The 57671-nt window shown below is 59.0% G+C and carries 51 protein-coding genes and 2 riboswitches (2 of these 53 only partly in view); of the genes, 20 read left to right on the top strand and 31 right to left on the bottom strand.

Annotated elements, in window-relative coordinates; all coding sequences use genetic code 11:
- From J8G15_RS01100 to J8G15_RS01090, 3 genes are all read right to left on the bottom strand, one after another.
- On the bottom strand, window positions 1–893 hold the 5' portion of the coding sequence (locus J8G15_RS01100; protein WP_210545392.1) for a TIGR03862 family flavoprotein. Its footprint begins 430 nt before the window's first position; the window shows 893 of its 1323 coding nt (coding positions 1–893); its start codon is at window positions 891–893; the stop codon falls past the left edge of the window.
- Window positions 894–955: 62 nt separating this feature from the next.
- Window positions 956–4255: an exodeoxyribonuclease V subunit beta gene (locus J8G15_RS01095; protein ID WP_210545390.1), complete on the bottom strand. Its 3300-nt coding sequence runs from the start codon at window positions 4253–4255 to the stop codon at window positions 956–958.
- A 52-nt stretch (window positions 4256–4307) separates the two neighbouring features.
- Window positions 4308–6824, bottom strand: a complete 2517-nt coding sequence (locus J8G15_RS01090; RefSeq protein ID WP_210545388.1) for a PD-(D/E)XK nuclease family protein — start codon at window positions 6822–6824, stop codon at window positions 4308–4310.
- An 84-nt stretch (window positions 6825–6908) separates the two neighbouring features.
- On the opposite strand from J8G15_RS01090, the gene trxA reads away from it, so the two are divergent.
- The 4 genes from trxA (at window position 6909) to J8G15_RS01070 (ending at window position 10968) form a co-directional block, all read left to right on the top strand.
- A complete protein-coding gene (trxA, locus tag J8G15_RS01085) occupies window positions 6909–7241 on the top strand; it encodes a thioredoxin TrxA (protein ID WP_210545386.1) in 333 nt (110 codons plus the stop codon).
- Window positions 7242–7435: 194 nt separating this feature from the next.
- On the top strand, window positions 7436–8698 hold the full coding sequence (gene rho, locus J8G15_RS01080) for a transcription termination factor Rho (RefSeq protein ID WP_210545384.1): 1263 nt from the start codon (window positions 7436–7438) through the stop codon (window positions 8696–8698).
- A gap of 156 nt (window positions 8699–8854) precedes the next feature.
- On the top strand, window positions 8855–9127 hold the full coding sequence (locus J8G15_RS01075) for a type B 50S ribosomal protein L31 (RefSeq protein ID WP_210545382.1): 273 nt from the start codon (window positions 8855–8857) through the stop codon (window positions 9125–9127).
- A 125-nt stretch (window positions 9128–9252) separates the two neighbouring features.
- A complete protein-coding gene (locus J8G15_RS01070; RefSeq protein ID WP_210545380.1) occupies window positions 9253–10968 on the top strand; it encodes a hypothetical protein in 1716 nt (571 codons plus the stop codon).
- Window positions 10969–10971: 3 nt separating this feature from the next.
- On the opposite strand, the gene phoR is transcribed toward J8G15_RS01070, so the two are convergent.
- The 7 genes from phoR to pstS form a co-directional block, all read right to left on the bottom strand.
- The gene (phoR, locus tag J8G15_RS01065) at window positions 10972–12309 is read right to left on the bottom strand and encodes a phosphate regulon sensor histidine kinase PhoR (RefSeq protein ID WP_210545379.1); all 1338 of its coding nucleotides are present in this window, start codon (window positions 12307–12309) and stop codon (window positions 10972–10974) included.
- Window positions 12310–12354: 45 nt separating this feature from the next.
- The gene (gene phoB, locus J8G15_RS01060; protein WP_210545377.1) at window positions 12355–13077 is read right to left on the bottom strand and encodes a phosphate regulon transcriptional regulator PhoB; all 723 of its coding nucleotides are present in this window, start codon (window positions 13075–13077) and stop codon (window positions 12355–12357) included.
- Window positions 13074–13775 (bottom strand): phosphate signaling complex protein PhoU, encoded by a 702-nt coding sequence (phoU, locus tag J8G15_RS01055; protein ID WP_210545375.1) that lies wholly within the window; start codon window positions 13773–13775, stop codon window positions 13074–13076. The genes phoB and phoU overlap by 4 nt, the downstream gene beginning before the upstream one ends.
- Window positions 13776–13784: 9 nt before the next feature.
- On the bottom strand, window positions 13785–14570 hold the full coding sequence (pstB, locus tag J8G15_RS01050; RefSeq protein ID WP_210545373.1) for a phosphate ABC transporter ATP-binding protein PstB: 786 nt from the start codon (window positions 14568–14570) through the stop codon (window positions 13785–13787).
- 34 nt (window positions 14571–14604) lie between these two features.
- Window positions 14605–15489, bottom strand: coding sequence for a phosphate ABC transporter permease PstA (gene pstA, locus J8G15_RS01045; RefSeq protein ID WP_210545372.1), 885 nt, complete (start codon window positions 15487–15489; stop codon window positions 14605–14607).
- Window positions 15486–16451, bottom strand: coding sequence for a phosphate ABC transporter permease subunit PstC (gene pstC, locus J8G15_RS01040; RefSeq protein WP_370627467.1), 966 nt, complete (start codon window positions 16449–16451; stop codon window positions 15486–15488). The genes pstA and pstC overlap by 4 nt, the downstream gene beginning before the upstream one ends.
- Window positions 16452–16549: 98 nt before the next feature.
- Entirely contained in the window at window positions 16550–17575 is a 1026-nt protein-coding gene (pstS, locus tag J8G15_RS01035; RefSeq protein WP_370627532.1) for a phosphate ABC transporter substrate-binding protein PstS, read from the bottom strand.
- 228 nt (window positions 17576–17803) lie between these two features.
- Between pstS and ppk2 the strand changes: the two genes are divergently transcribed.
- The 4 genes from ppk2 to ppx all read left to right on the top strand — a co-directional run bounded on the left by ppk2 (window position 17804) and on the right by ppx (window position 22899).
- Window positions 17804–18706 (top strand): polyphosphate kinase 2, encoded by a 903-nt coding sequence (gene ppk2 / locus J8G15_RS01030; RefSeq protein WP_240538524.1) that lies wholly within the window; start codon window positions 17804–17806, stop codon window positions 18704–18706.
- Window positions 18666–19895 (top strand): IS256 family transposase, encoded by a 1230-nt coding sequence (locus J8G15_RS01025; protein ID WP_210544748.1) that lies wholly within the window; start codon window positions 18666–18668, stop codon window positions 19893–19895. Before ppk2 ends, J8G15_RS01025 begins: the two co-directional genes overlap by 41 nt.
- A 276-nt stretch (window positions 19896–20171) precedes the next feature.
- Entirely contained in the window at window positions 20172–21317 is a 1146-nt protein-coding gene (locus tag J8G15_RS01020) for an ABC transporter substrate-binding protein (protein ID WP_210545367.1), read from the top strand.
- A gap of 73 nt (window positions 21318–21390) precedes the next feature.
- A complete protein-coding gene (gene ppx / locus J8G15_RS01015) occupies window positions 21391–22899 on the top strand; it encodes an exopolyphosphatase (protein WP_210545365.1) in 1509 nt (502 codons plus the stop codon).
- Window positions 22900–23037: 138 nt separating this feature from the next.
- Here the strand turns inward: ppx and J8G15_RS21800 are convergent, their stop codons facing one another.
- The 4 genes from J8G15_RS21800 to J8G15_RS01000 form a co-directional block, all read right to left on the bottom strand.
- Window positions 23038–24330 (bottom strand): phosphodiesterase, encoded by a 1293-nt coding sequence (locus tag J8G15_RS21800; protein WP_255555737.1) that lies wholly within the window; start codon window positions 24328–24330, stop codon window positions 23038–23040.
- Window positions 24327–24677, bottom strand: a complete 351-nt coding sequence (locus J8G15_RS21795; RefSeq protein ID WP_255555736.1) for an EAL domain-containing protein — start codon at window positions 24675–24677, stop codon at window positions 24327–24329. The genes J8G15_RS21800 and J8G15_RS21795 overlap by 4 nt, the downstream gene beginning before the upstream one ends.
- Before the next feature lie 339 nt (window positions 24678–25016).
- Window positions 25017–25655, bottom strand: a complete 639-nt coding sequence (locus J8G15_RS01005) for a 3-oxoacid CoA-transferase subunit B (RefSeq protein ID WP_210545363.1) — start codon at window positions 25653–25655, stop codon at window positions 25017–25019.
- A 2-nt stretch (window positions 25656–25657) separates the two neighbouring features.
- Window positions 25658–26365: a CoA transferase subunit A gene (locus tag J8G15_RS01000; protein ID WP_210545361.1), complete on the bottom strand. Its 708-nt coding sequence runs from the start codon at window positions 26363–26365 to the stop codon at window positions 25658–25660.
- Window positions 26366–26493: 128 nt separating this feature from the next.
- On the opposite strand from J8G15_RS01000, the gene J8G15_RS00995 reads away from it, so the two are divergent.
- Window positions 26494–27036, top strand: coding sequence for a PAS and helix-turn-helix domain-containing protein (locus J8G15_RS00995; protein WP_210545360.1), 543 nt, complete (start codon window positions 26494–26496; stop codon window positions 27034–27036).
- Window positions 27037–27110: 74 nt separating this feature from the next.
- Here the strand turns inward: J8G15_RS00995 and J8G15_RS00990 are convergent, their stop codons facing one another.
- Window positions 27111–27425 carry a BON domain-containing protein gene (locus J8G15_RS00990; RefSeq protein ID WP_210545358.1) on the bottom strand — a complete coding sequence of 105 codons (315 nt, stop codon included), beginning with the start codon at window positions 27423–27425 and terminating at the stop codon, window positions 27111–27113.
- Between the two features lie 301 nt (window positions 27426–27726).
- Here J8G15_RS00990 and J8G15_RS00985 point away from each other — a divergent pair, with 301 nt between their 5' ends.
- On the top strand, window positions 27727–28605 hold the full coding sequence (locus J8G15_RS00985) for a DUF3014 domain-containing protein (RefSeq protein ID WP_210545356.1): 879 nt from the start codon (window positions 27727–27729) through the stop codon (window positions 28603–28605).
- A gap of 8 nt (window positions 28606–28613) precedes the next feature.
- Here the strand turns inward: J8G15_RS00985 and J8G15_RS00980 are convergent, their stop codons facing one another.
- The gene (locus tag J8G15_RS00980) at window positions 28614–28991 is read right to left on the bottom strand and encodes a carboxymuconolactone decarboxylase family protein (protein ID WP_210545355.1); all 378 of its coding nucleotides are present in this window, start codon (window positions 28989–28991) and stop codon (window positions 28614–28616) included.
- A gap of 81 nt (window positions 28992–29072) precedes the next feature.
- Between J8G15_RS00980 and J8G15_RS00975 the strand changes: the two genes are divergently transcribed.
- Window positions 29073–29645, top strand: coding sequence for a peroxidase-related enzyme (locus tag J8G15_RS00975; protein WP_210545353.1), 573 nt, complete (start codon window positions 29073–29075; stop codon window positions 29643–29645).
- Between the two features lie 65 nt (window positions 29646–29710).
- On the opposite strand, the gene J8G15_RS00970 is transcribed toward J8G15_RS00975, so the two are convergent.
- Genes J8G15_RS00970 through J8G15_RS00955 form a run of 4 tightly spaced genes read right to left on the bottom strand, consistent with a single transcriptional unit; the run spans window position 29711 to window position 32383 of the window.
- The gene (locus tag J8G15_RS00970) at window positions 29711–30130 is read right to left on the bottom strand and encodes a thioesterase family protein (protein ID WP_210545351.1); all 420 of its coding nucleotides are present in this window, start codon (window positions 30128–30130) and stop codon (window positions 29711–29713) included.
- A complete protein-coding gene (locus tag J8G15_RS00965) occupies window positions 30127–30720 on the bottom strand; it encodes a chorismate lyase (RefSeq protein ID WP_210545349.1) in 594 nt (197 codons plus the stop codon). The genes J8G15_RS00970 and J8G15_RS00965 overlap by 4 nt, the downstream gene beginning before the upstream one ends.
- Window positions 30717–31589 carry a DMT family transporter gene (locus J8G15_RS00960; RefSeq protein WP_210545347.1) on the bottom strand — a complete coding sequence of 291 codons (873 nt, stop codon included), beginning with the start codon at window positions 31587–31589 and terminating at the stop codon, window positions 30717–30719. The genes J8G15_RS00965 and J8G15_RS00960 overlap by 4 nt, the downstream gene beginning before the upstream one ends.
- Window positions 31590–31600: 11 nt before the next feature.
- Complete coding sequence (locus J8G15_RS00955) at window positions 31601–32383, bottom strand: SDR family oxidoreductase (RefSeq protein WP_210545345.1); 783 nt, start codon at window positions 32381–32383, stop codon at window positions 31601–31603.
- A gap of 134 nt (window positions 32384–32517) precedes the next feature.
- Here J8G15_RS00955 and J8G15_RS00950 point away from each other — a divergent pair, with 134 nt between their 5' ends.
- Complete coding sequence (locus tag J8G15_RS00950) at window positions 32518–34209, top strand: electron transfer flavoprotein-ubiquinone oxidoreductase (RefSeq protein WP_210545344.1); 1692 nt, start codon at window positions 32518–32520, stop codon at window positions 34207–34209.
- 151 nt (window positions 34210–34360) lie between these two features.
- Here J8G15_RS00950 and J8G15_RS00945 read toward each other — a convergent pair whose 3' ends face one another.
- Window positions 34361–35929, bottom strand: a complete 1569-nt coding sequence (locus J8G15_RS00945; protein ID WP_210545342.1) for an aminotransferase class V-fold PLP-dependent enzyme — start codon at window positions 35927–35929, stop codon at window positions 34361–34363.
- Window positions 35930–36049: 120 nt separating this feature from the next.
- Between J8G15_RS00945 and J8G15_RS00940 the strand changes: the two genes are divergently transcribed.
- From J8G15_RS00940 to gcvP, 5 genes are all read left to right on the top strand, one after another.
- The gene (locus J8G15_RS00940; protein WP_210545341.1) at window positions 36050–36529 is read left to right on the top strand and encodes an Lrp/AsnC family transcriptional regulator; all 480 of its coding nucleotides are present in this window, start codon (window positions 36050–36052) and stop codon (window positions 36527–36529) included.
- A 123-nt stretch (window positions 36530–36652) separates the two neighbouring features.
- Complete coding sequence (locus J8G15_RS00935; RefSeq protein ID WP_210545339.1) at window positions 36653–39226, top strand: bifunctional diguanylate cyclase/phosphodiesterase; 2574 nt, start codon at window positions 36653–36655, stop codon at window positions 39224–39226.
- A 29-nt stretch (window positions 39227–39255) separates the two neighbouring features.
- Window positions 39256–39358: riboswitch (glycine riboswitch) on the top strand.
- Between the two features lie 20 nt (window positions 39359–39378).
- A riboswitch (glycine riboswitch) is annotated at window positions 39379–39505 on the top strand.
- Between the two features lie 80 nt (window positions 39506–39585).
- Complete coding sequence (gene gcvT, locus J8G15_RS00930; protein WP_210545337.1) at window positions 39586–40743, top strand: glycine cleavage system aminomethyltransferase GcvT; 1158 nt, start codon at window positions 39586–39588, stop codon at window positions 40741–40743.
- Between the two features lie 78 nt (window positions 40744–40821).
- Window positions 40822–41193 (top strand): glycine cleavage system protein GcvH, encoded by a 372-nt coding sequence (gcvH, locus tag J8G15_RS00925; RefSeq protein ID WP_210545335.1) that lies wholly within the window; start codon window positions 40822–40824, stop codon window positions 41191–41193.
- 108 nt (window positions 41194–41301) lie between these two features.
- Window positions 41302–44193 carry an aminomethyl-transferring glycine dehydrogenase gene (gcvP, locus tag J8G15_RS00920; protein WP_210545334.1) on the top strand — a complete coding sequence of 964 codons (2892 nt, stop codon included), beginning with the start codon at window positions 41302–41304 and terminating at the stop codon, window positions 44191–44193.
- Window positions 44194–44272: 79 nt separating this feature from the next.
- Here gcvP and J8G15_RS00915 read toward each other — a convergent pair whose 3' ends face one another.
- From J8G15_RS00915 to J8G15_RS00900, 4 genes are read right to left on the bottom strand one after another with little or no spacing between them, the layout of a single operon-like run.
- Entirely contained in the window at window positions 44273–45049 is a 777-nt protein-coding gene (locus J8G15_RS00915) for a DUF2894 domain-containing protein (protein WP_210545333.1), read from the bottom strand.
- Complete coding sequence (locus J8G15_RS00910) at window positions 45046–45711, bottom strand: OmpA family protein (protein ID WP_210545331.1); 666 nt, start codon at window positions 45709–45711, stop codon at window positions 45046–45048. The genes J8G15_RS00915 and J8G15_RS00910 overlap by 4 nt, the downstream gene beginning before the upstream one ends.
- Complete coding sequence (locus J8G15_RS00905; protein WP_210545329.1) at window positions 45711–48317, bottom strand: DUF802 domain-containing protein; 2607 nt, start codon at window positions 48315–48317, stop codon at window positions 45711–45713. Before J8G15_RS00905 ends, J8G15_RS00910 begins: the two co-directional genes overlap by 1 nt.
- On the bottom strand, window positions 48314–49072 hold the full coding sequence (locus tag J8G15_RS00900) for a DUF3348 domain-containing protein (RefSeq protein WP_210545327.1): 759 nt from the start codon (window positions 49070–49072) through the stop codon (window positions 48314–48316). The genes J8G15_RS00905 and J8G15_RS00900 overlap by 4 nt, the downstream gene beginning before the upstream one ends.
- Before the next feature lie 594 nt (window positions 49073–49666).
- Between J8G15_RS00900 and J8G15_RS00895 the strand changes: the two genes are divergently transcribed.
- A complete protein-coding gene (locus J8G15_RS00895; RefSeq protein WP_210545326.1) occupies window positions 49667–50719 on the top strand; it encodes a stealth family protein in 1053 nt (350 codons plus the stop codon).
- A gap of 240 nt (window positions 50720–50959) precedes the next feature.
- Here J8G15_RS00895 and J8G15_RS00890 read toward each other — a convergent pair whose 3' ends face one another.
- The 4 genes from J8G15_RS00890 to J8G15_RS00875 form a co-directional block, all read right to left on the bottom strand.
- The gene (locus J8G15_RS00890) at window positions 50960–51343 is read right to left on the bottom strand and encodes a hypothetical protein (protein ID WP_210545323.1); all 384 of its coding nucleotides are present in this window, start codon (window positions 51341–51343) and stop codon (window positions 50960–50962) included.
- 32 nt (window positions 51344–51375) lie between these two features.
- Window positions 51376–51807, bottom strand: a complete 432-nt coding sequence (locus J8G15_RS00885; protein ID WP_210545321.1) for a hypothetical protein — start codon at window positions 51805–51807, stop codon at window positions 51376–51378.
- Window positions 51808–51838: 31 nt separating this feature from the next.
- Complete coding sequence (locus J8G15_RS00880; RefSeq protein WP_210545319.1) at window positions 51839–52489, bottom strand: bifunctional 2-polyprenyl-6-hydroxyphenol methylase/3-demethylubiquinol 3-O-methyltransferase UbiG; 651 nt, start codon at window positions 52487–52489, stop codon at window positions 51839–51841.
- A 75-nt stretch (window positions 52490–52564) separates the two neighbouring features.
- Window positions 52565–53107, bottom strand: coding sequence for a GNAT family N-acetyltransferase (locus J8G15_RS00875; RefSeq protein ID WP_210545317.1), 543 nt, complete (start codon window positions 53105–53107; stop codon window positions 52565–52567).
- 515 nt (window positions 53108–53622) lie between these two features.
- On the opposite strand from J8G15_RS00875, the gene J8G15_RS00870 reads away from it, so the two are divergent.
- Together J8G15_RS00870 and J8G15_RS00865 are read left to right on the top strand one after the other, a co-directional pair.
- A complete protein-coding gene (locus J8G15_RS00870) occupies window positions 53623–53817 on the top strand; it encodes a hypothetical protein (protein WP_210545316.1) in 195 nt (64 codons plus the stop codon).
- Between the two features lie 230 nt (window positions 53818–54047).
- Complete coding sequence (locus tag J8G15_RS00865) at window positions 54048–56066, top strand: [FeFe] hydrogenase, group A (protein WP_240538402.1); 2019 nt, start codon at window positions 54048–54050, stop codon at window positions 56064–56066.
- Between the two features lie 43 nt (window positions 56067–56109).
- Here the strand turns inward: J8G15_RS00865 and J8G15_RS00860 are convergent, their stop codons facing one another.
- Both J8G15_RS00860 and J8G15_RS00855 read right to left on the bottom strand, forming a co-directional pair.
- Window positions 56110–56280: a hypothetical protein gene (locus J8G15_RS00860; RefSeq protein ID WP_210545314.1), complete on the bottom strand. Its 171-nt coding sequence runs from the start codon at window positions 56278–56280 to the stop codon at window positions 56110–56112.
- A 276-nt stretch (window positions 56281–56556) separates the two neighbouring features.
- A protein-coding gene (locus J8G15_RS00855) for an IS256 family transposase (RefSeq protein WP_210544498.1) crosses the window boundary here: on the bottom strand, window positions 56557–57671 show its 3' portion. The gene runs 115 nt beyond the window's last position; the window shows 1115 of its 1230 coding nt (coding positions 116–1230); its start codon lies off the right edge, out of view; the stop codon is at window positions 56557–56559.

Here is a 57671-nt window from a genome sequence, read left to right as displayed (position 1 = left end):
GTGGCATGGCCTTGGGCGACGATTTCGTCACGCAACAAGTTGGACGCTGCGTAAATCAGGCTGCCTTCCACGCCGGTGGCCGTGGCCACAAACTCGCCCTTGCGCTGAAAGGTTTGGCTTTTGGACGTGGTCACCTGAATCGCCACCGACTTGAAAGGCTGGCCCGCAAAACGGGTGGTGAAATGCTCGCTCCAGCCGCGAGGGAGTGAGGCGGGAACGGCTTGCACGGGCAGCGCCTCGCCCTCTGGCGCGGGGGGCAGCACCACGGCTTCAAAACCACAGTTGCTGGGTAGCAGGGGCGCCACAGACACGCCGGCGGCTTGCAACCACGGCACCCAGGCGCCGTTGGAACCCAAACGCGCCCAACTGCCGCCACCCAATGCCAGCACCACGGCGTCTGCCGCGACTTGAACCGGGCCTTGAGGGCTGTCGAAATTCAGGGTGGTGGCCAAGACGGCGCCAGACTCGTTATTGGCCCAACCGGTCCAGCGGTGGCGCATGTGGAACTGCACGCCCGTGCCCGTGGCGGGATGGCGCAAGCGGTGCAACCAGGCCCGCAGCAAGGGGGCCGCCTTCATGTCGGCCGGAAACACCCGCCCGGAACTGCCCACAAATGTTTCTATGCCCAGGCCTTGCGCCCAGACGCGAACCTGCGCGTTGTCAAAGCCATTGAGCAAGGTCTCAACCTGCTGGCGCCGGTCGCCGTAGCGCGAGGCAAAAATATCAGCCGGCTCGGAATGCGTCAGATTCAGCCCGCCTTTGCCGGCCAGCAGAAACTTGCGCCCCACCGACGGCATGGCGTCATACACATGCACTTCAAGCCCTGCGGCCAACAACACATCGGCCGCCATCAAACCCGAGGGACCACCACCAACCACGATTACTTTTTTCATATCTTCTTCTTTACTCACAACTTGCTTCACTCAACACGGTTCACAAAATTCTTCACAGCCGTTCAAAGCGCCTGGACTTCTACCAAGGCGCCTTGTCCGGTTAAAAACGCGGCTTTCACCACGTCATTGGGGTAAATGGCCTGCACGGCCGCCTGGTAGCCCCGCAACTGGGCCATCAATTCAGGCTTGTCCTGCGGGGAGTGGGCGGACTTGTAGTCCAGCACCCACCAGTGGCCGCTGTGCCCACCGTCTCGGCGCTGCACCAAACGGTCCAGCCGAAACGAGGCGCCATTGCACATCAGCTCCACCTCGTTGCCCTGCCAGCCCAGCGCCGCCGGGTCCCAGGCCCAGGCGCCCTCGCCTTGCAAAATACGCTGTGCCATGGCCAGCGCTTGGGTGCCCTGCTCGGGTGTCAGCCCAAACTCCCGCACCACGGCATGGGTGGCGGCTTCGCCCAACACGCCCCACTCCAGCAAACGGTGCATGGCTTTGCCCAAGCGGGCGAGGTCCGAGTCGTCATCGGTTTCATCCTCGCCCGCACCGGTTGCTTCATTTTTTGTAGCGGATTGCGCATATTTTACGGGCGCTGGCGGCAGTTCCTTCAATGAGAAGCTACTTCCGCCCGGCAGGCCGCTGCCCACGGCGCCGTTTGCGCCGCTGTCCAACTCCACCTCGGTCGCCAAATCGGTGAGTCTGGCCCACCAGCTGCGTCCAGGGTCGCGGTAGGGTTCGATGCTTGACAGGGCCAGCGTGTGGCGGGCCCGGGTCAGGGCCACGTACAAGGCGTTGAGCTCTTCGCGCTGGCGCTCCAGCCGCTCGGCATCCAGCGTGGCCACGGCACACGCCGGTGGTTGTGTCTCGCTGGCCAAAAACACCAGCTTGTTCGGGAATTCGGACTCGCCCGGCCAGTCAATCAGCACGCCCATGGTGTCGGCGCTGCGCTCGGGAGTGTTGGTGTCCAGCAGCAGCACGGTGTGAGCCTCCAGCCCCTTGGCGCCGTGAATGGTCAGCAGGCGAACGGCTGCTGCGTTGACGGTAGCCGGCGCCAACACGGTGCCGCTTTTGAGCGCCCGCACAAAAGCATACGGCGTGGCGTAGCGCCCGCCCCCCATTTGCAGGGCCACGCCCAGCAAGGCGCGCAAGTTGGCCAGCACGGCATCGCGCTGGGTGGTGGGGGCGGCCACGGCAAAGCGGGCCAGCACGTCGCCGTCGGTGTAAATGGTTTGCAGGGCGTCATGCGGGGGCAGACTGTCCAGCGCCTTCTTCCAACGAATCAAAACAGGCGCTACCGCCCGTCCATCCTGCGTGGTCAGCTCTGATTGTTGTAGCAACTCGAACCAGCTCAAATCATCCACCTGCTTGGCCAGGGCCAGTTGCACCAAGGCCTCGTCACCCATGCCAAAGAAGGGCGACTTGAGTACCCGCGCCAAAGACAGATCGTGCTGGGGCGACACCAGCACGTCCAGCAAGGCCACCACGTCTTGCACCTCACAGCAGTCAATGAGCCGGGTTTTCTCACCAATCTGGGCGGCAATCTGGCGCTTGCGTAGCTCGTCTTGCAGCGGCATGAGGCCGGCGCGTTTGCGCGACAACACCATCACATCAGACGGCTGCTTGCCGGTGCGGACCAGCTCAGACGCAATCCAATGCGCCACTTGGCGGGCTTCCAGGGTGCGCAAGGTTTCCTCGGGCAGTTCGCGCGGGGTGGTCAGGCTGTCGCGCCACTCGGTGGCTTCATCCTGATCGCCATCGCCCCGTGCGGGGCGGGCAATGGGGGGCAACTTGCAGACATAGCCCGGCGCGGTGGCGCTGGTGGTGTGGGGGCGAAAGCCCTCATAAGAGTCATCCTGCGAGGCCTGGCCCATGGCCGTGTTCACGGTGTCAATAACGCCGGTGGCGTTGCGCCGGGTGTGGTCGCAACTCAACAAGTCGCCGCCCAGCCCTTCTTGCACAAACGCTTTGGCAGCGCGAAACACCTGCGGCTCGGCGCGGCGAAAGCGGTAAATACTTTGTTTGGGATCGCCCACAATGAACACGCTAGGGGCCGTGCTGGCCCCGGCGTAACCGCTGAGCCACGACCGCAAGGCCTGCCATTGCAGCGGGTTGGTGTCCTGAAACTCGTCAATCAGCAGGTGTTTGATGCGGGCGTCCAGCTTTTCTTGTACCCAACCAGCCAACAGCGGGTCGCTCAGCATGACCAACGCAGCGCGTTCGACGTCGTTCATGTCGACCCAGCCCTGCTCCACTTTCAGCGCGCCGTATTCTTTGATCAGCGCGCGGCTGAGGCGGGTCATGCGCTGCTGGTAGAGCCAGGCGGCGTGCTGCTGGCGGGCCTTCACCACCCGCTCGATCATGTCTTGGGCGTCCCGCACCAATTCAATGCCGACGATTTTTTCGCCAAACTTGCGCGGCGTTCCGGTGGCGGTCAACAGAGCGGCAAACACGCCGGGCAGGTCGCCGGCCGTCAAGGCCATTTCCAGCTCAACGCCTTTGGCGGCAAAGCTTTTGGCACTGGCGCCGCCCAGGGCCTTGGCCGCTGACAGCAAGGTTTGGTGGCGGGCCGGGTCGGCGAACAGGTAGTCCTCGGGCGCATCCAGGCCATCAAAGTCTGGAAACTGCTGGGCAAAGTGCGTCACCGACTGGTCGACCACGCCTTGCGCGTCGGCCAGGGTGAATTCAGTGCGCTTGTCCAGCGCGGTTTGCAGGGCTTTTTCGGCCTGCGAACGGCCGTAGTCGTACACCACCGATTCAAAGTCAGTCTTGAGCGCGGCATCATCCACCAGCACCGCGTAAAAGCGCCGCCACACCAGCGCCTTGGGCTGGGAGTCGTCTTCCAGCAACTCGTAGTTGGCCGGCAAATCCATTCGCTGCAAAACCGCCAGCGGCGCGCTGCGCAGCAAGGACGCAAACCAGCTGTGAAAGGTGCGCACCTGCACCTGGCGCCCACTGGCCAAAATGCCCTGGTATAAATTTGATAGCTGTTCAGGCAGCCTGGACGGCGGCTGCAGGTCATTTTTAATCACAACACCCCGGTCACGCAAGGCGGTGAGCAAGGTCTCAGGGTCGGCTTGCGCAAACTCTGCCAGCCAGCCGTAGAGCCGCTCGCGCATCTCGCTGGCGGCCCGCTTGGTGAAGGTGATGGCCAAAATTTCGTGCGGCTGCACGCGCAACTGGCCGTCCGCCGCCACGCCGTCGAGCAACGCCCGCACGATGCGAGACACCAGCATCCAGGTCTTGCCCGCGCCCGCGCAGGCCTCCACGGCCACACTGCGACGGGGGTCGCAGGCAATTTTGTAAAAAGCATCGGCACTAACCAGCTGCCCGTTGTGCTCGTAAGCGGCTTGCGCTTCTTGGTGTGACATCGTTGCTAACCTAAAACTGACAGAGAGACAGCAGCGCTGTCATTGCCGCAGCTCACGCCGTGGCTTCCCAGAAATCTTTGCGGCACAGCCCACGGGCGGCGCAGTACTCGCAGGCTTTGCCTTCGCCCAAGGCCGGCATGGGCGCCCCAGCGCGGATGCGCGCCATGTCGGTGGAGATGCCTTCAATCAGGTGATCCCGCAACTCGACAATATCCACCTGTGAAATCGTCTTGGTGCCGTCTTTTTCGCCCACATTGACATAGGCGGCGGCCAGTTGATCATCTGGCAGGAGCGCGGCGTAAAACGCGAGCTGGGTGTCTTCCAGCGCGGTTTTGACGCGCTGCAAGGTGGTGCCCCGGTTCTCGGTTTTGTAGTCCATCACCCAGGCGTGGCCGTCCGCCATGGCGTCCACGCGGTCTATCTTGCCGACCAGCGTTAACGGGCCAAGCGGCAACTCTTTCCATTCCTCGCCGCCCTGGAACACGGCACCGCTGGCTTCATGCTCGGCTAGCCATTCCAAATAACCCGCCCGCACCCGCGGCCAGGCCGAGGCAAACGGCAGGAACTCGCTTTGGGACAGCCCCATGGTCTTGGTCGCCGCTTCAGCCGCTATATTAATCATAGCTACTCGCGCTCGATTCTCCTTGGCTGGCGACTGATTCAATGCCACATGAAAGTGGTGCAGAACGGCGTGCAACCAGTTGCCAAAGTCCCGCTTGTCGACTTCTTGATCCAGCTCATCGGTGTCCTGCAGCTTGAGTTGGCGCAGGCCGAAAAAGCGGTAGGGGCAACGCCGCAAGTCTTCGTAACTGCTGCTAGACAGCTTCAACACAGGCAAAGACGCCCCGCTAGGCGCTGGCATCACACAGGCTTGCGCAGCAAGAGTGCGCAGCTCGCAACAGTCAACGCCCTCCACGCCACGGTGTTGCAAGCGCAACTCCTGCACAAAGCCGCTGGGCATGACGTGCTCGCCGCCTTCGCTTAGGCGCCACAACACGTCCAGGTGCTCAAACCGCAAGGCGTAGCGCCAGGCAGCACGGGTCGCCTCGGCCAAAGTTTCCCGCGAAGACAAACCCAGCAGGACGCGTTGCGCCGGTGTCCACATGCCGGGTGGTTCGGGGGACGCCGGAAAACGCACCTCGTCACAACCCGGCAATACCACGGCCGCCAGCGGCCGACCCAGCAACTGGCTCATCGGCAAAATGACCACCTGCGCATTGGGCGGATGGCCCGGCGCAAAACTCTTATCCTCCAGCGTCTGGCTGATCCACGAAGTGAACTCACTCAAACTCAGGCGCTCGCTCACGTCGGCAAATTCCTGCTCGGCGCCGGGTAGCAGACGAAGCACCTCCAGCACCGCCTGCCCGGCCGGGTCGCGGCTCAAACCCAGCCATTGACCGGCGTCTTGCAGCGCACTGCGCAAGTCTGTCAGCCATTGGGTCAGGGTGCGCTCCGACTGCAGGGCATCGCGCAGCACCTTGATCTGCGGCAGCGTTGAGGCTTTGCTACCAACCGAGCGCCAATCGCGGATCGCGTCGCGGCGCAAGCGGTTTTCCAGCGCGGCCACGGCCTCTGCATTGAAGGCCGAGGCATTTTTCAGCCAATCGAGCACCACATCGGTCGAGGCATTCCACACCACGGCGCGCAGCAGGCTCATCAGCGCCGCCGCGGAACGCGTGGTGGATAGCTTCCAGCCGGTTTCATCCCGAAGGGGCACGCCCCGCTCGCCCAAGAGCGCGCGAACCCGGCGGGTCAGTACCCGGTCTTGCGCTACCAAGCCCACAGGCGTTCGCCCGGCGTTCAGATGCGCCAGCACACAGGCGGTGGCGCGCTGGGCTTCGTCTTCTGAGTCAGAGGCGGCGTGCAGCGCCAACTGGTCGGGCGCGGATTCAGCCGCATCGACGCGTGGGTCGAGTGACAAACTGAGCAACCGATCACCCAACACGGCTTTCAGCGCCTGAGCCAAAGGTTCGGTCTGGAAGCCTTCCAGCACGACCAACAAATCAGGCTGGGCGCCAAACACCACGTCAGATGCGTAGCTGGAACTGCTTGCCCAGGCCAGCGCGATCCGGGCGGTGGCCGCCTCAAACGCAAACACGGCGGCCTCCTGCCCTTCGGCCAGTTGATCCGAAATCCGCTCGCCCCAAGCGCTGCGTTCGTCCGGCGGCACGGCGGCTGCGACGCGGGCCAGGCTCCAGGCCGCCTCCATCACCCGAGGGGCCAGCACCCGCTGGTGGGCAGAAAGCCCGGTGCGCGCCAATAAACTGCCTGCCGTCAAGGTGTCACGCGCCAAGTCCAGCCGGATATCGTCAGGGCCTGGAAAAAAGCCACCCAAACTGAGAGTCCAGTTCATGGTGGTTTCAAACCGGGGCAGAAAATGAACCGCCGATTGCTGTGTCGAGACGAGCCGAAGCCAGGCGTTTTTGGCCTCCAGCATCAGCTGCGCATAGGGCACCAGCACCACCACTCGCGCCGGATGCAGCTCCCGGCGGAGCATCTCGTCATGCACTTGGGCCATCACAAAATCCCACGCAATCGTGGCGTGATGGTTTTTTCCTAATTCAGCCATAGCAAGCATGTCATTGATGGGTTCTATTGGTTTCTGTCACAATTTCCCCACTTTACCTGCACCGATCACCAACAAGGATTCCCCATGGCCAGCGAATTAATCAAACATGTGTCCGACGCGTCTTTTGAAGCCGACGTGCTTCAGTCCGCCCAACCCGTGCTGGTGGACTACTGGGCTGAGTGGTGCGGTCCTTGCAAAATGATTGCACCCATCCTGGACGAAGTGGCCACTGCCTACAGCGGCAAACTACAGATCGCCAAGATGAATGTCGACGAAAACCGCGACATTCCCGCCAAGTTCGGCATCCGTGGCATCCCAACGTTGATGCTGTTCAAGGATGGTCAATTGGCCGCCACCAAAGTTGGCGCACTGACCAAGTCACAGATGACCGCCTTCGTCGACCAGCACTTGGCCTGAGTCGTCAAGAGCTGATTCAACCCAATTGCCTTGGCGCCGCGCCGAGGCAATTTTTTTCCTGTCATAATTAATATAGTTCACCGCCTCCCACCCCGAGCCGGTTCGAGTTCCAGGCTAACGCCAAGAGGTTGAGGCTACCGCCGCCTCACCCAACACTCCCCCGTATTTCGTTCAACACCCACTTGGGCCATTCCATGCACCTAAACGAACTCAAGGCACTGCACGTGTCCGAAGTCCTCAAGCAAGCTGAAGAGCTTGAGATTGAAAACACCGGCCGGATGCGCAAGCAGGAGCTGATGTTCGCCATCATTAAGAAGCGTGCCCGCACTGGCGAGCAAATCATTGCCGATGGCGTGCTGGAAATTCTGCCCGACGGGTTTGGCTTCTTGCGCAGTCCCGACACCAGCTACACCGCCAGCACCGACGACATTTACATCAGCCCCAGCCAGGTGCGCCGCTTTAACTTGCACACCGGCGACATGATTGAAGGTGAAGTGCGCACACCCAAAGACGGTGAACGCTACTTTGCCCTGAACAAGCTGGACAAGGTCAACGGCGACTCGCCTGAGAGCAACAAGCACAAGGTCATGTTCGAGAACTTGACGCCGCTGTTTCCCAAGGTGCAGATGCGACTTGAGCAAGACAACAAGAGCGAAGAGAACATCACCGGCCGCGTCATTGACATCATTGCCCCCATCGGCAAGGGCCAACGCGCCTTACTGGTTGCGCCGCCGAAAAGCGGCAAGACCGTGATGATGCAGCACATCGCGCACGCTATCTCGGCCAACTATCCTGACAGCCACATGATGGTGCTGCTGATTGATGAGCGCCCTGAAGAGGTGACTGAGATGCAGCGCACCGTCAAGGGTGAAGTGATTGCCTCCACGTTTGACGAGCCAGCGGCTCGTCACGTTCACGTGGCCGAGATGGTGATCGAGCGCGCCAAACGCCTGGTTGAGTTGAAAAAAGACGTGGTGATTTTGCTCGACTCCATCACCCGTTTGGCTCGCGCTTACAACAACGTCGTACCATCCTCCGGCAAAGTGCTGACGGGTGGTGTGGACTCCAACGCCCTGCAACGGCCCAAGCGTTTTCTGGGTGCGGCTCGCAATGTGGAAGAAGGCGGCTCACTAACCATCATCGCCACAGCCCTGGTTGACACCGGAAGCCGCATGGACGAGGTGATTTTTGAAGAATTCAAAGGCACGGGCAACAGCGAGATTCACCTGGATCGCCGTCTTTACGAGAAACGTGTTTTCCCGTCCATTCAGCTGAATCGCAGCGGTACACGCCGTGAGGAGCTGCTCTTGGCCCCGGATATTCTGCAAAAAACCCGCATCTTGCGTCAATTTCTCTACAACATGGACGAAGTAGATTCCATGGAGATGGTGCTCAAGCAAATGCGGGCGACCAAAACCAACAGCGAATTCTTCGACCAAATGCGTCGAGGTGGTTGATCTGGTGGGCCTTGGCCTAATGATCAGCGCTACGGCTATAATCTAGGGTTTTCGCGACAAGTACGATACGGCTTTGTATTGTGGGCGTGTCTTGCACAAGGGTTGTACAAGGCGAACACAAGGGCTGACGCGGCTAGCGCAACTGATGGAGAAGATATGAAAGAAGGCATTCACCCCAATTACCGCGAGATTTGCTTCCAGGACATGTCCAATGGATTCAAATTCGTGACACGCTCTTGCGCAAGCACCCGCGAGATGATCAAAATGGAAGACGGCCGCGAGCTGCCACTGATCAAGCTGGAGACCACCAGCGAGTCGCACCCCTTCTACACAGGTACACAGAAATCCGTGGACAACATGGGTGGGCGTGTTGAGCGTTTCCGCAACCGTTTTGGCAAACCCAAAGCCGTGGAAGCTGCTGCCGAATAATCGGCAAGCGCTATGTGCGAAAAGGCAGCTCGGGCAACCGTGCTGCCTTTTTTGTTGACGCTAACATGCCACATCAGAATCCATTTGGAATTCGGGCCTAAGGGCCCTCTTGACCTGTATTGAATGTGAACCAGCCCACCCCAGCCATTGTTGCCCAAGGCGCAGTCAAGCGCCTGCCGAGGATCGCTTTGCTGCTTTTCTGCATTGCGTACGTCCTTCCAGGCTACCTTGGTAGAGTGCCATGGAAAAGTGCCGACATGTCCTCCTTCGGGTACATGGCCGAGCTGGCAGGCGGTGCAGGTCATTGGTTCTCTCCCAAACTAATGGGCATGGCGCCCGACGTGGATGCGCTTGTGCCCTATTGGCTCGGTGCCTGGGCGATGCAGCTGGCGCCAGCCTGGATAGCACCCGACTTCGCCGCTCGAATTCCCTTTGGTTTGATGCTCGCCCTGGCGCTGACCGCCACCTGGTATGGAACCTACTACCTCGCTCGCAGTCCGCAAGCCCAACCCGTCGCTTTTGCCTTCGGCGGTGAGGCAAGGCCTGCCGACTATGCCCGCGCCATGGCAGATGGCGGCTTGCTTGCGTTTATCGCCTGCTTGGGGTTGGCTCAGCTCGCCCACGAAACAACGCCGGCCCTGGCACAACTGAGCTTTACGGCGCTGCTCTTCTATGGATTTGCCGCTCTTCCTTATCGAGCCACATACGCCACGGTGGCGAGCGGCGTCGGACTTATTGGATTGGCTTTGTCTGGCGCGCCTGTGATGGCCAGCGTTCTCGGGTTGGGTGGCGCATTGATTCACTTGCTCGACCGAACAGAAAGCGAGCGACCCAGACCAGGAAAGCGCACAGAGGCTGCTTTCATTGCTGCCGCGGCAGGTGTTTCCATCGCACTCTCAACTGGACTGGGACTATGGCGATGGCGCATTGATCTGCCCCACGCCAGCTGGGACGAGTGGCGCAGTCTGGGGCGTTTATTTCTTTGGTTTACCTGGCCGGCCTGGCCGTTGGCCCTGTGGACCTTGTGGCGATGGCGCCGCCAACGCGCCCGCAAAGGTGTGCCAAGCCGCCATTTGTCACTGCCATTGCTGTTTGTTGTTACTGCCATCACCGCGACGCTCACCACTGCCTCGGCAGACCGCGCACTCTTGCTGGCCCTACCGGCGATGGCCGCGCTCGCCGCTTTTGCGCTGCCCACTCTTCGCCGAAGCGTCGCCGCTTTGATCGATTGGTTTACCCTGCTCTTTTTCTCGGGCTGTGCCCTGATTATTTGGGTGGTCTGGATTTCCATGCAGACCGGCGTACCCCGCCAACCAGCTGCCAACGTGACGCGCCTGGCGCCTGGATTTGAAAGCAGCTTCTCGATCACTGCGTTCGTTTTTGCCGTCGCCGCGACACTGGCCTGGCTTTGGCTGGTGAAATGGCGTGTGGGCCGGCATCGTACTGCGATCTGGAAAAGCCTGGTACTGCCCGCTGGCGGTGCAGCACTGAGTTGGTTGCTTTTGATGACCTTGTGGCTGCCCTTGCTGGACTATGCCCGCAGCTACGCTCCATTGGTGCGACGCACCTTGATCGTCATGAAGCTTCAGCCATCCTGCGTGCAAGTGCACGGGCTTAACCGCAGTCAAGTGGCGGCATTTCGATTCCACGGGAAACTAAGAGTTGTGCCCGCCTCTCAATCAGCCTCTTGCCCTTGGCTGATCGTTGACAAAGATTCAATGCCGACACTGTCAAATGCAGTGAACCGGGACGAGTGGACTTATCACAGCTCTTTGCGTCACCCTGCAGACCGGGATGAAGACCTCACAGTCTTTCGTCGCAAAACCGATCACCGGTTTTAGAGGCTACGCCGAAGGTTGTCGCATTCGACTGGCTGGAAAAATGATATTGAAGGTCGAGCCAACACCCAACTGGCTCTCGATCTTCAGCTCGGCACCATGACGCTGAGCCACATGCTTGACGATAGCGAGCCCCAGACCAGTCCCCCCCGTATCGCGAGAACGGCTTCGGTCCACCCGATAGAAGCGCTCAGTCAGTCGGGGAATATGCTCTTCAGCAATACCGGGGCCGCTGTCCGTCACAGAAAACTCGCCTTTTCCATCCGGCAACAAAGTGGTTCGAACCTTGATTTTACCCCCTGCGGCCGTGTAACGAATCGCGTTACCGACCAGATTACTCATGGCACTTCGCAATTCGTTGCGCGAACCGGCAAGCGCCCCGAGGAACGATGTCTCAAAAAGGAGGTGATGCACACAATCCGGTGAGCCATGCAGCGCCGCTGACAGACTGCGGCCTTCTTGCTCGAGATCAGCCGCTAGACTGCCGACCTGAATCCACTCGGAACCGCCAGGGGGCGGACTCCCCTCGAGACGGGAAAGTGTCAACAGGTCGCTGACCAGGGTTTGCATGCGTTCCGCCTGCAAGGCCATCAAAGCCAGGTAGCGCACTCGCTCTTCTTCATCCAGAGGCAGGGTCTGCAGCGTTTCCACGAATCCCGAAAGAACCGTGAGTGGTGTGCGAATTTCGTGGGAGACGTTGGCAACGAAGTCCCGTCGCATCGCCTCCGCCTGCTCCACCGCCGTCACATCTCTTGACAGCAGCAGCAGACGCCCCTCTCCGTAAGGGTGAAGCTGAACTGACAACTTGACCGGTCTGGACGGCGTGCTTTCACGCCCCGGCATCACCAGTTCGGTCGAATAATTTTGACTTGAAAAGTAGCTGGCAAAACCCGGATCGCGAACCAAGTTCCCGAAATGCTGCAATTTATCCCGCTCGGAATCCAGCCCGAAGTGACTGGCTGCGATTTGATTGAACCATTCAATTTGTCCATGTGAATCCAGCATCACGACCCCATTGGGGGAGGCTTGGAAGGCGGCCAGAAAGTCCTGCAATCGACTCTGACTTTCAAGCGTCAACTGTTCTCTGTTACGAACCAGCCGCCTCACGCGATCCGACAACTCGCCCCACATCCCCGTGCGCATTGCTACTTCAGAGGTCGCGCCAAGCCGCAACCAACGAAGTAGGCGAACTCCCCTGGACATATCAATCAGCAGCCATATAACTCCGCCGCCCACGACGCCAAGCAGAGCCCCCAATGTTGGGCGAAGCGGGCCCGGCTGCATCCATCCAATGGTCGCGCCAGCAGCTTGAAAAATCAAAAACGTGAAAAGACGCCACAACATGTTTAACCCAGACCGTCGATCATTTCTATCCCAGCCGGCGCAGTGTCACGCGCTGGCCTTTGACTTCACCACAGCGGTCACTTGGGAGGTGATGCGGTAACCAGCACCACGCACAGTTTCAATCATGAGGCTGGCTGTCGCACCAAGCGCTTCGCGCAGCCGCTTGACATGAACATCAACCGTTCTTTCCTCGATAAAGACATGGTCACCCCAGACCTTGTCCAGCAACTGCGCGCGGCTGTGAACCCGTTCGGCATGCGTCATCAAGTAGTGAAGCAATTTGAACTCTGTGGGACCCAACTTCAGCGCCTCGTCCCCGTAGGTGACCCGGTAGGTTGAGGCGTCCAGCGACAGTGCGCCTACCGCTACTACACCACCGACTTGCTCTGGCGCTCTGCGGCGCAACACGGCGCGCACGCGGGCCAGCAGCTCTTTGGTGGAGAACGGTTTGGCAATGTAATCGTCTGCCCCAGCGTCCAAACCCGAAACGCGGTCTTGCTCGTCCCCACGTGCGGTCAACATGATGATAGGGACGTCTTTCGTCCGCGAATGGGCTCTCCACCGCTTGGCCAGAACCAGTCCACTCTCTCCCGGCAGCATCCAATCCAAAAGTATGACATCAGGCAGAACGGCATCCAGCTCAATTTGGGCAGAGGCACTGTCCATGGCCCAAGTGGGGCAAAATCCGTTGTGACGCAGGTTGACAGCGATAAGCTCAGCAATCGCGGGCTCGTCCTCCACAATCAACACACGGGGTTGCTGCCTCATTTCACGACCGACTCAATTTCTTCAATGGAGGTGTGGCGCACATCCGCACCTTTGACTACGTAAATAATGAACTCGGCGATGTTCTTGGAGTGGTCGCCAATGCGCTCAATGGCTTTGGCCAAAAAGAGCAAATCCAGACTCGGCGAAATCATGCGCGGGTCTTCCATCATGTAGGTGATAAGCTTGCGCACGAAGCCGTCAAACTCCTTGTCAATCAGGTCATCTTCTTTCAAGATGGACACGGCAGCCGCCGTATCAAGCCGGGCAAAGGCGTCCAGCGCCTTACGCAGCAATCCGGACGCCATGTCCGCCGCCACTCGCAACTCCAGCGAGGGCAACGACCGGGGCGCACCACTGCTGATGATGGAGCGCACCATGCGTGCAATCTTCTCGGCTTCATCGCCCACCCGTTCTAGATTGGCAGTTGTTTTTGAAATTGCGATCAACAAGCGCAGGTCGCGGGCGGTAGGTTGACGCCTGGCAATAATGCTGGACAGCTCCCGGTCAATTTCCACCTCCATGGCATTCACGCGAGCCTCATCGGCCGTCACCTGGTTCGCCACTTCCAGATTGAACTGGGACAAAGCGTAAATCGCCTGGCGAATCTGTAATTCGACCAAGCCGCCAAGCTCCATGACTCGACCAGAGACAGCGCTGAGCTCGCTGTCAAACTGGGTGGAAATATGTTTATCAGGCATGTTGTCTCCTTAGCCAAAACGGCCGGTAATGTAATCTTCTGTTTCTTTGCGTGTCGGCTTGAAGAACATTTGCTCGGTTGAGCCAAACTCCATCAAATCACCCAGGTACATATAGGCGGTGTAGTCGCTGCAACGAGCAGCCTGCTGCATGTTGTGCGTCACGATCACCACCGTGTAATCACTCTTGAGCTCGGTGATCAACTCTTCCACCTTGGCCGTCGAGATAGGGTCGAGCGCCGAGCAGGGCTCGTCGAGCAGGAGCACCTCAGGTTTGATCGCAATGCCCCGTGCGATACACAAACGTTGCTGTTGCCCACCCGACAGACTGGACCCGCTTTGATTCAGCTTGTCTTTGACCTCGGTCCACAAGGCCGCTTTGCGCAAAGCCCACTCCACACGCTCTTCCATATCGGTCGTATTGAGTGACTCAAACAGTTTGACGCCAAACGCAATGTTGTCGTAAATCGACATCGGGAAAGGGGTTGGCTTTTGGAAAACCATGCCAACTTTGGCACGCAGCAAGGCCACGTCTTTCTTGCTGGTCAGCAGGTTCTCGCCGTCCAGCAAAACTTCACCCTCCGCGCGCTGCTCTGGATACAGCTCAAACATCCGGTTAAAAATACGCAGCAATGTGGACTTGCCGCAACCAGACGGGCCAATGAAGGCCGTTACCTTTTTCTCAGGAATCTCAAGGTTGATATTTTTCAGCGCGTGGAATTTGCCGTAATAAAAATCAAGGTTTTTGACCGAAATTTTGGTTCGTTCCTCAATCGCAGCAACAGTAGCAGTAATCATGTTTGCCAATTCTCTCGTGTACGCCACCAGGGGCTCAGTTTTTGTTGCGGGTCAAAACCCGAGCCAGAATATTCAAACCCAACACCGCGATGGTGATGAGCAGCACACCCGCCCAAGCCAGTTTCTGCCAGTTCTCGTAGGGGCTCATTGCAAACTTGAAAATCGTCACCGGAAGGCTCGCCATCGGTTCGCTCAGACTTGATGTCCAGAACTGATTGCTCAACGCTGTGAACAACAGTGGCGCAGTCTCTCCTGCGATTCGGGCAACTCCCAGTAGTACACCCGTCACAACACCGGCGCGAGCCGCTCGCAGGGTAATGCTCAGCACGACCTTCCACTTCGGAGCGCCAAGGGCATAAGCTGCCTCTCGCAACCCCGACGGCACAAGCTGGAGCATGTTCTCAGTGGTCCGGATCACCACAGGAATCACAATGATGGCCAACGCCACGACGCCAGCGTAGCCAGAAAACGATTTAAATCGCGAAACAACAACCGCGTAAACAAACAGTCCAATGACAATGGAAGGCGCAGACAACAAGATGTCATTGACAAAACGCGTGACGTTGGCCAACCAACCCTTGGTGTCGAACTCAGCCAGATAAATGCCAGCCATGATCCCAATGGGAGTTCCGACAAACGTGGCCAGAGCCACCATCAGGAACGAGCCATAAATGGCATTCGCCAAGCCTCCTGCGTCGTTGGGCGGAGGTGTCATTTGGGTCAATGTGTCCATCGTCAGACCACTGAGGCCCAGCCGAATGGTCTCAAACAAAATCCAGAACAACCAAAACAATCCAAACGCCATCGCCGCCAAAGACAGCGTCAAGGCCACGCGGTTGACGAGCTTGCGTCTGGCGTAATTGCTTTGGCGATCTCGCTCCAAGGCAGCAGCCTGGTGCAGCATTTCACTGGTGGTCATGTCTTGGCGCCCTCTTTCTTCTTAAGTTGCGCAAGCAATAATTTGGACAGGGTGAGAATCACAAAGGTAATAAAAAAGAGCACCAAGCCAAGGTACATGAGTGCCGCTTGATGGAGGCCCTCGCCTGCTTCGGCAAACTCATTGGCCAATGCTGAAGTGATGCTATTGGCTGCCTGAAACAGGCTCAAGGAGTCAAGCTGGTTGAAGTTACCAATGACAAAGGTCACCGCCATGGTCTCGCCAATGGCTCGTCCCAAACCAAGCATGATGCCGCCAATGACACCGGCCTTGGTGTAAGGAAGAACCACCTTTGAGACGACCTCCCAAGTAGTGGCACCTAGACCATAGGCTGACTCTTTGAGTAGTGTGGGCGTCACCTCAAAGACGTCCCGCATGACGGCCGCAATAAACGGGATGATCATGATCGCCAAAATGATGCCCGCAGAGAGAATACCGATGCCAACAGGGGGGCCGGAGAAAAAGGCCCCGAGGTAGGGCACATCCGAAAACATGGCCTGCAAGGGCTGCTGAACATAGGTAGCCAATATGGGACCAAAGACCAACAGGCCCCACATGCCGTACACGATAGAAGGTATCGCCGCGAGCAATTCAATGGCCGTCCCCAGGGGGCGCTTCAGCCATGCCGGAGACAGCTCAGTCAGAAACAACGCGATGCCAAAACTCACCGGAACGGCAATCAGCAAGGCAATAAATGAGGTGGCCAAAGTGCCATAAATCATGACAAGCCCGCCAAACTCCTCTTGAACGGGGTCCCAGGTCGTGCTGGTCAGAAATCCCAAGCCGTATTTCTCGATAGCTGGCCAGGCACTGTTGGTCAAGGAAGCCAGGATGGCGATCAGTACACACAAGGTGAATAGCGCCGCACCTTTGGCCAGCCAGCCAAAGATGCGGTCAGCCATGGGCCCGGATCGGGCCGCTTTCATAGGAGAGGGATTGGTCATGACAGGTCCGGGAGATCTTGCAGACATGGATAAAGGCATTTCACTGGCCGGAAGTGTAGTTGACACCTTTGACTCCTATGAACGAACAAACCGAAGACTTACTTCAATGCCACCGGCTTGCCGGATTCGTCTTTTACTTGACCCCAGGCTTTCTCAATCACGCTAACCACGCTGTCAGGCATAGGCACGTAGTCCAGATCGGCTGCAATTTTGTCGCCGCTTTTGAACGCCCACGTGAAGAACTTGAAAGTTTCCGTCGCGGCTTCTGGCTTGGTTTGCTTGAGGTTCATCAAGATAAAAGTCGCCGTTGTGATGGGCCATGCATTCTTGCCAGGCTGGTCAGTGATCAGCTGATAAAACGATTTTGACCAATCAGCGCCCGCTGCAGCGGCCTTGAACGACTCGTCGTCAGGCGACACAAACAGACCGTCCCGATTTTTCAGTAACGTGTAAGTCATTTTGTTTTGCTTGACGTACGAGTACTCGACATAACCAATCGAGTTGGGCAGGCGACTGACAAAAGCGGCGACACCTTCATTGCCCTTGCCACCTGCACCCACTGGCCAATTCACGGCTGTGCCCTCACCCACTTTCGACTTCCACTCAGTATGGACGCGGCTCAGGTAATTGGTAAAGTTAAACGTTGTTCCCGATCCATCGGCACGGCGAACTGGGGCGATCGCCGCGTCTGGCAGAGCCAAACCAGGATTCAATGCCACGATGGCAGCATCATTCCACTTGGTAATCTTGCCCAGGTAAATGTCACCCAGCACTTGACCGTCAAGCTTCATTTGACCGGGAGCAATACCTTTGACGTTGATCACGGGCACGGTGCCACCGATCAAGGTGGGGAACTGCATCTGGCCCTTCTTGGCCAACACCTCGTCAGTCTGAGGCATGTCCGAAGCACCGAAATCCACCGTGCCCGAGTCAATTTGCTTGATGCCGGCACCAGATCCTACGGATTGGTAGTTCACTCGAACGCCGGTCGCTTTGTTGTAGTCAGCGGCCCACTTGGAATAGACAGGGGCCGGGAAGCTGGCACCCGCACCGGTGATCTGCTGGGCATGAGCCACGCTCGAAGCTGCAATGAGGGCGACACCAGCCAAGCTGATCAAAGACATTTTGGAATTGATTTTCATCGAGAGACCTTTTAAGTTGAGGAGAAGGTAATTTCGGTAGCGGTATTCACTATAAGACGCTGATATGACACTACTGTGACACAAAGCCGCCGTTGACACATTGCCTTCGCCTGCACGAGCCTTTGGTCGAACCGTCATGAAATTGACATGAGCACGGTCTACTCTGAGCCTTTTCCTGAGCCCAACTTAAGGGAGTCCAAATTGAGCTCAATTCATGATGAAGCATATGGCGAGAGGTTGGCGCAGGACCTGTCCGACGCCTACGAGGAAGAGCTTGAACTGGAGTTTGAGGATCGAAACATGGACGAGATAACGCTCAGTCCAGTAGAACTGCACTCCAGTGAGTACCGGGTCATTCGTCAGCAGTACTTTCGGGAACTGTTTCGCATGCAAGCTGAATTGGTCAAGCTGCAAGACTGGGTGGTCAAAACAGGCCACAAGGTAGTCGTTCTCTTTGAGGGCCGGGACGCGGCGGGCAAAGGTGGCGTGATCAAGCGCATTAACCAGCGGCTCAACCCCCGAGTTTGCCGCGTGGCCGCCCTTCCCGCACCCAACACCCGGGAGCAAAGTCAATGGTATTTCCAGCGCTACGTGGCGCACTTGCCTGGCGCGGGCGAAATTGTGTTGTTTGACCGCAGTTGGTACAAGCGCGCTGGCGTAGAGCGGGTCATGGGCTTTTGCACTGACGATCAGTACGACGAGTTTTTCAGATCGGTCCCTGAATTTGAAAAAATGCTGGTTCGCTCAGACATCCAGTTGATCAAGTACTGGTTTTCCATCTCGGACGAGGAGCAGCACCTGCGATTTATGGGCCGCATTCACGACCCACTGAAGCAATGGAAACTCAGCCCAATGAACCTGGAGTCCGGGCGCCGCTGGGAGGACTACACCAAAGCCAAGGAAGTGATGCTGGAACGCACCCACATTCCGGAAGCACCTTGGTGGGTGGTCCAGGCCGTGGACAAGAAAAAGGCCCGCCTGAACTGCATTCATCATCTGCTTGGCCGAGGGTGTAAGAAGTTTTGTGTAAACGGTTATTTGGCAGGAAACTGCTGTCTTGCATGGAGCCGAGATGACCGTAGAGATGAAACCCTTACCCGCCGAGCTGATTGACGCCCTGTTGGCCGACTACAAAAAGCCCGAAGACCTGATTGGCCAGAATGGCCTCTTGACGCAGCTCACCAAAGCCTTGGTCGAGCGAGCTTTGCAAGCCGAATTGACCGGCCACCTGGGTCACGGCAAGAACCAGTTGGTTGCCAATGAAGCGGGCAACACCCGCAACGGGTGCAGCAAGAAAACGCTCAAAGGCGATTTTGGCCAGCTACCCATAGAAATCCCCCGTGACCGCGCCGGCACCTTCGAGCCCCAACTGATTGGCAAACACCAGACCCGCTGGAGCGGCTTTGACGACAAGATACTGTCGCTGTATGCCCGAGGCATGACGGTACGCGAGATTCAAGGCCATCTGCAGGAGATGTACGGCGCCGAAGTGTCTCCTACCCTGATTTCATCCGTGACCGACGCCGTCATGGACGAGGTCAAAGCCTGGCAGTCGCGCCCCTTGGAGGCGCTGTACCCCATCGTCTACATGGACTGCATTCACGTCAAGGTGCGCGACAACGGTACTGTGCGGGTCAAGGCCCTGTACTTGGCCATTGGCGTCAACCTGGACGGCCTCAAAGAGGTACTGGGCCTGTGGATGGCCCAAACCGAAGGGGCCAAGTTCTGGCTGCAGGTGGTGACTGAACTGAAGAACCGGGGCGTGGCTGACATCTTTATCGCCTGCGTAGATGGGCTCAAAGGTTTCCCTGACGCCATTGAGGCAGTCTTCCCCAAGGCGACGGTGCAGCTTTGCATTGTTCACATGGTGCGTCACAGCCTGAACTTCGTGGGGTGGAAACAGCGCAAGGAAGTCGCCGCGGATTTGCGGCTGATTTACGCTGCGCCCACTGAATCCGAAGCTGAGCGACAACTCACGGCATTCGAGGTCAAATGGGACGATTCCTTCGCTCCGATTGGGCGCTCCTGGCGGCGCAACTGGACACGCTTGATACCGTTCTTTGAATACCCGCCAGACATCCGAAAAGTGATTTACACGACCAACGCCATTGAGTCCGTGAACATGAGCCTGCGCAAAATAACCAAGACCCGCGGCTCGTTCCCAACTGAGGACGCAGTGTTCAAGCTGTTCTATCTGGCACTGAACAACATCAGCCAGAAATGGACGATGCCGATTCGGGATTGGAAGGCTGCTCTGAACCGCTTTACCATTCAGTTTGACGAGCGCATGCCGCGCGTCTAACTTAACCGCCGTTTACACAAAATTCGGGACACCCTCGCTTGGCCAGATACCCTACGGCGAAACCGAGCACCCGACCATAGTCCTCCCCACACGCGAACGCCATGACAACTATGTGCGTCAGGCCGTTGCTGAGGAACTTTTGGTGCCCACTGTCTATTGACCGTCTCTTTCGCAGGCGAGGAGTTGGACGACCCTGCCGAAAACGGCACTACCCTTTGCCGTCATACAGGTCGAATCCTTGCCTGCACCAACTAAAAACAACAAATTACGACACCTATGATCTTTTCAGACAACGAAAGCCGCCGCACCGTTCTGCGCAGTGCCATTGGCCTGGCCGCTGGCGCCGTCGCCCCCCTTTGGGCACAAACTAAAAAGGGAGGCAATCCGTCAGACCCATTGATCGTGGCCCAAATTGTGGACAACAGCGCCGATCAACTCGACGTTTCCCGCGACTTTTTGATTGGCTCTCGTACCGCCTGGCGGGAAGTCAACATCAAGGGTGGAATCAAGGGCCGCCCGGTGCAGCACTTGACGCTGGATGTCGACAGCACCGCTGCCAGCATGCAATCGGCCGTTGAGTCCATCCAAAACACCCCCCAGTGCGTTGCGCTTTGCGGCACCGCGAGTGACCGAGCGGCCGTCCGGTTGGTCGCTTTGATGCAAAAAGAAAAGCTGGAAATAGCCCACGTGGCACCTTGGCTGCAAAGTTCAGATATCGTCTTGGACGACATCACTTTTCCGATTTTTGCGTTTCGTCAGGACCAAATTTCACAAGCGATGAAGTCATTGGCCGTGATGGGCGTCCCTGAAATCGGGGTCGTCTATGCGACCAAACACGAGCATGAACAAAACCAGCGCGACGTTGAGCAAGCAGCTACCGCGTTGAACATCACCATCAAACCCGTCAAACTAACCCGCGATCTGGCCTCCATGGGACAAGGGCTGCCCGCAAGCACGCCGCGGATCTTGCTATTTGTAGGGGGAACCCCTGAGCTGGTTCAGTTTCTGGGAGGTGCTGACCAGCAAGCGCGGCGCCACTATGTGGTGGCCCTTGCCAATGTGAATCTCCAGACCATGATGCAAATGGGCGCCACTAGGCGCACGCCCGTCATGGCCACCCAGGTTGTCCCCATGGTCAATTCACCGATGGCCATCGTCAAGTCCTATCGGGAAGCACTCATTCGGCTTTTTGACGAACCGCCCACCCCTCAAAGTTTGGCTGGCTATATTTCAGCGCAATACACCGCTCAGATACTCAACCGCACTGAGGGCTTGCCTACACGCCAAACCGCCCTCGCCGCCTTTCGCAAGCGCGCCAGCATTGACCTAGGGGGCTTTCATGTGAGTTTTCAGGACAAGCGACGCACCAGCAACTACGTCACGCAAAGCATGATCACGCCGGATGGTCGGCTGATTGGATGATGGCCGCAAGCCCTCGGTTACCCCGCGCGACCAATGCTATGCTGAGCGTTGCAATACAGGTACATACAAAAATATGACGAATGGAACCCGCCTGGCGGCAGTTGACTTGGGATCAAACAGCTTCCGGCTTGAAATCGGCCGCGTTGACCACGGGCAGTTTTACCGTACCGAGTATTTGAAGGAAACCGTTCGCCAAGGCGGTGGCCTAGATGAGGACCGCAACCTCACGCCGGAGGCCATGCGGCGCGGTTGGGATTGTCTGGCTCGATTTGGCGAGCGCCTGTCGGGATTTGGCGTAGGCCAGGTGCGTGCAGTTGCCACTCAGACTCTGCGCGAAGCCCGAAATCGGGACGAATTCCTGGGACGTGCCAACGAAGCGCTTGGTTTTCCCATCAACATTATTTCGGGCCGTGAAGAGGCCCGCCTGATTTACCTGGGTGTCGCCGAAGCCCTGCCTCAAAGTGACGAGCGACGCTTGGTAATCGACATTGGAGGACGTTCCACGGAACTGATTCTGGGACAAGGTCACTCACCCAAGGTCATGGAATCCTATCGCGTAGGCAGCATTGCATGGTCGACACGTTATTTCCCGGATCAGCAATTCACGCCGCACTCCTTTCAAATGGCTGAGATCGCGGCCAAGGCGGTGCTGGACGAGGCGCTAAACGTCTACCGACGCGACACCTGGGACGTGGCCTACGGGTCTGCGGGCACGGTGAATGCCGTGGGCGACGTGCTGGTGGCATCGGGTTGGCCTGCTGGCTCCATCTCCCGGGACGGCCTGGATTGGCTGCTTGGCAAACTGCTTACCGCCCAAAGCGCTGACCGGCTGCGACTTCCCGGCATGAAAGACGACCGGCGCCCGATCATCGGTGGCGGCCTGAGCATTGTTCGGGCGCTCTTCGACTTGTTGCAGATCGACCAGTTGGAACATGCCACGGGAGGCTTGCGCCATGGCCTTTTGTATGACTTGAACGGCGGTGAAAAGGGCCAGACCGATGTCAGAGCCCAATCCATTCAGCGTCTGGCATCCAAATTTGGCACCGACCGCGCCCATGGAGAGCGAGTTGCCAAGGCCGCGGACCATTTCCTGGGGTTTTTGTTGGAAGAAGCCCCTTCTCCAGGCTCCGTATTTGCCGAAATCCCAAGGCAAACACTGGGCTGGGCCGCCCTGCTCCATGAAATCGGCAGCCATGTCTCTCACAGCGATCACCAGAAGCACGGCGCCTACATCTTGAGCCACGCCGATGCAATGGGGTTTTCAATTTCTGAACTTCAGGGGCTCAGCATGTTGGTCTTGGGGCAAAAAGGCAAACTGAAAAAGCTCGCGCTTGACTTCGAGGATGAAGGCCTGATGCACCAGTTGCTGGCCTTACGTCTGGGCGTCGCCGTCTGCCACGCCCGACGTGACCCGGACATCACCGGTTTGAGCCTATCCATCGACCGAACTGCCCCGAGGCGCTTCAACCTCACTTACCCAGCCTCATGGGCCGAATCATTTCCTCAGTCGGCTTATCTGCTGAGAGAAGAAGCAGTGGCGTGGCAACGTACGCCCTGGGCATTGACAGTTACGCAACGCTAACCGCTGAAGGGTCGCGTACCAGCAGACCCTGCCCCCGCGTTTTTGCGTCGTGTTTCGCGCGGGCGGCCTCGGAGGCAACTTGCTCTGCGTTGCCAAACAAGCTAGGAGTCACTTTCACCGCTCCAATGGAAATCGTCGTCAACGGGAAAAACCGCTGCACACCGTGGCGGTCCTCGCCGGCAATGCCACCCACCTCGCGGGCCGAAAAATAAACAGATCCACCGCCGCCAAGGCAAACTCATCGACGATGCGCTGGCACTGTAACTCCCAATCGGCGCTTTGGTAGAGGATGATGAAATCATCTCCACCCACATGGCCGACAAAGTCCCTCAAAGGGTCACAGTGCGCCTGCGTCAGGCGGGCCACGAGGCGGATCATTTCGTCGCCTCGCCAATAACCATACTGATCGTTAAAGGGCTTGAAATTGTTCAAGTCGGCATAGCACGCCACAAACGATGTATTCGCGGTCAACAGCCGATCAATGTGCTGACTAATTGGAATGTTGCCGGGCAAAAACGTCAAGGGGTTGGCATGGCGTGCAGCCTCAATCCGCGTCTCCATGACAGAGCGAACCAATTGATCTCCCGTGCCCAGTCCCGCGTAACGGCCATTTTCTGTGACGATAAACCCGTCGGCCAAATAACGCTGGTCGGTGGAGGTCAAAATGCCAATTAATTCATCGACATTGTGGTTTCTCTCAATCAGTCGAGGGGCGGCATTGATATGCACCGCACAGGACTTTGCGCCACACACCTCGCGGTAATAGAGCTTGGTGTACTCGTTCAAAAAACGCGCTCTGTTGATGATGCCAACCGGGCGACTTTGATCCACCACGGCCACTGCGTGAAGGTCGGGCTGGCCCAAAAATATCGCTGCCAATGCATCGTTGGTGGTGTTCGACTCCACGGCCGGGGCGGCTACCGCAGAGATTTGTTTGAGTTGGCCCGACGTTGCGCTGCGCCGCAGCTCCGGGTAAATGGAAACGCGGCGGTCGCTGATTGTGGTCTGAGCGGCGGTGGCTATTTCAGCCACCGGAGCGATCGCGGGGCGACCCAGAAAGTAGCACTGCCCGTAGGCAATTCCTAGGTCCCTCAGCACGCGCAGGTCATCCTCTGTTTCGATGCCCTCGGCCACCAGGGCCGTGTCAAAAATTGCCGCAATCTGCTGCAGCGCTTGAATGGTTTTCAATTTATCGGCGTGGCGGCTGATGTCTTTGGTGAAGTACTTGTCGATTTTCACAAACTCAGGTTTGAGTTGTGACCAAAGGCGAAGGCTGGAACGCCCGTCACCAAAATCATCCAGCGCCAAAGAAACGCCAGTAGTCCGAATTTGGCTGACGACGTCAGCCAGGCAATCCATGTCACTCACCCGTTCGTGCTCGGTAATTTCAAGCACCAGCAACCTAGGCAACACACCAAAGCGCTGAATCATGTGCAGCAGACACTCCACCCCCATTGCGTCATGACCTGCACCAGCACTTCTGCACTAATATTCACAAACAGCCGCCCGGGCTCCTGCAAAGCACCCCAGCGCGCCAACGCTACCGACACGCACTGGCTTTCAAACTCAAAGTTAAGTTTTTCTCTGGCCGCCGCCGCCAAAAGCGCATCGGGAGAATGAAGTGTCGTTCCCTGAGGTCCACGGATCAGTGACTCATGGGCATAAACAGCACCATCCGACAGCGCCACAATGGGCTGAAAAACAGGGTAGAGCCCGTGGCCATGCATAAGGCGCCCCAATGTGCCCAACCCTCGTTGCAAGACACCAGAACGCATCATGGTCAAAACAGACGGCGCACATTCCGAGCCCAGCTGAGTTAGAAACCGCGATGAGGGTATCAAATGCCGCGATTCGACCGGGTTTTCCAACGAAAGTTGATTCATATTTTTCTAATTCAAATAGCAATTATTTTATGAATTGGCAGTGACAAGCTTGTGACAAACAGGGGTAAACCCGTAGCCACCTGAGTCAGGCTGCAACTGAAAAACCACCAACCCAAAGGTGGCAAAAGTAAACCTGCAGGCACGTTCAGAAGCGGCACAAGCAGGCTTTGTACCGCTACAAACGCAAAAAAGCCCGCCGAGGCGGGCCTTTGGCCGTTCAGTGGCGTCTGTTGTTTAATGCAACGGCACACCTGTTTTTGCTTGCAACTCTTCACGCGTCACATCCGGCGCGATTTCCACCACTTTCAAGCCGTGGGGGGTCACATCCAGCACCGCCAAGTCAGTGATGATGCGGTCCACCACGCCCACGCCCGTCAATGGCAGAGTGCAACTGGGCAGAATTTTCAGGTCAATGGTGCCGTCCTTTTTCTTGGCCACATGCTCCATCAGTACAACGACGCTTTTGACGCCGGCAACCAGATCCATTGCGCCGCCCATTCCCTTTACCATCTTGCCCGGGATCATCCAGTTGGCCAGATCCCCCTTCTCGCTCACCTGCATGGCGCCCAGAATGCTCAAATTGATCTTGCCGCCGCGAATCATGGCAAAGCTGTCGTGGCTGCCGAAAATGCTGGACCCCGGTAATGTGGTTACGGTTTGTTTACCCGCATTGATCAAATCGGCGTCCACCTCGTCTTCGGTGGGAAAAGGGCCAATGCCAAGCATGCCGTTCTCGCTTTGCAGCCAGACTTCAATGTCAGGATTCACAAAATTGGCTACCAGCGTGGGCAAGCCAATGCCGAGGTTGACGTAAAAACCGTCTTGCAATTCTTTGGCCGCAATGGTGGCCATTTGGTCGTGTGTCCAAGCCATGATCAAACTCCTGCTTTCTCGGTGAGGGTGCGTTTTTCGATGCGTTTTTCCGGGGTCGCATTCAGCACAATGCGGTGCACATAAATACCGGGTAAATGCACGGAATCGGGGTCAAAGGTGCCGGTTTCAACAATCTCCTCGACCTCTACCACGGTGATCTTGCCTGCCATCGCCACAGCGGGATTGAAGTTGCGGGCCGTGCGGCGGAACAGCAAGTTGCCACTTTTGTCCGCTTTCCAAGCCTTGACCAGGGAAACTGCAGGCAACAGCGCATGTTCCATGATGTAGGTGTGACCGTCAAACTCACGCGCCTCCTTGCCCTCGGCCACCAGCGTGCCCACCCCGGTTCGGGTGTAAAAAGCGGGAATGCCAGCACCGCCAGCCCGAAGCTTTTCAGCCAGCGTGCCTTGTGGGGTGAATTCCAGCTGCAATTCGCCGGCCAGGTACTGACGCTCGAACTCTTTGTTCTCGCCCACGTAGCTGGAGATCATCTTCTTGATTTGACGCGTTTCCAGCAACTTGCCCAAACCAAAACCGTCCACGCCCGCATTGTTGGAGACAACGGTGAGGTCTTTGACACCCGTGTCGCGCAAAGCGTCAATCAGGGCTTCGGGAATGCCGCACAGGCCAAAGCCGCCAACGGCCATCAGTTGGCCGTCTTTGACAATGCCGTCCAGCGCAGCGGCGGCGCTTGGGTAAATCTTGTTCACGGGTCAATCTCCTAATTTTGGATAACGAAGAAACAATGCGCTTACGATACTACCTAACCACTTACGTAGTATCTCGTAAAGTACAAACCCTTACCCCGCCCCACACCCTTTCAGAACCCAATCGCCCTATGGACATTGACTACCGACTTGCCTTTGAATTCGCTCCCATTGGCATGGCGCTGTCTCGGAACCGGGCCATGGTCGACTGCAACCGCCACTTGTGCGAGATGTTTGGGGTGTCTCGGGAGTTGCTGGTGGGTGAGTCATTTCAAGTGCTCTACCCCAGCGCCGTTGAGTTTGAGCGAACAGGAGCGCGCATTGCGCCGATTCTGAATCAACACGGGACCTATGCGGACGATCGAATTATGAAACGCGCCAGTGGGGAGACCTTTTGGTGCCATGTGACAGGCCGGGCCCTGAACCCCATTGCGCCGCATGAGGCGGGTATCTGGACATTTGAGGATTTGAGTTCGCGTCGCCCGGTCAAGGCGGAACTGACGGCGAGAGAAAGGGAGGTTGCCGCCCATCTGATGGATGGACTCACCTCCAAGGAAATTGGTCGGGCTTTAAGCATCAGCCACCGCACGGTTGAAATCTACCGTGCCCGGCTGATGCGAAAGTACAAAGCCTCCAACGCCGGTGACTTGGTTCACAAGCTGATGGCTGGTTGACCTCTATTGCTCCTAAAAAAATAGCTTCTTACGCATACCCTATAGGGGCTCGATGCCAATTTCATTCATAAATATCAGGGACGAACAACAACCTCGTCACGGACCATCTTGACGCCTTTGGTATCGTGGGCGATCTGGTGCGCCGTGTTTTTCTCGTCATTGCTCTTGGCAAAGCCAGACAACAACACTGTTCCGTTCAATGTTTCCACACTGATGGCGCTGGCGGCAACGACTTTGCTTTCCACAAACTTGGCTTTCACCGCAGCGGTGATGGCGGCATCGTCCACATAGGCTCCCACGGTTTGTTGGCCTCGTGTCACCGCGCAACCAGTGGCAGTCAACAAAACAACAGCAGTCATGGCAGCGGCAAGGGTATTTCGAATCATCATAAGAATCCTCCTGTTAAAAAATTGACAGCGTGGGCGAGCAATGATCATCACCACTCGATCACCAAACTGGCAATCCCGTGTGAAACCTGTCCACCCAGTTTTTTATATTACACCCCTTTAGATTCATATGCTGTGTCGACGCCAAGCGCGCCAGAAACTGCGCGTCCAACGCAGGCCCCGGTAAGATGGTTGTGTATGGTCGATCCCGCCAAGCCCTGTGCAACGGCCCCACCCCGACCCGGCCAAACCGGCCCCGCTCTGCATTCCTTGCAGCCTGCAACTACCGCAAAGGACACTCGCCATGAAGCCCCTCTCTCGCTGGTTGATTCCAATTCTCGCTCTCCTCGGCCTCGCCGCGGTGGCTTACTTTTGGTGGCAAAGCCAAACGCCACCGCTCACCCCCATCCCACCTGGCCAAGCCGTGGTTGCAAGCCCAGTGGCGCCCACAACCACGCCGGCCGCGCCCGAGCCCACACCAATGCCGACTCCTGTCGGCCCGCAGTACCCCATCGAAGCGCTTCAGACGGAAATCGCTGCATCCCAACCCGAGCCCTTGCCACCCTTGGCGAACGCCGACGCGCCTATCAAAGACGCGCTGCTAGAGTGGCTGGGTCGCCCTTCCGTGCTCACTTTTTTGCAGGTGGACGGGTTTGTGCGCCGCGTCGTTGTGACGGTAGACAACCTGTCACGGGGCCACGCCGCAGCCCGCTTGTGGCCAGTGGTACCTACGGCGGATCGCTTTCAGGTGACCCAGCAAGGTGACACGACAGTGCTGGCTGAGAGCAACGCGGCGCGTTACCGCCCGTTCGTGCAGTTTGCCAGTGGCCTCAACACCGCCAAAGCAGCCACGTTTTATGCCAAGTGGTATCCGCTGTTTCAATCTGCCTACGAGGAGCTGGGCTACCCCGGCAAATATTTCAATGACCGGTTGGTTCAGGTCATTGACCAAATGCTGGCCACGCCGGAGCTCAACGGGCCAGTGAAGCTGGTACTGACCGAGGTCAAAGGCTCGGTGCCCACCATACGACCGTGGGTACGGTATGAATACGCCGATGCCGCGTTGGAGGCCCGCCCCGCCGGGCAAAAAATGTTGATGCGCATGGGCACTGAAAACTCACGTGTTTTGAAGGCCAAACTCAAAGAATTTCGCCAGTTGATCGGACCTCGGACCGCCCCGTAACGCGATCGTCAGGCCGTGGGCGGTGCATCCACCACTTCGGCGGCCGTGCGAAAAGCTTCGGCCACGGCCGGCACTCCGCAGTAAACGGCAGCATGAAGCAGTAGCTCCTGCAGCTCAGCTGGGGTGACTCCGTTGTTCAAGGCGCCTCGCACATGGCCCTTGAGTTCATGTTGCTTGCCCAGCGCCACCAGCATGGCGACGGTGATCAGGCTGCGGGTTTTCAGGTCCAAGCCGTCGCGCTGCCAAACGTCGCCCCAGGCGTTGCGGGTGATGTGTTGTTGTAGCGGTGCGGTGAACTCGGTGGCTCGGCCAAAAGCCGCAGCCACAAAATCTTCACCCATGACCTGTTTTCGGGTGGCCAAGCCTTTGTCAAATTGGGAATCCATGGTGGAGTTTTTCTGCCAATTGGCGTTGATAAAGACCCCAAGGATAATGGCAAGCATTCCCCTTAACTGTCTGGAGACACCATGAGCCGTTACCCCAACCCCGAACTCAAAGACCTGCCGGACGACATTCGCGCCAAAGTGCTGGAAGTGCAGGACAAAGCAGGGTTTGTGCCCACCGTGTTTCTGGCGCTGGCCCGCCGCCCCGCCGAGTGGCGTGCCTTCTTTGCTTACCACGACGCCTTGATGCTCAAAGAGAACTCTGGCCTAAGCAAGGGCGACCGGGAAATGATCGTCACCACTACCAGCGCAGCCAACAAATGCCTTTACTGTGTGGTCGCCCATGGCGCGATTTTGCGAATCTATGAAAAGAAGCCGCTGGTCGCAGACCAGGTGGCCGTCAATTACCGCAATGCCGACATCACGCCCCGTCAAAAAGCCATGCTGGACTTTGCGATGAAGGTCTGCCTGCAATCTAACGAGATTGGTGACGCCGACTTCACCGCCCTGCAGGCCCACGGCTTCAGCGACGAAGACGCGTGGGACATTGCCGCCATCACGGCGTTCTTTGGGCTCAGCAACCGCATGGCCTCCTTCAGCAATATGCTGCCCAACCCCGAGTTCTACCTGATGGGCAGAACACCCAAGGTTAAATAACGCTATTTAAAATATAGCAACTCCCGCTCTGTAGACGGGGAGTAGAGGCCAATTTCTCTCGAAAATCAACTCACCAGCGTGCGCACCCAGTCCGGCAAGGTGGCAGCCTTCTGAGTGGGAAAATCCACCCAGATGGTGGTTGCACCGCCGGCAGCAGAAATGACGCCGGGCTGGTCCAGCCGCTCAATCGTCGTCCAAGTCTCAAAAGTGGTGCGGCCCGGGTCGCTCACATACATCTTTAGCAGCAAGTCGCCTGGGTACTCCAGCTGCTTGTAAAAGTTGCAAAACGCATTCACTATCACCGGCCCTTCGCCCTGTGGGGTGGGCGTGCAGCCGATGGCTTGCAACCACTCAATACGGCAGGTCTCCAGGTAGCGAAAGTAGACGGCGTTATTAACATGCCCCATGGCGTCCATGTCGCCCCAGCGAATGGCAATGCGGGCGTCGTGCACCCACTTCTTTTGCTCAGGTAATGCGATTTTCATGCTCGTTTCCTTGGTAACACGGGTTGGCGGCTGACCCGGCGCGGGCTGGGCCAGCACCAGGGATATTGAGGGTTGGCAAACACCTCCATCACCAGCAGCGGCGCACCACAACGAGTGAACACCGAGCGGCGAACTGGCAGTGCCCCTGCGGCCACGGTTTGCCCGGTGGCCTGGCGCCAGGCCTTCTCAACGTCCTGCCCCAGCCGGCTCGCCGGGGGCAGGTTGGCAAACTCCAGCGGCGCACGATCGATTCCCTTGCGCTTGAACAAAACGTCGGCTAGGGGTCGTGTGCCCAAGCCCCGAATCGAGCGCCAAGGGCCCACCGAATGCGCATGAGCCGTGACGCTGCGGGCAAACACCACCGGCAGGCCGTCCACACTCAGTACCACCTCCCGCACATAGCCGGGTCGCCGTCCGGGCAAGCCCAGCGCGCGTGCTTCATCAGGGTGCAAGTGCTGCATCCCCTGGTCAAGCACCCGCACCGTGAACGAGGCGCCGTGCTGCGCCAAGCGGGCGCTGAGCGAGCCTGATGCACCCAACCACCGACGAACCCGCCGCTCGAACCCGTTGTGAGTCGACCAAATCGTCATCGGTGTGCCCTGATCGAGGCCAAAATTCCCAGAGTGAACAACACCGCTGCCAGCAGCTGCAAGCCGCCCGGCCAGGCGCCGTCCCACACAAAGGAATAAAACAGCGCAAACAAGGTCTCACTCACGATCAATTGACCGCACAAACTGGCACTCAGGCGCTGGCTGGCGACATTCCACAAAATACTGGCCGCCCATCCAGAGCCAACGCCCGTTGCTATGCAAACCATAGCAACTAGCGCACCATCATCAAGTGCCAGCAGCTCATTCGGCGAAGATCCAGCGGCCAACCAAAGCAGCAAAGCGCCCACGCCCGTGGCGATGCCGACCCAGTTGGCCCACTCAGAGGCACGAATTTCGGGGTGGCGTTTCAGCCAAGCCGCGTTAAGAATGGCAAACACCGTCCAGCTCACGATGGCGGCGCTGGCCAACGCGACGCCCCACCAAAAACTGTTCCCCGAGGCCTGCGCGGCGCCCAGCTCAGAACGCGCGGCCATCACCATGAGCAAGAGTCCCGCCGCCGTCAGGGCCACACCGGGCAGCAAGGTGGACCACTTCAAGCCGGCCGGCTTGCCAAAAAAAATTACCCACAGTGGAATGGTGCCAATGATCAGCGTGGGCACCTCAGTGCCCGCCCGGTGAATGGCCAGCGACAGCAGCAAGTAGTAAGCCGTGGCGCCCAGCACACTCATGCCCAAAGCTGTCATCGCCTGGCGCAACGTGGGCAAGGTATGTGACCGCCAGGTGATCGCCATGACCAAAGCCGCCATGGCGCCGAAACTGAGAAATCGCCCGGGCGTCATGCGCGGAACGACGAAAACGAGTCCCCACAGAGCCCCAGAGGCGAGGCCCGCCAAGATACCTGTCAGCATCGTGTTGTCGATCAGGCTCCGAAACCGTCATCCGCAGCGATGACCGCCCCGTTAATGAAATGGCTCTCGTCCGAGCACAACATCATCAGCACCGCATCCAGATCTTTGGGCTGCCCGACGCGTTTGCGCGGCAGCATCTGAATCAACTTCTGCCCCTGCTCGGTTTGCCAATGGTGGTGGTTGATTTCAGTGTCGATGTAGCCCGGGCAAATGGCGTTGACGTTGATGCCAAAGCGGCCCCACTCGAGCGCCATGGCTTTGGTCATCTGCACCACAGCCGCTTTGCTCATGCAATAAACGCCAATTTGAGGCAGTACCCGCAAGCCCGCCATGGAGGCAATATTCACAATACGGCCGCCGGTGAAATGCCCTGGCGCCGCCCCTTTGGCCCGGGCCAGCATGCGCTTGCCCACCTCTTGCGCGACAAAAAATGCGCCACGCACATTGGTGTCAAACACATAGTCAAAGTCTTCTTCCGAGACGTACTGCAAACGCTGTGTGGTGCTGACGCCGGAGTTATTGACCAGAATGTCAATCGAGCCGACCTCGGTTTCCGCGTGGGCCACCGCAGATTTGATGGACCCCATGTCGGTCACGTCCAACTCAATCACATGGGCGTCACCGCCCTCACCGTCAATCTGCGCGCGCAACTCTTTCAACTTATCCACCCGGCGACTCGCCAGCACCACGGCGGCCCCCGCGGCCGCCAGGGTTCTGGCAAACTGGGCGCCGAGTCCGCCGGACGCGCCAGTGATGAGTGCCACGCGGCCGGAAAGATCAATGCTGTAAGCCATTTAGAGAACTCCTACGATTAAAAAGAACGATCGTTCTTTTTTTAAATTTCAACGCCTAAAATCGACCCCACGCCCGACAGTGCGCTGTCGCCGTCCGATCCAGGACCATGCCTCATTATCAAGCGAGTTAATCCATGACCCCTCAGGAAATTCTGGCCCAGTTCGGCCCCCGTGAAGCAATGGAATACGACGTTGTCGTCGTGGGTGGCGGCCCCGGTGGCCTCGCCACCGCCATTCGTCTCAAGCAACAGGCGGCCACACAGGGCAAGGAAATTTCCGTGGTGGTGCTGGAAAAAGGCTCTGAGCCCGGCGCCCACATTTTGTCGGGTGCCATCATGGACCCCAAGGCCCTGACTGAACTCTTCCCCAACTGGAAGGCCCTAGGTGCCCCCTTGAACCAGCCCGTCACCGATGACGCCATGGTCTTTCTGGGTGAAAAGTCCGGCTTTCGCACCCCCAACTTTTTACTGCCTGGTTGCTTTCAGAACCACGGCAACTTCATTGTCAGCCTGGGTGCCGTCACCCGCTGGATGGCCGAACAAGCCGAAGGTCTGGGCGTTGAAATCTTCCCCGGCTTCACAGCCGCCGAGGTGCTGTACAACGACGATGGCTCCGTCAAAGGCGTGGCCACGGGCAACCAGGGTGTCGGCAAAGACGGCAACCCTAGCGAGAGCTTCCAAATTGGCATGGAGCTGCACGGCAAATACACCATCTTTGCGGAAGGCGCGCGCGGCCATCTGGGCAAGCAACTGATTGCCAAGTACAAGTTGGACGACGGACGTGACCCACAAACCTACGGCCTTGGCATCAAGGAAGTGTGGGAGATTGACCCTGCCCGCCATAAGCCCGGCTTTGTCATGCACACCGCCGGCTGGCCCATGGACAGCGACACCTATGGCGGCGCCTTTCTGTACCACGCGGAGGACAACAAAGTTGCTTTGGGCTTCATCACCGGGCTGGACTACGCCAACCCCTATTTGAGTCCGTTTGAGGAATTCCAGCGCTGGAAAACCCATCCCAACGTGCGCTACTACTTTGAAAACGCCAAAGGCGAAGTCACCGCCAAGCGCGTGGGCTACGGCGCCCGAGCCATCACGGCGGGTGGCCTGCTGTCACTGCCCAAAACCGTGTTCCCCGGTGGCGCCCTGGTGGGTTGCGATGCCGGTTACCTGAATGTGAGCCGTATCAAGGGCAGCCACGCCGCCATCAAAACCGGCATGCTGGCCGCCGATGCTGCGTTTGACGCCGTGATCGCAGGTCGCCAGCACGACGAGTTGAGCGCCTACCCCGAGGCCTTTGAGAAGAGTTGGCTGTACACCGAGTTGAACAAGTCACGGAACTTCAAAACCTGGTTCAAAAAAGGTCTGACCGTGGGCACGCTCATGAACGGCCTGGAGCAGTTTGTCTTGAAGGGCAACATTCCTTGGACGATTCACCGCGACAAGCCAGACCACCTGTACCTGAAGCCGGCCGCCGAGTGCAAGCCCATCATCTACCCCAAGCCAGACGGCAAGCTCACCTTTGACCGGCTTTCCAGCGTGTTCATCAGCAACACCAACCATGAAGAGCAGCAACCGGCGCACTTGACGCTGAAGGATGCCTCAGTCCCCGTCAGCATCAACCTGGCCAAGTTCGCCGGGCCCGAGGCACGCTACTGCCCAGCCGGTGTGTATGAGTTTGTGAAGAACGAAGACAACACCGACCGCCTGCAGATCAACGCGCAAAACTGCGTGCACTGCAAGACCTGCGATATCAAAGACCCCACGCAAAACATCGTCTGGGTCACACCCGAAGGCGGCGGCGGCCCGAATTACGCGGGCATGTAATCACGGGCCAAGCGCCCAACACCCAATGGGGCCCAAGTGGCCCCATTTTTCATGGCCTCGGTAGCGGAAATTTTGTGAAAAGTTGGTGGCTAGCCCCCTAATTCATTGCACCGCTAGCTATTAAATAAAGAGCAATCGAAGGAAAGCTGCATCAGGACAAGGCCAGTCCACCGGCAAGGTGACGGATGTGGGGATGCCCCTTGCGCAGCAACTGCTGCGCTGCCTGGTGACTGCGGTTGCCCGTGCGACAGAAAAACACCACGGGGCGCGCCGGCTCTGCCAGCCAGTCCAATAGATGCTGATCCAGACGATCCAGCGGCACGTTCACCACCTGGGATGCGAAAGCCTGTGGCGTGCCGGCCAGATGCTCATAATTTTCACGCACGTCCACCACACGGGTGTCAGGGTGTTGGTTCAATAACGCCGCCAACTCCCCCCAGGTCAGCGCAGCCACCGGGAGTAGAGTTTGGTCAGCGTCCGCCTTGGGCCGGCTGATCGAAGCGGGCGGCAGGCTGACTGTGGGCGCATCGTGATCGCGGGCGTGAACCAGTACCTCGCCGCACCGCACAATGGCCGCGCAAGCGCGCTCAATCAAGGCGGGTTCATCCAGCGGCCCAAACGACAGGCGCACGGCTGACGTGGTTTGCCACTCTGGCAAGCCCATGGCCACCAGTACATAGCTGGGTTCTGCCTTGGCGGCCGAGCAGGCACTGCCCGCACTCACCCGCACGCCCGCCGCGTCAAACAAGGCCAGCAAGGTGTTGCTGCTCACCCCGGGGACCGAGAAGTTGAGCGTGGTCGGCACCGCCAAGCTGAAAGGCGCGTTGAACACCACGCCAGAAAACGCGGTGGAGAGTGCTCGCGCCAGTTGCTCCCGGTGCGCCAACAAGCGACTCCCGGGTTGAAAGGTGCGCCCTTCCAGCAGCGCTTGCATCACCGCGCCCCAGGCGGCAATGCCGGGCATGTTCTCGGTTCCGGCGCGAAGGCCGCCTTCCTGACCGCCGCCCGCCATCATGGCGGTGTAAGGGCTGCCAGCGCGCACATACAACAAGCCAATGCCCTTGGGGCCGTAGAGTTTGTGACCAGAAAAGGTGGCGTAGTCCATGCGGGTCTGCCGCAATTTCAAGGGCAGCTTGCCCAGCGCCTGCACACAGTCCACCAACCACAGTGCGGCCGGGTTGTGGGCGGTGAGCACTCGCTCAATGCCCACCAGATCCGACACCACGCCAGTTTCATTGTTTGCCGCCATGGTGCACAGCAAAGCCGTGTCTGCCATCCACTGGGCCAGCACCTCCAATTGGTGTTGTCCGTGGCCGCACACAGGTAGCGCCCGAACCTCCAGGTCAAGGCCCAGCACGGCGTTCCAGTGCCGCAGGGCCTCGGGCACCGCCTTGTGTTCGGTGGCGCCGTACACCAGCAAACGCCCCACAGGCTCGCCCCGCTCCCGACGTTGCCGGATGTTCATCAAAGCGGAAAAAACGGCGCTTTGGATGCCTTCTGTGGCGCCACTCATGAAGATCAATTGTCCCTCGCCACTGTCCAGCACTTGCGCGGTGTATTCCCGGGCCTTCATCAGCATCTGGCGGGCCACCAGACCCGTGCAATGCCCGCTGCTGGGGTTGCCAAAGACCTCCGCCATGGCGGTTTGGGCGGCCGCCAGCGCGGCGGGCATGGCGCGTGTGGTGGCGTTGTTGTCGAGGTAAATGGGGCTGGCGGACATGGCACTCTCCTACATAGAAGTGCATGAGTTTATGAAAACAGTCTTAGAAAATAATTCTTTTCAACCTACTATTCGCGATTAATTAGTCAATAACAAACTACAAAAATAACAAATTAAGGAATGAACATGCTAGATCGATTGGATCTTGGAATTCTGGAAGCCTTGCAGCACGACGGCACCCTGTCTATTGCACAGTTGGGCGAACGGGTAGGTCTGTCCACCACGCCTTGCTGGAAACGGGTGAAGCGACTGGAAGACGAGGGCTTCATCACCCAACGCGTCGCCATCGTGGATCGCCAAAAAGTGGGACTTCCCGTGACCGTGTTTGTGAGCGTTCGTACCTCGCAGCACGATGAAGCCTGGCTCGCGAAATTTACGGCGTCGGTTTCCTCCATGCCGGAAGTGCTGGAACTGCACCGCATGAGCGGCGATGTGGACTACCTCCTCAAAGTCGCCACCACCAGCATCGACGGCTTTGATCGCTTCTACAAAAAACTCATCCAGCTCGGCCCCTTGACTGGTGTGTCCTCCGCTTTCTCCATGGAGCAAATCAAAAGCACCACCGCCCTGCCACTGGACTTGCCGGGGCGGGTGGCCTGAGGACACATGGTCTGATCATCCAACGGGACTCATTCATAGTGAATGTTCCCGTCCCGACTCCATGCATGAACTGCGTGCCCGCGCTTTGCCGGCTAGGCCGATAGGCACACCGCATTCGAATTTATGTCCCCCAAGAAGCCCGCACAAGAAGATCAAATCGCGACGTCGGCATCTGATCGGGCGAAAGAAGTGGTTCGTTCGCGTGACTCGAAAGCGGATTTGTCAGCCTCAAACGAATTGCTACGGGCCATCGTCAACACCGCGCCGATCGGAATTTTCTGGAAAGACACCCAGTCTCGTTACGTCGGCGGCAACCTGGTTTTTGCACGCGACTCGGGATTGACCTGCGTCCAGGAGATCTTCGGCCGGACCGACGAGGAATTGACCTGGGCTGAGCAAGCGGAAAAGTTCCGCTTCGATGACCAATCGGTGATGCAAGGCAACTTAACGAAGCTCGGATACGAGGAATTTTTCAATTCACCTACCGGGACGCCTGCTTGGTTTCAGACGTCAAAAGTCCCTTTGCACAACGATGCAGGCGATGTAGTGGGCTCGCTGGGGATCTACCAGGACATCACCGAACACAAGCAGTCAGAACAGGCCTTGGTCGCCTCTCAACAGCAGTTTCGCGATTTAGTCGACTCAACCGCCGGCATTGTCTGGGAAGCCGATGCCACCACCTTTCGCTTCAATTTCGTGAGTCAGGATGCAGAACACCTGCTGGATTTTACCGTTGAAGAATGGCAAATTCCGGGATTCTGGGTCCAAAACCTGCACCCGGATGACCGGTCTTGGGCGCTGGAGTACTGCGCCTCTTGTACCAGCCGCCCTGAGGCCCACGATTTTGAGTACCGCTTCATCAGCAAAGATGGCCGAATCGTCTGGTTGCACGACATCGTGAAAGTGGTCGCGGTGGCCGGTCAACCGCGCTGGCTGCGAGGCGTGATGTTCGATGTCACCGCTCGAAAACTCGCCGAGGCCCAATTGAAATTGGCCGCCAGTGTGTTTACCCATGCCGGCGAGGGAATCACGATCACGGACGCCAGGGGTCGCATTGTCGAGCTCAATGACACATTCACCGCTATCACAGGGTCTAGCCGTGAGGAGGCCTTGGGGCAATCCTCCGAAATACTGAGATCCGGGCACCATGACGACGAGTTTTTCGGGTCCATTTGGCGCGAAGTGCACCGCCGGGGCCACTGGCAGGGCCAAATTTGGAACAAACGAAAAAACGGCGAAATCTACGCCCAAAGGACGACAGTCAGCGCCGTGCTTTATGAGAACGGTGTGGCGCAAAACTATGTCGGTCTTATTTCCGACATCACGGAGCTCAAACGGCACCAAAGCGAGCTGGAGCGGGCTGCCCACTTCGACAGTTTGACGGGCCTTCCCAACCGCCTGCTGCTGGCCGACCGACTCAGCCACGCCATGAATCAGTGTCAGCGCCAAAACCACTCATTGGCAGTGGTTTATCTGGACCTGGACAACATCAAAGAGGTCAACGACGAGTACGGGCACGCCGCCGGGGACGCGCTGTTGATTGAGGTGTCACGTCGTATGAAAATCGCCTTGCGTGAGGGAGATACCTTGACGCGCCTGGGCGGAGACGAGTTTGTGGCCGTATTGAGCAACCTGTCAGAACCCGACGATGGCATTCCTGTGCTGGAGCGTCTGCTACAAGCGGCAGCGGTTCCTGTGACGGTTTCGACGGCGCCTGACGAACAAGGCGAAAAAGATCACATCATTGTTCGCGTATCTGCCAGCATGGGCGTGACTTTTTATCCGCAAGACCCGGCGGACGCCGACCAACTGATGCGCCATGCCGACCAGGCCATGTACGCCGCCAAGCAAGCGGGGAAAAACCGCTACCAGTTGTTCGACATCGCGCAGGACGTGGCCATTCAGTCGCGCCGTGAAGGGCTCCAAAACATTCGCACCGCGCTGGACCGCCGTGAGTTCGTTCTGCACTACCAACCCAAGGTCAATATGCAGTCGGGCGTTGTCACTAGCGTGGAAGCGCTGATCCGCTGGCAACACCCCGAAAAGGGATTGCTGCCGCCCGCAGCGTTTCTGCCGCTCATGGCAGGCCACCCAATCAGCATGGAGGTCGGCGAATGGGTGATTGAGACCGCCCTGAGCCAAGCCAGCGCGTGGTTGGCACAAGGACTGGATGTGAAAGTGAGCGTGAACCTGGATGCAGCGCAGTTGCAGCAATCCGGCTTTGCCGAACGCCTGAGCGACATTCTGACCAAGCACCCGGACGTGCCGCAACAGCGCCTAGGCCTTGAGGTGCTGGAATCCAGCGCACTGGAAGATTACGACCGAGTCTGTGATGCCATGCACGCCTGCCATGCCTTGGGCGTGAGCTTTGCGCTGGACGACTTTGGCACCGGTCACTCCTCCCTCACCTACCTCAAACGCCTGCCGGCGCAAACCTTGAAAATTGACCAGACTTTTGTTCGGGACATGCTAGACGACCCCAGCGACCTCGCCATCGTCAAGGGCGTCATAGGCCTGGCCCAGGCCTTTGGACGCAACGTGGTCGCCGAAGGGGTTGAGACGGCTGCCCAGGGCCAAGCGCTTCTGTCGCTGGGCTGCGAAATGGCACAAGACTATGGGATAGCCCGCCCGATGCCAGCGAACCAAATTCCCGCCTGGGTGACCCAGTGGGAATCCAAGGCAGTTTGGACGGATTGAGATCGATCACTGCCGGCCTGCATTAGAATTCCGACTCGTCAGGAGAGAGCTTTCCCAGAGAAAGCCGCCGAAGGCGCAGAACCGCTGATTGCAGCGGTTTGAACGCTCAGGCAAAAGGACTGACAAGCGCGTCAGGGTGTCACCACCCAGCGCGTCTCCCCACTGGAGAGAGGCCAAACCGGATTTGGCCCACCGAAGGAGCAAACCGCAGTCTGCCAGCCCACCCGGGTTGACGTTGGCCCGGTGAATCTCTCAGGTAGAGCGGACAGCGGGGGCACAGGCCAGGGGTTTGACATCGCGTCAAACCTTCGGATTTGGATACGCCCCTGGGCGCCACGCGCCCGAACCGGAGTTCGCTGATGACTGCCACCACACCCCCTCTTGCCGCGCTGCTTAGTGTTCCGCTGAATGATCTGCATGTCTCGCTGGGCGCCCGCATGGTGCCATTTGCCGGCTATTCCATGCCCGTGCAGTACCCCGCCGGCCTGATGGCCGAACACCACCACACCCGCACGGCCGCCGGCTTGTTTGATGTGTCCCACATGGGCCAGTTGCGTCTGGTGGGCCCTGACGCCGCCGCCGCTTTTGAGACCCTGATGCCGGTGGACGTGATCGATCTGGCCGTGGGAAAACAGCGCTACGGTCTGCTGCTCAATGACGACGGAGGCATCATTGACGACCTGATGTTCTTCAACAAAGGCGATGACGAGATTTTTGTCATCGTCAACGGTGCTTGCAAGATCGGAGACATTGCCCACATCCAGGCCAAGATCGGCGAGCGTTGCCAGGTGATTCCCATGCCTGAGATGGCCTTGCTGGCACTGCAGGGCCCACAGGCCGTCACCGTCTTGTCTCGCCTGGCGCCCGGCGTGGAAAACTTGGTGTTCATGACTGGCGGCAACTTCAAAGTAGACGCTGGCACAAAAATCATTCACGTCTTTTTAACCCGCAGTGGCTACACCGGAGAAGACGGTTTTGAGATCTCCGTGCACGAGAGCGACGCCAACGCCCTCGCCCACGCCCTGCTGGCCCAGCCTGAAGTGAAGCCCATTGGTCTGGGTGCGCGCAACTCGCTGCGCCTGGAAGCCGGTCTGTGCTTGTATGGCAACGACATTGACACCACCACCACGCCCGTCGAGGCGACTCTGAACTGGGCCATGCAAAAGGTGCGACGTACTGATGGCGCCCGTGCCGGCGGTTTTCCGGGGGCTAGCAAAATACTAGCGCAACTCGCAGGTGGCGCGGGCGCTGCAACCCGAAAACGTGTGGGACTCATGGCGCTGGAGCGCATTCCCGTGCGTGACCACACCGAATTGCAAGACCTGGCTGGAAACCGCATTGGCGAAGTGACCAGTGGCCTGCTGGGCCCCACCATCGACAAGCCAGTGGCCATCGGTTATGTGCCGCCTGAACTGGCCGCGCTGGGCACAAAGATCAACGCCATGGTGCGCGGCAAGGCCGTGCCCATGGAGGTAGTGGCCATGCCGTTTGTGCCCACCAACTACTTCCGCGGCTAAAAGCCAGGGTTAAAGCCCACACAGAATTTTTACTGTTTCAACGACTGACACCTTTCATCATTTTTTAGGAGCGCCTCCATGACCATCAAGTACACCCCTGACCACGAATGGCTGAACATTGACGGCGACACCGCCATCGTCGGCATCACGCACCACGCGCAAGATGCCTTGGGCGATGTGGTGTTTGTGGACCTGCCCGAAGTCGGCGCCACTTTTGCTGCCAAAGACATTGCCGGCGTCGTCGAATCCGTGAAAGCCGCCGCTGACGTCTACATGCCCGTCACCGGCGAGATCATCGAGGTGAACGAAGCCCTGCGCGCTGACCCAGCTCTCGCCAACTCCGACCCACTGGGCGCCGGCTGGTTCTTCAAGGTCAAGCTGTCCAACCCGGCCGAGCTGGACGCCCTGATGGACGAAACCAGCTACACCAGCTTCTCCGCTGGCGCCTAAATAGGGCTGCGGGCTGCGGCCCGCGCCGGCTGAGCCTGTCGTAGCCCATTCCCCCCCTTGTTTCGCTCGCCCTTCGACAGGCTTGAGGCGAACGGTTTGTGAGTCCTCATGTCGATGCAATCTCCCCTGCCCCTAAAAACACTCGAAAACACCTCCGAATTTATCGCCCGCCATATTGGTGTTGAAGCGGCAGATGAAGAAATGATGCTGAAAGTCGTCGGATCGGCCTCGCGCCGCGATCTGATTGACGGCATCGTGCCGCGCTCCATTGCCCGCCAATCCGTTATGAACATTCCTGCAGCCATCACGGAAGCCGCCGCGCTGGCCGAGCTGAAGGCGATTTCGGCCAAGAACCATGTGTTCAAGAGCTACATCGGCCAGGGCTATTACGACACCCACACGCCGGGCGTGATTCTGCGCAACATCCTGGAAAACCCCGCCTGGTACACCGCCTACACGCCCTACCAGGCCGAGATCAGCCAAGGCCGCATGGAAGCGCTGGTGAACTTTCAAACCATGGTGGCCGACCTGACCGGCATGCCCATGGCAAATGCCTCCATGCTTGACGAAGCCACCGCCGCTGCCGAAGCCATGACGCTGGCCATGCGCGTGGGCAAGTCCAAGTCCATGACATTCCTGGTGGACGACCAGGTGCTGCCACAAACGCTGGAAGTGATACAGACTCGCGCCAAGCCGCTGGGCATCACTGTGAAGGTGTGCAACGGTGACGAAGGCTTGGCTGAGGACAGCTTCGCCGTGCTGCTGCAATACCCCGGCGTGAGCGGTGTGGTGCGCAATGACAAGGAATGGATTGCGGCCTACAAAGCCAAAGGCGGCGTGGTCATCATGGCCGCCGACCTGCTGGCGCTGACCCTGCTAACGCCCCCGGGCGAGCTGGGTGCTGACATTGCTGTGGGCACGACCCAGCGCTTTGGCATGCCTTTGTGCAACGGCGGCCCACACGCTGCTTACATGGCTTGCCGCGACGAATTCAAACGCTCTTTGCCCGGCCGCTTGGTCGGCGTGAGTGTGGACGTGCACGGCAACCCCACCTACCGTTTGGCATTGCAGACCCGCGAGCAGCACATTCGCCGCGAAAAAGCCACTTCCAACATTTGCACTGCACAGGTCTTGCCGGCGGTGGTGTCCAGCATGTACGCGGTTTACCACGGACCTCAAGGCCTGGTCCGTATTGCCCAGCGCGTGGCCACCTTCACCGCCATTCTGGCGCGTGGTTTGCAAGACATGGGCTACACCCTGGCCCACGCCAGCGCCTTTGACACGCTCACCATCCAAACCGACGACGCTACTGATTTAATAGCCGCTCGCGCACTTTCTGCATGCGCCAACCTGCGTTTAGTCTCTGCAACTTCTCTCAGCGTCTCGCTCGATGAAACCACGACCCGTGACAACGTGGAAGAGCTGTTTGGCTTCTTCGCCAAAGACGGCGCCGCCCTGCCCACCGTGGCCGCGTTTGAACAAGGTTTGGACAATCTGCTGCCCGCCGCGCTGCGCCGGACCAGCCCTTTCATGACCCATCCGGTCTTCAACACGCACCATTCCGAGACCGGCATGCTGCGCTACATCCGCCGCCTGAGCGATAAAGATCTGGCGCTGGACCGCAGCATGATTCCGCTGGGCAGCTGCACCATGAAGCTCAACGCCACCAGCGAGATGATTCCCATCACCTGGCCCGAGTTCGCCCGCATTCACCCGTTTGCGCCGCGCAGTCAATTGCTGGGCTACCTAGAGCTGGACGAGCAATTGCGCGCCTGGTTGTGTCAGGCCACAGGCTATGCTGGCATCAGCCTGCAGCCCAATGCCGGCTCACAGGGCGAGTACGCCGGTTTGCTCGCCATCAAAGGCTTTCATGAGGCCCACGGCCAAGGCCACCGCAACATCTGCCTGATTCCCTCCAGCGCGCACGGCACCAACCCCGCCAGCGCCCACATGGTCGGCCTGACGGTGGTTGTGACCGCTTGCGACGCCCAAGGCAACGTGGACATGGCTGACCTGAAAGCCAAATGCGAAAAACACAGCGATAACTTGGCCGCCGTGATGATCACCTACCCCAGCACGCACGGCGTGTTTGAGACCAGCGTGAAAGAACTCTGCACCCTGGTGCACGAGCATGGTGGTCGCGTCTATGTGGACGGTGCCAACATGAACGCCCTAGTTGGCGTGGCTGCGCCCGGCGAGTTTGGTGGCGACGTGAGTCACCTGAACCTTCACAAAACTTTCTGCATCCCCCACGGCGGCGGCGGCCCCGGTGTTGGCCCGGTGTGTGTGGTAGCTGATCTGGTGCCCTACCTGCCCGGCCACGTGACCGGCGGTGTGCCCAGCCATGGCGTGGGCGCGGTGTCTGCGGCGCCTTTGGGCAATGCAGCGGTGCTGCCGATCAGCTGGATGTACTGCCGCATGATGGGCGCCGAGGGCCTGAAATCGGCAACCGAGATCGCCATCCTGAGCGCCAACTACATCAGCGCCCGTCTGAAAGACCACTACCCCACGCTGTACGCCAGCGCCAACGGCCATGTCGCGCACGAGTGCATTCTGGACCTGCGGCCTTTGAAGGAAACCAGCGGCGGCGCCAATGGCATCTCGGCCGAAGATGTATCCAAGCGCCTGATGGACTACGGTTTCCATGCGCCCACCCTCAGCTTCCCCGTGCCGGGCACGCTGATGGTCGAGCCTACTGAGAGCGAAACGCTGGACGAGCTGGACCGTTTCATCAACGCCATGATCGCCATCCGTGAAGAAATCGCTAAGGTCGAGCGCGGCGAGTGGCCCCAGGACAACAACCCCCTCAAACACGCCCCCCACACGGCCGCGTCACTGATGGGCGAGACCTGGGACCGCCCTTATTCGCGCGAAGTCGGCGCCTTCCCGCTCGCCACACTCAAGCAAGTCAAATACTGGCCGCCCGTGGGCCGGGTGGACAACGTTTATGGCGACCGCAATCTGTTCTGCTCTTGCGTGCCAGTGAGCGAGTACAAGTAACGTCGAAACGCAGGCCCTGCCCGGGTCTGCGAAGGGCTCCAGAGAGCGCCGCGCCGCAAGGTGCGGCGCTTTTTTTACGTCATTTGGCCTTGGCGCGCCGGGGTTTGGCTTTTTTGGCGGCGTCGCCAGCGGCGGCTTTGGGCGCGCTGGGCGCCTTGCCTTTTTCTGTTTGCTCCAGCCCCAGCAGGGTGTCCACGTAGGAGGTGAAGCGGTTCAAGTAGTCGGGCGAGATGTCTCGCATCAGCGTCAATGAGCGCAGCACCAGCATGTGCGAGTTGATGGGGCCGGCGTTCTTGGGCGCCTGGTCCAGCGCCTTGGCCACCTGCCGATCCACGCTGAGTTTGGACCAGGTGTTTCTGAACACCCGGCTGGTTTTGAGTTCGGGCTGCTGGCCCAAGCCGCTGATCACTTCCCCGCTCTGCCCGGCGCCGTCGGCCGCGTGCTGGGCGATGTAGTGGGTCAGTTCGCCCAAGGCGCTGCGGGGAGCGGGCTTGCTCAGGCTGGCAATGTGCACAGCCACCCCTTTGCAATCACCGGCCTTGAGCAATCGCTGCAACTCCGCAGCGGCCTGCGGGTGGTTTGGCACGGCGTGGTCCACCGCACCTTGGGCGTCGTTCAAGGCGCGGTCAAACCGGGCCTTGAATGCGGCCACGGCGTTGTCCAAGCGGGCTTCCAGCAGCTCCTTGACCCGTCCTGCCTCCGCATCGGCCCGCTGTGCCAAGGCCTGCAGGTAGTGCAGACGCACCGGGTCCCACCGAGCGGCGCCGGCTTGTCGCAGGGCCGACATCACAGCGCGGGCGTCCAGAGGCGGCTTGGCCCCTGCAAGCTCTGTATTGCTGTGATGGAGTTCACTCATGGTTTGAGCAAGAATTTGGGTGCGGGGGCCAGGGTGGGCGAATTACTGGTTTTGGGAACCGGTGCCATTTCCACGCGCCGGTTTTGCGTGCGCGCGGCCTCGTCCACGTTGGGCGTGGCGGGCTGCTCAGCCCCGAAGGCGGCGGCGAATACCAGCGACGAGGGCATGCCTTCGTCTATCAGGGTGCGGGTCACCGTCAAGGCCCGTTGGGCAGACAACTCCCAGTTGTCGATATAACGGCTGTTGCCTTCGCGAATGGCGCGGTCATCGGTAAAGCCGCTCACCATCAGCATTTCATTGCGCGACGTCAAATACGACTGTAGTGGTGTGACCAAGCTATTGAGCAGTTGCCGCCCCTCCGGCTGCAACTGGTCCGAGTTCAGTGAGAACAACACCTGCCCGCTGATGCCAATGCGCCCGTTGTTCAGCGTGATGCGCCCTGTAGCCAGCGGCACCGCCAACGCCTTTTCCAGGGTGATGCGGCGCTGCTCCTCCATTTGGCGCAGCTTCACCTCGGCATCCAGATGCGAGGCCAGCTCCATCTGCACGCCCAGCACGCCGACCAGGATCAGCACAAACGCACCCAACAGGCCCGACATCAGGTCGCCAAACACCGCCCAAATGGGCGCCGTGGACTCGCCGCTTTCGTCCATGTCATCCATCACGCGACCTCTTCAGCCGGCGCAGCCTGCTTGCCCGGCAACTGGCGCAGTTCTTCAAAAATCTCTTTTTGCGACATCAGGCTCAGGTCAATGATTTCCCGCGCTTGCGCCACGTAGTAGGCCAACTGGTCGTCGCTTCGGGCCATGGATTTGTCCATGGCGCCTTCAATGCGCTGCAGGTTGGCAATCAGCTTCTCGTTGGCCTCGTTGAAGGAGTTCACGGCAAACCCAAAGGCTTCACTCAGGCTGGACACCTCTACCGCACTGCTGGTCACATGCGCGGCAATGTCGGATAGCTTGACGGCCTCAGCCCCCACCTTGTCAGAGAACTCGCTGCCGGCCGTGTTGAGTGCCACAGCGGACGTCGCCACCAGCGAGTCAATCACCGCACGCTGCTCCACCGAGGCATGGTTAATGGACTCCAGCAAGGTGTTCAGCGTGGCCATGATGCGGCTGCGCTCTTCCAACAACTCGTTGTCTCGGGCCACGCTGCTGGAGATTTCCTTGCGCAGTTGCCCAATCACGTCAGCAGTCGCACGCGGTGCCTCAGAGGCGGTCTCAATCAGGCGGGTGATGGGGTCTTCCAGCGCGGTGCCCAGCGTTGTCAAATGCCCGGTGAGCGCGGTTTGCAGCTCAGCCAGACGCGCCACAGCGGCGTCGCCGCGCTGGGCTTCTTCGGCACGAAGTGCACCCAACTCGGTGCGCACCTGCGTAGACAGCGCCTCCATGCGCGCGTTGTGCTGGGCAATCCACTCGGCTTCAGCCGCCAGGCGTGAGCGCATCAGTTCTTCGGCGCTCGTGATCAGGCGGGTGGCGTCGCCCAGGGTTTGGGCAGACCGGGTCTGGGCCTGCTCGGTGACGCTTTGTACGGCCTCGGTCAGCGTGGTGCAGATTTGCTGCTGCTGGGCAAGTGTTTTGTCGGCCGTGCTCTGCCATTCGCGCTGCAGCGTGGCACTGGCGCCTTCCAGAGACTGCGTCCACAGTTGCAGCCGCTGGGCGTCACCAGCCGTCTGATCGGTTTGCAGGCTCGCGTAGGCGGTGCCCACCGATGCCACCAAAGCCCCAGAGCGCGCATCGAATGTGTCGGCAAACGCGCCCAGCGTGCGCTCCACGCCGCTGACCAGCATGGTGCTGGCCTGCTCGTGACGGCTCAGTAGCGCCGCCATGCGCTCCTGGTGCTGCGTGGTCCAGTCCGCCTCAGACGCCATTCGCGAGTGCATCAAATCTTCCGCACTGGTGATCAAACGGGTGGTGTCTGCCAGCGTTTGGGCCGCGCTGGCCTGTGTCTGCTCGTTCACCCGTTGCACGGCTTGGGTAAGCGTGCTGCAAATTTCCTGCTGCTGGGCCAGTGTTTTCTCGCTGGTGCCCTGCCATTCGCTTTGCAGAGTGGCGCCAACGCTTTGCAACGACTGCGTCCAGGCCTGCAGACGCTGGGCATCCAAGCTGGCTTGGTCGGCTTGCAACGTGGCGTAAGCGCTGTTCACAGAAGTGACCAGCGCGCCAGAGCGTTGTTCAAAGGTGTCGGCAAACGCACCCAAGGTGCGCTCCACGCCGCCCACCAATTTGGCGTTGGCTTGCTCTTGGCTGGCCAAGGCGCCGGTCCAGGTAGCGGCCACCGTGGACGCGGTGGCGCCGAAGCGCTCGGTCAGGCCATCGAGTTGCAACTGCACGGTATCGACCATGCGTTCATGCATCAGCTTGGCCTGCGCGGCAATGCCGTTCAGGGCCGCGTCCACGGCGGGTTGAAGGCTCTCTCCGGCAATTTGCGCACTTTGGCTCAGGCTGTTGCGCAAGGACATGTCCACGGACACGGCCAGGTCGGTGTAAACGCCCTTCACATCTTTGTGGAACTGGTCCTGATTGCCTACCAGGCGCTCATTGAGCTGCTCGTTCATGCGCTCCATTTGCGTCATCATGGCCCGCAGATGGGTCACCACCTCGGGCAAAGCCTGCGACTGGGCCTGCAGGGCTTTGAAGGTTTCCTGTCGCTGGTGCACCATGGAGAACCCGCGCAGCGTGGTCGCAATCTGGCTGTCCAGCGCTTGCGCTGCCTGCACCCGCTCGCGCCGGCTCAAGGCCGACATCAAGCCCAGCATGGCCGACGCAGCCACACCCGCCACCGACGTACCAAACGCCAGCCCCAGGCCCTTGATGGGCGCGGCCAGTGCCGCGCGAATGGCGGTCAAATCTGTGGTGCCTTCCAGCGCAAACACGGCGCCGTTCAGCGTCACGACCATGCCCAAAAACGTGCCCAGCATGCCCAGCATCACCAAGAGGCCCACCAGATATGGCGTCAGCGCCGGGCCGGGCAAGCCCACCCGCTCGCCTTCCACCCGCAGTCGCACGGTGGTGCGCAGCGAGGCAGGCACGCCCGACAACCAGTCGCCCAAATCACTGAGCTGCGCCGGCGTGGCGGCCAGTGCACTGGCCAACGCCGACGTGGCTTGGCGAAACTGCCGTAACTCCCACGCGCCAAAGACAAACACCGCCCCGATCAGGGCCGTCATGGTCAACGCCAGCAAGTTGGTGCCAATGAAGCCACTGCCCACCCAAGCAACAGCGGCGGCGCCCAGGCCGAAAGCGATGGCAAACAAGTATTTATTCATGGTGAGGTCTCGTGGTTCAGGGCTTCAATCAGCCCCACCGTGGGTTGCAGGCGCAAGTCCAGCTCGGCCAGCAACACGGTTTGTAAATCGGTGCGAAAGCGCGCCAGCCAACCGCCGGCGTGCATCCAGTAGGCTGGAATGTCGGTCATACCCGTGGTCCTCAGCCTGTATTCGTGCTCTTTGCGCAGTTGCGTGAATCGTTTCTCCAGCAGCACCGGCACATTGGCCAGCAGCTTGCTTTCGCGGTCATTCAAGATGTCGTCCAGCGCTGCATCCAGCGTGGCCAGGGTTTTGAGCGCGGGCGAGGTGCGGGCCAGCACATCACGGGCCTTGGCCCGCAACGGGCGTGTACCCAACTCCATGTCACGCTGCTGCGCCAGGTAGTAGCGCCGGTAGGGCTCAAAGGCGGACGGCATTTCCAGCGGCAACAACAGGTCTGGCAAAGGCATGCCGGTGCGCGTGCGAACCCCTTTGGCGCTGGGCGGCGTGTTGATGACGGTCTCAAACCCGGTGCGCACCCGGTTGAACTCATCACCCAAGGCCGCGCGCAAGCCGGTTGGCGCCGGGGTTTTGATGCTCGCTGGGCCCGCATTGAGCGCGCCATGCAGCGTGATCGCGTGGCCCAGGTTCATCCACTGGCCCAGCTTTTCAGCAAAGGCCGTGCCCGCCTGCGCGGCGTCCATCACCGACAGGTCAGCGAGCACGCGCATGAGCCTGGAGCTATGGAGATGGGTACGCGTCAATGCTCGCGTCATGGTTCAGAGTCAATCCAGTCAAAAACAGGGCCTGAGCGGCGCCAAAAATGCCCCGCCCAACAACATGCACGGTCGTTGACGACCGGAAGCAACCGGTCAGATCAAATATTCGTCGGATCAGGCGTCCACAAAGGGCCTGGGGCCGCCAACTCAAGCCCTGAAACCAACAGCAGTTGGCTCAAGGATGGTTTGGGCATGGGGTAAAACGAAATCAGGCCACGCAGAGGCGAACCGGCCTGAAGCGGTTGATTTTACCGCCCCGTCCCTGCCCTCTGCCGTTTGCACCCCCAATGGACGGAGCCGCCCGCCAAGGGCCACCGTCTGCGCAACACAGCGCAAAAACGGCGAACCCAAAGTTACTATTTATTTGATAGCTGGTTGCGCAGGCTCCACGAGGGCCAGAAGCCAATTTCTCATCAATTCACCAAAACAAACAAGAAAACTGATGTCGCCGATTTGGCCCTGGCAAGCGCCATCTGCCTCAGGCGCTTCGAAACAAAGCCCCCCGGTAAGCACAGGTTCATCCTGTGCCCTAACATGCGACCTCTGCACCGGCTGCCGGCCGGGGCCCAAGACACGCAAGAACACCTAAAAATGAACACAAACGGACCCGTCGATATCGTCTATCTCTGGGTGGATGGCAGCGACCCAGCCTGGCGCAGCAAGCGCCTGGCCGCACAGCAAAAACTGGATACAAACCAACGCCAGCAAATAGCCGCCCATGGCGACGTCGAAGGCCGATTTCGCGACAACGATGAACTGCGCTACAGCCTGCGCGCGCTGGACCGATTTTTTCCGGAACACGGGCATGTCTACATCGTCACCGATGGCCAGGTTCCTGCCTGGCTGCAAGCGCATCCGCAACTCAGCATCGTGGACCATCGCGATCTGATTCCTGCCAACGCACTGCCAACATTTGACTCCGCCCATATTGAGTCTTACATCCATCGCATCCCTGGCCTGTCGGAGCGCTACTTCTATTTCAATGACGACGTGTTCTTTGGCGCGCCTGTCGATCTGGCCGACTGGTTTTGGGACGATGGCATTTATGCCGGTTGGTCCGACGATCTGGCAGTACCTGCGGGCCCGCTGAAAAAAGATTCCAACGCACTTGAAAACGCCTGCCGCCTGTCGATCGCGTGGTTGGACGCCCACGCGTCTGACGGCCTGCAGCTGCACTATCACCACACCTACCAAACGTTCGCCCATTCGCCTCGCGCCATGCGCAAGTCCATGTTGTTCGCGCTGGAGGCCATTGCCCCGGAGCTTTTCAGCAAGGTGCGCAGCACCGTCTTTCGCGCCTGGGATAAGCCGACCATCGTCTCTGATTTTGTGATGCGCTGGGCCCTGGCCCATGGCCACGCCCGGATGCGGGACTATGCGCACGTCTACGTTGCAACCGGTGAGGCGCCTCAGGCCTCATGCATGGACCGCGTGATCCAGGGCTTTGGAGACCTGCACTTCTTTTGTCTGAACGACACCCTGGACAACGCGCCGGCCGACGACATCCGCCTGCACCAACTCAAAGCGGCCTTGCAAGGCTTGTTTAGCGACGAATCACGCTATGAAGGCCTTGATGGCGCCTTGGTACCGCATTGGACCAAAGGCGCAGACGAAAAAATACCGTCTGCGCAATACATTGAATAGCCGGCGGGACCAAAGTTACTATTTTTTTGATAGCTAGCTACGCTGGCTTAACCGGGGCTAGAGGCCAATATCTTATAAATTTTCACGGCCGATCGATCCAGCAGCGTTGTCGGTATGAAGCCCCCCCCAAGTCACGTTGATCCGGCGCCGACAGAGAAACTGATTGTGGGCCGGCGCTGACGTTCAATGATCGAATTCGCTAGCCCCCGCGGGCTTTCGCGCAGAGTCCATAGCGTGGCGCTAGTGAATGATTTTCTCGCTCGCGACGCGAATGGCGGATTTCGTAGCGCGCCACTCCATTGATCGGGGGACCGTCAACCGCCCAAGATTCCATGAATGAAACGCCTTCCACCGGGATGAGGCGCGCTGCAAAATACGACTCTCCAGCCACTGCAGATCAAACCCGGACCACACGCCCGCCACACTCAGCAAGTTGTACTTGCAAACCGGGTAAACCTCATCAATCAAGATGAACTCGAGCTCGTCCTCTGAACAAGGCGACGCTACCAAAATGTCCACGCACCACTGCCTGATCAAGGAAACGTCGGTGTCCAGGAACAGGTCAGAGAGCGCTTCCCAAACAGGGCGGCGATGGGCCAACTCCTCAGCAGAAAATGTCGTCATTCGCACTTAACGTTTGACTTGAGGGACAGGCGTCACAGCATGAGCCACTGCAGAAACACCCCATAACCATGCACCAGCCCAATGACCAGGCAGATACCCGAAGAGACCAGCCAGAAGGTCTGGGAGTTTTCAGGGAATTGCGGCTTGAGGAGCGGAAAAGCCAGTGCTCGCCCCAGGTAAACGACACAGATGGCGGGGAGAACCACTTTGGTAAACGGCAGGTGGCCAATCACACCTGCCCCGGAGAATGCGTATCCGGCCCAAGTGAAGAGAATACCGGCGATAGCGAGTGTGACGAGCGTGGGGCGAAGCCGCTTGGCCTCGACGGCGCGAGCCATCTTCTCCCCTGCGCCCATGAAGCGGTACGTCGCTGGCCCAAGAAGAATGCAGGCCAGATGCGCAACGGCGGCCGCGGTGCTGAGTGCACCGCCAACGATGAGGGCTTGCGTTCCGGAAATAAGCATGGTGAAGGTGGTGCTTTGATTGAGTGAGGGGTCAGGTCGCAGCGCCACTTGACGGAAGCCGAAACAAAAAGGTGGCCAAACGGGGAACTGAATCCGGTTGATCTTTATGGTGCCACCACTCGTTGAAGCGAACCAGCTCCAGCCCGCACGCCTCGGCTGCTTTGAGGAAATCGGAGATGTGGTGCGTGTAGGCCTGACCTTTGACCTCCTGACCCGTCGCTTCCAAAAACCTGGCTTGGCGACTTTGGTACTGCTTGAACGGATGCAACTCGCTGATAAACAGCCTGCCACCCGGTACGAGCGTATCGGTGGCTTGGCGCAGGACCGGCGTCAGCAGTTCAACGTGTTCCAGCACCAAATTGAAGGAGACGAGGTGCGCGATTTTTGCCGGGCAAGGCCAGTCAGAAGTCAGGTCCGCTTGCTGAAAGAGCACATTGGGCGACGTCACACGACTGCGCGCCACTGCGAGCATGCCTTCCGAGAAGTCGAGGGCGTGTACTTCGTCGGCGATGCGGCTGAAGTATTCGGTGTTCTTGCCCGTTCCGCACCCGGCTTCGACCACGACAGGAATCCGGTCATCCCCCAATAGACGGCGGGTCACCTCTTCGTCGAGATCGCGGGTGAGATTGGGGTCGGCGTCGTAGTTGGCGGCCCACGCCGAGTAGGCTCTTGAGATGGACATGGAGTGATGATGGTTGTTTGGTGGCCTAGGGTTCGAATTCAGCCGTTACCGAAGGCGATCCGCTGGAAATAATGGTCAAGTTGAACTCGCGCCCGCCTTCGGGAGCGGCGCGATGAAAATCCAGTCCGTCTGCGTGTCGCTGCCGACTACGAAATTGTGGCTCCCGACTTGCGTAAAACCCGACTTCAGGTAAAAAGCAATCGCTCTTGGATTGCGCTCCCAGACACCGAGCCACAAATGCAGACCCCCGAGTTCTTGAGCGGCCTCGCGTGCGCTGACCATCAACGGCTCGGCCGCTCCTGTTCCGTGGGCAGAGCGAGCCAGATAGAAGCGATGTAGTTCAACAGGGTTCTGAGCCACAACGCAAGTCGGAAAAATCTTGCGACGCACTTGAGCGAATCCGATGAGTTCCTTGTCCAGGTAAGCGAGCAAAGTTCGAACATCCTTGTCTGCAATCTCATGGGCTTGTTGCGCTTCGCCATAGGATGCCTTCAAAAGGATCTTGAGGTCTTCTGGACTGTTGTCTGCGCCAAAGGTTTCTTCAAACGTGCGCGCCGCAAGTTTTGCAAGCGCCCGAGCGTCGGACAACTCCGCGCTCCGAATAATGACTGAACTCATGCTGTCCACAGCCTGGGTAGGTAGTTTTGAAACCTAAGGAACGAACGAAGTGAATCCTGCTGATGAACAAAGCCGTCTTGAGCCATTTTTTCTCCCCATAGTTGTAAGTCGTTGATTTATAACTGACTCGACACTCGCGTCATCCCGCAGTGTTCAACAAACCGACGCCCCCCCCCGCAAAGTCGCTGAATAAAGCGGGGCCTGCGGGAAAAAACGGATGACCGTGCGCTGCGCAGGCTTGACAGGGAGCAGTTTTGGATACACATAGCACTATCAAGTGAATAGCTGCTTCCGCCTATTAAATAGGGGCTAGAGGCCAATTTGGCATGAAATTTTGGAAAGAAACTGCCAGAGCGATGTTGAGACGGCCATCAGGCTCTCGTCTGCCTGCCCAAGCGCTACAAACACTGTAAGGGTTCAGGTCAGGGGCGGCTCCAGGGCACAGCCCTTGGCTTACAGATTGGCCGCACAGCAGGGCCACCGGGCCCCGGCGCCTGCGCGCCGGTGTGCTGGGCGTGATCGAGACTTCCCTCGCGTTGCCCGAGGTGCAATACGTGGCCTTGCATCGGGGTGAGCGCAAGAGCGCGTTGATTTCGTCCATCATCCAGCTCTCGCAGGAAAGTTGCGACTTCTCGCAGTTTTTTCAGACGGAATTGGCCGACGGGCAGTCCGGCTCAAAGGCGCGATCCGATGCCGACTTGTTTCGATAGGGCCGCGTCCCCGCCCTGGATAAACGCACCCTGCGCAATCCCATCGGCATCGAAACAAGTCTGAGGAAGTCGCCGCACTGGATAAATTGCGCGTTTTGACCTATGCTTTCCAAGGCGATGGGGTCCTCTGCTTCCCATCCACGCTCCCGGCATTTGCCATTCATAACCGGAACGCCATGATCCATCTGACCGTGAACGGGCGGTCTGTCGAGGTTGACGAGGGGTCGACCTTGCTGGACGCCGCCAACAAAGCCGGCGTGCATGTGCCAACGCTTTGCCACTATCCCCGGCTGCCCTCGCGCGCCGTGTGCCGCATGTGCCTCGTCGAAGTGGAGGGTGAAGTACAACCACAACCGGCGTGCGCCACGGTGGCAAAAGAGGCCAGCTGCATCACGACCGACTCCGCAGCCCTGCGAAGCTTCCGCGAAACCAACATGCAATGGCTGCTGGCGCGGCACCCGAACGACTGCATGCGCTGCGAAGCCAACGGCGCTTGCCAGTTGCAAGGTCTGGCCAGCGACTACCAGGTGGTGAATGCATTTGAGTTTGTTCCTCGAGGCTCGCCCGACCATCCCGAACGCCGCCTGACGGACCACACCTCACCGAGCATCTGGCGCGATCTGTCGAAATGCGTTGAATGCGGCCTGTGTGCGGATGCCTGTGGCGATGCGGGACAACGCCAACACGTGATCGGTTTCGCGGGGCATGGGTCTGACCGCTTGCCCGTCACTGTATTCAATCAATCTCTGGCCGACACCCACTGCATATCCTGCGGCCAGTGCACACTGGTGTGTCCCGTCGGCGCGCTGATCGAAGCGCCCGACTGGCACGACGTACTCCATACGCTCGATGCCCACAGGCGGGTTTCTGTGGTGCAGGTAGCGCCAGCAACACGTGTGGCGATCAGCGAAGAGTTCGGCATGGAACCCGGCACCGTGAGCACCGGCCGCATGATCAATGCGCTGCGGCAACTGGGCTTTGACCACGTCTTCGACACCAACTTTGCGGCCGACCTGACAATCATGGAAGAAGGCACTGAGTTGATGACACGGCTCAAAGTCGGGCAACGGCTGCCTCTCTTCACATCGTGCTGCCCGGGCTGGGTGAACTGGGTTGAGATCAACCGGCCCGATCTGCTGCCCAACCTGAGCACCACCAAATCGCCACAGCAAATGCACGGCGCCATGACCAAACGCGGCGTCTTTTCAAGCACGCTGGGCCCTGCATTCGCCAGCGGCGAAGACGAGCCCTATGTGGTGAGCGTGATGCCCTGCACGGCCAAGAAAGACGAAGCCCGGCGACCCGATATGGCCGGCGATGTGGACCATGTGCTGACCACGCGCGAGCTGGCCAAAATGATCAGGGCGCGCAGCATCGCTTTTGGCGCGTTGGCCGACGACGGCACGTTTGACAACCCGCTCGGCGAAAGCACCGGCGCTGGCCAGATCTTCGGTGCCTCGGGTGGCGTCATGGAGGCGATGGTGCGCACCGCCGCGCACTTCCTCGGCCAAAGCAGCACCCTGCCGCTGGAATGGCACCAACTGCGGGGCGTGGACAAGGTAATAAAAACCGCCGAAGTGCCCGGGCTGGGTCGGGTTGCCATCTGCAATGGCATCGCCGCCGCGCAAGAACTGTTGAAGGACGACAGCTGGCGCCAGGACTTCGTGGCCATCGAGGTCATGGCCTGTGTCGGTGGTTGCCTGGGCGGCGGCGGTGAACCCAAGTCCATGGACCCGCTGATTCTCGAAAAGCGCATGAAAGCCATCTACGCAATCGACAAACAGGCACCGAAGCGGCGGTCGCACGAAAACCAGGATGTTCAGAAACTGTATGCAACGCAGTTGAAACACCCGAACTCTGCTGAGGCACACGCACTGCTGCACACCACCTTCGCCGCGCGCCACTCCAAGCGGTCGCTCTTGATGCGGTTTCTCGATGGCGTGGACAGGCGAGATGGCAGCGCCGCAGCGGCATTGCTGCATCCGCAAGCAACTTGGTCCACGGCATCGCCCTTCGGCGACATTCACGGCGCCGCACGCATCGAAGCATTCATAACCACCCGTCTTCCCCCGCTCCAACAGGGCCCGGGCTATGCAAGACACCGCATGGCCTCCGCCGCCGATGTCAACGATCTGTCGATCATCACGCCGGCCGGTGAGCACTGCCGATTCAGCGTCGAAACCGAGACAGTCCTCAGAGACGGCCAAGACCGAACCGTGATCCGAAAACTCGTGCGGCATATCCTGTGATCAGTGCCAGGCGACGGCACGGCCTGGTGGTTTCGACCCTGAGTTAGAGCAAGCTGCCGCGTCGTTGCTGGCATCGCAGGTCGACCGGGGTGCGTTGGAAGTAGTCGAAATGCGCCGCGTTTACGCGCACCGCATCGTCCCCCATCCCATTCAAAAGAGGACCCCGATGAGCCAACCATTGGCCCGAGCCGGCAACGGTTCGGGCTTTTTTCATGAGAAGGGTCCGAGTCTGTATCAGCGTCGACGTCCCAGTTCAATTCCTGGCCGACATCTTCGGCGCAAAGTTGTCAGGCCGGTTGGTGAACACCATGGGGCCTGACGCTGATACGGCCCCAGCCTCTGCTGGTTGATTGGTAAGGCCCTTTCGAGCGACTGCGACATGAATCAGTGGTTTAAAAGGCAGCCAACGACGCAAAAGGCAAGACTTGACGCCGAATTTTCTGATGGACTGGCCGAGGGTGTCCCGAATTTTGTGTAAACGGCGGTTAAGTTAGACGCGCGGCATGCGCTCGTCAAACTGAATGGTAAAGCGGTTCAGAGCAGCCTTCCAATCCCGAATCGGCATCGTCCATTTCTGGCTGATGTTGTTCAGTGCCAGATAGAACAGCTTGAACACTGCGTCCTCAGTTGGGAACGAGCCGCGGGTCTTGGTTATTTTGCGCAGGCTCATGTTCACGGACTCAATGGCGTTGGTCGTGTAAATCACTTTTCGGATGTCTGGCGGGTATTCAAAGAACGGTATCAAGTGTGTCCAGTTGCGCCGCCAGGAGCGCCCAATCGGAGCGAAGGAATCGTCCCATTTGACCTCGAATGCCGTGAGTTGTCGCTCAGCTTCGGATTCAGTGGGCGCAGCGTAAATCAGCCGCAAATCCGCGGCGACTTCCTTGCGCTGTTTCCACCCCACGAAGTTCAGGCTGTGACGCACCATGTGAACAATGCAAAGCTGCACCGTCGCCTTGGGGAAGACTGCCTCAATGGCGTCAGGGAAACCTTTGAGCCCATCTACGCAGGCGATAAAGATGTCAGCCACGCCCCGATTCTTCAGTTCAGTCACCACCTGCAGCCAGAACTTGGCCCCTTCGGTTTGGGCCATCCACAGGCCCAGTACCTCTTTGAGGCCGTCCAGGTTGACGCCAATGGCCAAGTACAGGGCCTTGACCCGCACAGTACCGTTGTCGCGCACCTTGACGTGAATGCAGTCCATGTAGACGATGGGGTACAGCGCCTCCAAGGGGCGCGACTGCCAGGCTTTGACCTCGTCCATGACGGCGTCGGTCACGGATGAAATCAGGGTAGGAGACACTTCGGCGCCGTACATCTCCTGCAGATGGCCTTGAATCTCGCGTACCGTCATGCCTCGGGCATACAGCGACAGTATCTTGTCGTCAAAGCCGCTCCAGCGGGTCTGGTGTTTGCCAATCAGTTGGGGCTCGAAGGTGCCGGCGCGGTCACGGGGGATTTCTATGGGTAGCTGGCCAAAATCGCCTTTGAGCGTTTTCTTGCTGCACCCGTTGCGGGTGTTGCCCGCTTCATTGGCAACCAACTGGTTCTTGCCGTGACCCAGGTGGCCGGTCAATTCGGCTTGCAAAGCTCGCTCGACCAAGG

Origin of the sequence: Rhodoferax sp. PAMC 29310, assembly GCF_017948265.1 — a bacterium.
Taxonomy (GTDB): Bacteria; Pseudomonadota; Gammaproteobacteria; order Burkholderiales; family Burkholderiaceae_C; genus Rhodoferax.
This window is presented reverse-complemented; position numbering and strand designations above follow the sequence as displayed.

Bases quoted from the DNA above. Each gene is read 5' to 3' on its own strand.
- J8G15_RS01095 (WP_210545390.1), bottom strand. From the start codon at position 4,255: ATGTCACACCAAGAAGCGCAAGCCGCTTACGAGCACAACGGGCAGCTG.
- J8G15_RS01090 (WP_210545388.1), bottom strand. From the start codon at position 6,824: ATGGCTGAATTAGGAAAAAACCATCACGCCACGATTGCGTGGGATTTT.
- trxA (WP_210545386.1), top strand. From the start codon at position 6,909: ATGGCCAGCGAATTAATCAAACATGTGTCCGACGCGTCTTTTGAAGCC.
- rho (WP_210545384.1), top strand. From the start codon at position 7,436: ATGCACCTAAACGAACTCAAGGCACTGCACGTGTCCGAAGTCCTCAAG.
- J8G15_RS01075 (WP_210545382.1), top strand. From the start codon at position 8,855: ATGAAAGAAGGCATTCACCCCAATTACCGCGAGATTTGCTTCCAGGAC.
- phoR (WP_210545379.1), bottom strand. From the start codon at position 12,309: ATGTTGTGGCGTCTTTTCACGTTTTTGATTTTTCAAGCTGCTGGCGCG.
- phoB (WP_210545377.1), bottom strand. From the start codon at position 13,077: ATGAGGCAGCAACCCCGTGTGTTGATTGTGGAGGACGAGCCCGCGATT.
- phoU (WP_210545375.1), bottom strand. From the start codon at position 13,775: ATGCCTGATAAACATATTTCCACCCAGTTTGACAGCGAGCTCAGCGCT.
- pstB (WP_210545373.1), bottom strand. From the start codon at position 14,570: ATGATTACTGCTACTGTTGCTGCGATTGAGGAACGAACCAAAATTTCG.
- pstA (WP_210545372.1), bottom strand. From the start codon at position 15,489: ATGACCACCAGTGAAATGCTGCACCAGGCTGCTGCCTTGGAGCGAGAT.
- pstC (WP_370627467.1), bottom strand. From the start codon at position 16,451: ATGACCAATCCCTCTCCTATGAAAGCGGCCCGATCCGGGCCCATGGCT.
- pstS (WP_370627532.1), bottom strand. From the start codon at position 17,575: ATGTCTTTGATCAGCTTGGCTGGTGTCGCCCTCATTGCAGCTTCGAGC.
- J8G15_RS01025 (WP_210544748.1), top strand. From the start codon at position 18,666: ATGACCGTAGAGATGAAACCCTTACCCGCCGAGCTGATTGACGCCCTG.
- J8G15_RS01020 (WP_210545367.1), top strand. From the start codon at position 20,172: ATGATCTTTTCAGACAACGAAAGCCGCCGCACCGTTCTGCGCAGTGCC.
- ppx (WP_210545365.1), top strand. From the start codon at position 21,391: ATGACGAATGGAACCCGCCTGGCGGCAGTTGACTTGGGATCAAACAGC.
- J8G15_RS21800 (WP_255555737.1), bottom strand. From the start codon at position 24,330: ATGATTCAGCGCTTTGGTGTGTTGCCTAGGTTGCTGGTGCTTGAAATT.
- J8G15_RS21795 (WP_255555736.1), bottom strand. From the start codon at position 24,677: ATGATGCGTTCTGGTGTCTTGCAACGAGGGTTGGGCACATTGGGGCGC.
- J8G15_RS01005 (WP_210545363.1), bottom strand. From the start codon at position 25,655: ATGGCTTGGACACACGACCAAATGGCCACCATTGCGGCCAAAGAATTG.
- J8G15_RS00995 (WP_210545360.1), top strand. From the start codon at position 26,494: ATGGACATTGACTACCGACTTGCCTTTGAATTCGCTCCCATTGGCATG.
- J8G15_RS00990 (WP_210545358.1), bottom strand. From the start codon at position 27,425: ATGATGATTCGAAATACCCTTGCCGCTGCCATGACTGCTGTTGTTTTG.
- J8G15_RS00985 (WP_210545356.1), top strand. From the start codon at position 27,727: ATGAAGCCCCTCTCTCGCTGGTTGATTCCAATTCTCGCTCTCCTCGGC.
- J8G15_RS00980 (WP_210545355.1), bottom strand. From the start codon at position 28,991: ATGGATTCCCAATTTGACAAAGGCTTGGCCACCCGAAAACAGGTCATG.
- J8G15_RS00975 (WP_210545353.1), top strand. From the start codon at position 29,073: ATGAGCCGTTACCCCAACCCCGAACTCAAAGACCTGCCGGACGACATT.
- J8G15_RS00970 (WP_210545351.1), bottom strand. From the start codon at position 30,130: ATGAAAATCGCATTACCTGAGCAAAAGAAGTGGGTGCACGACGCCCGC.
- J8G15_RS00965 (WP_210545349.1), bottom strand. From the start codon at position 30,720: ATGACGATTTGGTCGACTCACAACGGGTTCGAGCGGCGGGTTCGTCGG.
- J8G15_RS00960 (WP_210545347.1), bottom strand. From the start codon at position 31,589: ATGCTGACAGGTATCTTGGCGGGCCTCGCCTCTGGGGCTCTGTGGGGA.
- J8G15_RS00955 (WP_210545345.1), bottom strand. From the start codon at position 32,383: ATGGCTTACAGCATTGATCTTTCCGGCCGCGTGGCACTCATCACTGGC.
- J8G15_RS00950 (WP_210545344.1), top strand. From the start codon at position 32,518: ATGACCCCTCAGGAAATTCTGGCCCAGTTCGGCCCCCGTGAAGCAATG.
- J8G15_RS00945 (WP_210545342.1), bottom strand. From the start codon at position 35,929: ATGTCCGCCAGCCCCATTTACCTCGACAACAACGCCACCACACGCGCC.
- J8G15_RS00940 (WP_210545341.1), top strand. From the start codon at position 36,050: ATGAACATGCTAGATCGATTGGATCTTGGAATTCTGGAAGCCTTGCAG.
- J8G15_RS00935 (WP_210545339.1), top strand. From the start codon at position 36,653: ATGTCCCCCAAGAAGCCCGCACAAGAAGATCAAATCGCGACGTCGGCA.
- gcvT (WP_210545337.1), top strand. From the start codon at position 39,586: ATGACTGCCACCACACCCCCTCTTGCCGCGCTGCTTAGTGTTCCGCTG.
- gcvH (WP_210545335.1), top strand. From the start codon at position 40,822: ATGACCATCAAGTACACCCCTGACCACGAATGGCTGAACATTGACGGC.
- gcvP (WP_210545334.1), top strand. From the start codon at position 41,302: ATGTCGATGCAATCTCCCCTGCCCCTAAAAACACTCGAAAACACCTCC.
- J8G15_RS00915 (WP_210545333.1), bottom strand. From the start codon at position 45,049: ATGAGTGAACTCCATCACAGCAATACAGAGCTTGCAGGGGCCAAGCCG.
- J8G15_RS00910 (WP_210545331.1), bottom strand. From the start codon at position 45,711: ATGGATGACATGGACGAAAGCGGCGAGTCCACGGCGCCCATTTGGGCG.
- J8G15_RS00905 (WP_210545329.1), bottom strand. From the start codon at position 48,317: ATGAATAAATACTTGTTTGCCATCGCTTTCGGCCTGGGCGCCGCCGCT.
- J8G15_RS00900 (WP_210545327.1), bottom strand. From the start codon at position 49,072: ATGACGCGAGCATTGACGCGTACCCATCTCCATAGCTCCAGGCTCATG.
- J8G15_RS00895 (WP_210545326.1), top strand. From the start codon at position 49,667: ATGAACACAAACGGACCCGTCGATATCGTCTATCTCTGGGTGGATGGC.
- J8G15_RS00890 (WP_210545323.1), bottom strand. From the start codon at position 51,343: ATGACGACATTTTCTGCTGAGGAGTTGGCCCATCGCCGCCCTGTTTGG.
- J8G15_RS00885 (WP_210545321.1), bottom strand. From the start codon at position 51,807: ATGCTTATTTCCGGAACGCAAGCCCTCATCGTTGGCGGTGCACTCAGC.
- J8G15_RS00880 (WP_210545319.1), bottom strand. From the start codon at position 52,489: ATGTCCATCTCAAGAGCCTACTCGGCGTGGGCCGCCAACTACGACGCC.
- J8G15_RS00875 (WP_210545317.1), bottom strand. From the start codon at position 53,107: ATGAGTTCAGTCATTATTCGGAGCGCGGAGTTGTCCGACGCTCGGGCG.
- J8G15_RS00860 (WP_210545314.1), bottom strand. From the start codon at position 56,280: ATGAAAAAAGCCCGAACCGTTGCCGGCTCGGGCCAATGGTTGGCTCAT.